This is a genomic window from Thalassobacterium maritimum (genome assembly GCF_031127805.1).
Taxonomy (GTDB): Bacteria; Verrucomicrobiota; Verrucomicrobiia; order Opitutales; family Coraliomargaritaceae; genus Thalassobacterium; species Thalassobacterium maritimum.
The window spans coordinates 57,672-115,342 of sequence record NZ_JARXHW010000001.1; the positions used below are offsets into that span (position 1 = coordinate 57,672).

Annotated in this window: 45 protein-coding genes and 1 tRNA gene (2 of these 46 cut by a window edge); 24 read left to right on the top strand and 22 right to left on the bottom strand. The window is 53.0% G+C overall.

Features of this window, described 5'->3' with window-relative positions:
• The 7 genes from QEH52_RS00245 to QEH52_RS00275 all read right to left on the bottom strand — a co-directional run.
• Positions 1 to 5,869: the 5' portion of a S8 family serine peptidase gene (locus tag QEH52_RS00245; protein WP_308947885.1), read on the bottom strand. It extends 2,168 nt beyond the left edge of the window; only the first 5,869 of its 8,037 coding nucleotides appear in the window; it begins with the start codon at positions 5,867 to 5,869; the stop codon falls past the left edge of the window.
• A gap of 386 nt (positions 5,870 to 6,255) precedes the next feature.
• A complete protein-coding gene (locus QEH52_RS00250; RefSeq protein ID WP_308947886.1) occupies positions 6,256 to 7,713 on the bottom strand; it encodes a phytoene desaturase family protein in 1,458 nt (485 codons plus the stop codon).
• A gap of 331 nt (positions 7,714 to 8,044) precedes the next feature.
• Positions 8,045 to 8,488, bottom strand: a complete 444-nt coding sequence (locus tag QEH52_RS00255; protein ID WP_308947887.1) for a hypothetical protein — start codon at positions 8,486 to 8,488, stop codon at positions 8,045 to 8,047.
• Positions 8,489 to 8,534: 46 nt separating this feature from the next.
• Positions 8,535 to 11,687, bottom strand: coding sequence for an efflux RND transporter permease subunit (locus QEH52_RS00260; RefSeq protein ID WP_308947888.1), 3,153 nt, complete (start codon positions 11,685 to 11,687; stop codon positions 8,535 to 8,537).
• Position 11,688: 1 nt separating this feature from the next.
• Complete coding sequence (locus QEH52_RS00265; RefSeq protein WP_308947889.1) at positions 11,689 to 12,837, bottom strand: efflux RND transporter periplasmic adaptor subunit; 1,149 nt, start codon at positions 12,835 to 12,837, stop codon at positions 11,689 to 11,691.
• 4 nt (positions 12,838 to 12,841) lie between these two features.
• Positions 12,842 to 14,116 (bottom strand): TolC family protein, encoded by a 1,275-nt coding sequence (locus tag QEH52_RS00270; protein WP_308947890.1) that lies wholly within the window; start codon positions 14,114 to 14,116, stop codon positions 12,842 to 12,844.
• A gap of 143 nt (positions 14,117 to 14,259) precedes the next feature.
• The gene (locus QEH52_RS00275; protein ID WP_308947891.1) at positions 14,260 to 14,742 is read right to left on the bottom strand and encodes a hypothetical protein; all 483 of its coding nucleotides are present in this window, start codon (positions 14,740 to 14,742) and stop codon (positions 14,260 to 14,262) included.
• 108 nt (positions 14,743 to 14,850) lie between these two features.
• Here QEH52_RS00275 and QEH52_RS00280 point away from each other — a divergent pair, with 108 nt between their 5' ends.
• Together QEH52_RS00280 and QEH52_RS00285 are read left to right on the top strand one after the other, a co-directional pair.
• Complete coding sequence (locus tag QEH52_RS00280) at positions 14,851 to 15,960, top strand: DEAD/DEAH box helicase (protein ID WP_308947892.1); 1,110 nt, start codon at positions 14,851 to 14,853, stop codon at positions 15,958 to 15,960.
• Between the two features lie 134 nt (positions 15,961 to 16,094).
• Positions 16,095 to 16,925 carry a 5'-nucleotidase, lipoprotein e(P4) family gene (locus tag QEH52_RS00285; protein WP_308947893.1) on the top strand — a complete coding sequence of 277 codons (831 nt, stop codon included), beginning with the start codon at positions 16,095 to 16,097 and terminating at the stop codon, positions 16,923 to 16,925.
• A 77-nt stretch (positions 16,926 to 17,002) separates the two neighbouring features.
• Here the strand turns inward: QEH52_RS00285 and QEH52_RS00290 are convergent, their stop codons facing one another.
• Entirely contained in the window at positions 17,003 to 18,385 is a 1,383-nt protein-coding gene (locus QEH52_RS00290) for a GH1 family beta-glucosidase (RefSeq protein WP_308947894.1), read from the bottom strand.
• 461 nt (positions 18,386 to 18,846) lie between these two features.
• Between QEH52_RS00290 and hsdR the strand changes: the two genes are divergently transcribed.
• The 8 genes from hsdR to QEH52_RS00330 all read left to right on the top strand — a co-directional run bounded on the left by hsdR (position 18,847) and on the right by QEH52_RS00330 (position 27,034).
• Positions 18,847 to 21,153, top strand: coding sequence for an EcoAI/FtnUII family type I restriction enzme subunit R (gene hsdR, locus QEH52_RS00295; RefSeq protein ID WP_308947895.1), 2,307 nt, complete (start codon positions 18,847 to 18,849; stop codon positions 21,151 to 21,153).
• A 30-nt stretch (positions 21,154 to 21,183) separates the two neighbouring features.
• Positions 21,184 to 22,575, top strand: a complete 1,392-nt coding sequence (locus QEH52_RS00300; protein ID WP_308947896.1) for an RNA-binding domain-containing protein — start codon at positions 21,184 to 21,186, stop codon at positions 22,573 to 22,575.
• A gap of 40 nt (positions 22,576 to 22,615) precedes the next feature.
• Positions 22,616 to 24,085: a class I SAM-dependent DNA methyltransferase gene (locus QEH52_RS00305; RefSeq protein WP_308947897.1), complete on the top strand. Its 1,470-nt coding sequence runs from the start codon at positions 22,616 to 22,618 to the stop codon at positions 24,083 to 24,085.
• Positions 24,086 to 24,087: 2 nt separating this feature from the next.
• A complete protein-coding gene (locus tag QEH52_RS00310; RefSeq protein ID WP_308947898.1) occupies positions 24,088 to 25,308 on the top strand; it encodes a restriction endonuclease subunit S in 1,221 nt (406 codons plus the stop codon).
• Between the two features lie 11 nt (positions 25,309 to 25,319).
• Entirely contained in the window at positions 25,320 to 25,505 is a 186-nt protein-coding gene (locus QEH52_RS00315) for a hypothetical protein (protein WP_308947899.1), read from the top strand.
• Between the two features lie 72 nt (positions 25,506 to 25,577).
• A complete protein-coding gene (locus QEH52_RS00320; RefSeq protein ID WP_308947900.1) occupies positions 25,578 to 26,198 on the top strand; it encodes a hypothetical protein in 621 nt (206 codons plus the stop codon).
• 13 nt (positions 26,199 to 26,211) lie between these two features.
• Entirely contained in the window at positions 26,212 to 26,640 is a 429-nt protein-coding gene (locus QEH52_RS00325; RefSeq protein WP_308947901.1) for a hypothetical protein, read from the top strand.
• Between the two features lie 211 nt (positions 26,641 to 26,851).
• Positions 26,852 to 27,034: a hypothetical protein gene (locus QEH52_RS00330; protein WP_308947902.1), complete on the top strand. Its 183-nt coding sequence runs from the start codon at positions 26,852 to 26,854 to the stop codon at positions 27,032 to 27,034.
• A gap of 40 nt (positions 27,035 to 27,074) precedes the next feature.
• Here the strand turns inward: QEH52_RS00330 and QEH52_RS00335 are convergent.
• The 7 genes from QEH52_RS00335 to coaE all read right to left on the bottom strand — a co-directional run bounded on the left by QEH52_RS00335 (position 27,075) and on the right by coaE (position 36,060).
• Positions 27,075 to 27,160 (bottom strand) — tRNA-Leu (locus QEH52_RS00335).
• A 216-nt stretch (positions 27,161 to 27,376) separates the two neighbouring features.
• Positions 27,377 to 28,633, bottom strand: coding sequence for a type II secretion system F family protein (locus QEH52_RS00340; protein ID WP_308947903.1), 1,257 nt, complete (start codon positions 28,631 to 28,633; stop codon positions 27,377 to 27,379).
• A gap of 15 nt (positions 28,634 to 28,648) precedes the next feature.
• Entirely contained in the window at positions 28,649 to 30,337 is a 1,689-nt protein-coding gene (locus QEH52_RS00345) for a GspE/PulE family protein (RefSeq protein ID WP_308947904.1), read from the bottom strand.
• 19 nt (positions 30,338 to 30,356) lie between these two features.
• A complete protein-coding gene (locus QEH52_RS00350; RefSeq protein ID WP_308947905.1) occupies positions 30,357 to 31,436 on the bottom strand; it encodes a type IV pilus twitching motility protein PilT in 1,080 nt (359 codons plus the stop codon).
• A gap of 47 nt (positions 31,437 to 31,483) precedes the next feature.
• The gene (locus QEH52_RS00355) at positions 31,484 to 33,205 is read right to left on the bottom strand and encodes a GspE/PulE family protein (RefSeq protein ID WP_308947906.1); all 1,722 of its coding nucleotides are present in this window, start codon (positions 33,203 to 33,205) and stop codon (positions 31,484 to 31,486) included.
• 63 nt (positions 33,206 to 33,268) lie between these two features.
• A complete protein-coding gene (gene rho, locus QEH52_RS00360; RefSeq protein ID WP_308947907.1) occupies positions 33,269 to 35,371 on the bottom strand; it encodes a transcription termination factor Rho in 2,103 nt (700 codons plus the stop codon).
• 77 nt (positions 35,372 to 35,448) lie between these two features.
• A complete protein-coding gene (gene coaE / locus QEH52_RS00365) occupies positions 35,449 to 36,060 on the bottom strand; it encodes a dephospho-CoA kinase (protein WP_308947908.1) in 612 nt (203 codons plus the stop codon).
• A 91-nt stretch (positions 36,061 to 36,151) separates the two neighbouring features.
• Here coaE and QEH52_RS00370 point away from each other — a divergent pair, with 91 nt between their 5' ends.
• Genes QEH52_RS00370 through ybeY form a run of 4 tightly spaced genes read left to right on the top strand, consistent with a single transcriptional unit; the run spans position 36,152 to position 40,553 of the window.
• The gene (locus tag QEH52_RS00370) at positions 36,152 to 36,691 is read left to right on the top strand and encodes an HIT family protein (RefSeq protein WP_308947909.1); all 540 of its coding nucleotides are present in this window, start codon (positions 36,152 to 36,154) and stop codon (positions 36,689 to 36,691) included.
• Between the two features lie 9 nt (positions 36,692 to 36,700).
• Entirely contained in the window at positions 36,701 to 37,645 is a 945-nt protein-coding gene (locus tag QEH52_RS00375; RefSeq protein WP_308947910.1) for a PhoH family protein, read from the top strand.
• A gap of 30 nt (positions 37,646 to 37,675) precedes the next feature.
• Positions 37,676 to 40,126, top strand: coding sequence for an HD family phosphohydrolase (locus tag QEH52_RS00380; RefSeq protein WP_308947912.1), 2,451 nt, complete (start codon positions 37,676 to 37,678; stop codon positions 40,124 to 40,126).
• A complete protein-coding gene (gene ybeY, locus QEH52_RS00385) occupies positions 40,089 to 40,553 on the top strand; it encodes an rRNA maturation RNase YbeY (protein WP_308947913.1) in 465 nt (154 codons plus the stop codon). The genes QEH52_RS00380 and ybeY overlap by 38 nt, the downstream gene beginning before the upstream one ends.
• A 64-nt stretch (positions 40,554 to 40,617) precedes the next feature.
• Here ybeY and QEH52_RS00390 read toward each other — a convergent pair whose 3' ends face one another.
• Entirely contained in the window at positions 40,618 to 41,568 is a 951-nt protein-coding gene (locus QEH52_RS00390) for a hypothetical protein (RefSeq protein WP_308947914.1), read from the bottom strand.
• Positions 41,569 to 41,711: 143 nt separating this feature from the next.
• Here QEH52_RS00390 and QEH52_RS00395 point away from each other — a divergent pair, with 143 nt between their 5' ends.
• The 7 genes from QEH52_RS00395 (at position 41,712) to QEH52_RS00425 (ending at position 47,320) form a co-directional block, all read left to right on the top strand.
• A complete protein-coding gene (locus tag QEH52_RS00395; protein ID WP_308947915.1) occupies positions 41,712 to 42,305 on the top strand; it encodes a sigma-70 family RNA polymerase sigma factor in 594 nt (197 codons plus the stop codon).
• Positions 42,306 to 42,316: 11 nt separating this feature from the next.
• A complete protein-coding gene (locus QEH52_RS00400; RefSeq protein ID WP_308947916.1) occupies positions 42,317 to 42,631 on the top strand; it encodes a hypothetical protein in 315 nt (104 codons plus the stop codon).
• Positions 42,632 to 42,643: 12 nt separating this feature from the next.
• Positions 42,644 to 43,048, top strand: coding sequence for an RNA-binding S4 domain-containing protein (locus tag QEH52_RS00405; protein WP_308947917.1), 405 nt, complete (start codon positions 42,644 to 42,646; stop codon positions 43,046 to 43,048).
• 107 nt (positions 43,049 to 43,155) lie between these two features.
• The gene (locus QEH52_RS00410; protein ID WP_308947918.1) at positions 43,156 to 43,740 is read left to right on the top strand and encodes a class I SAM-dependent methyltransferase; all 585 of its coding nucleotides are present in this window, start codon (positions 43,156 to 43,158) and stop codon (positions 43,738 to 43,740) included.
• A gap of 171 nt (positions 43,741 to 43,911) precedes the next feature.
• Positions 43,912 to 44,505, top strand: a complete 594-nt coding sequence (gene can, locus QEH52_RS00415) for a carbonate dehydratase (protein WP_308947919.1) — start codon at positions 43,912 to 43,914, stop codon at positions 44,503 to 44,505.
• A gap of 192 nt (positions 44,506 to 44,697) precedes the next feature.
• Positions 44,698 to 46,347, top strand: a complete 1,650-nt coding sequence (locus tag QEH52_RS00420; RefSeq protein ID WP_308947922.1) for a sensor histidine kinase — start codon at positions 44,698 to 44,700, stop codon at positions 46,345 to 46,347.
• A gap of 196 nt (positions 46,348 to 46,543) precedes the next feature.
• Positions 46,544 to 47,320 carry a cyclic nucleotide-binding domain-containing protein gene (locus tag QEH52_RS00425; protein WP_308947923.1) on the top strand — a complete coding sequence of 259 codons (777 nt, stop codon included), beginning with the start codon at positions 46,544 to 46,546 and terminating at the stop codon, positions 47,318 to 47,320.
• Between the two features lie 217 nt (positions 47,321 to 47,537).
• Here the strand turns inward: QEH52_RS00425 and priA are convergent, their stop codons facing one another.
• The 6 genes from priA to QEH52_RS00455 all read right to left on the bottom strand — a co-directional run bounded on the left by priA (position 47,538) and on the right by QEH52_RS00455 (position 55,153).
• Positions 47,538 to 49,802 (bottom strand): replication restart helicase PriA, encoded by a 2,265-nt coding sequence (priA, locus tag QEH52_RS00430; RefSeq protein ID WP_308947924.1) that lies wholly within the window; start codon positions 49,800 to 49,802, stop codon positions 47,538 to 47,540.
• Positions 49,789 to 51,528: an ABC transporter ATP-binding protein gene (locus QEH52_RS00435; RefSeq protein WP_308947925.1), complete on the bottom strand. Its 1,740-nt coding sequence runs from the start codon at positions 51,526 to 51,528 to the stop codon at positions 49,789 to 49,791. Before QEH52_RS00435 ends, priA begins: the two co-directional genes overlap by 14 nt.
• Positions 51,529 to 51,559: 31 nt before the next feature.
• Positions 51,560 to 51,925, bottom strand: a complete 366-nt coding sequence (locus tag QEH52_RS00440) for a TPR end-of-group domain-containing protein (protein WP_308947926.1) — start codon at positions 51,923 to 51,925, stop codon at positions 51,560 to 51,562.
• A gap of 179 nt (positions 51,926 to 52,104) precedes the next feature.
• Positions 52,105 to 52,566 (bottom strand): hypothetical protein, encoded by a 462-nt coding sequence (locus QEH52_RS00445; RefSeq protein WP_308947927.1) that lies wholly within the window; start codon positions 52,564 to 52,566, stop codon positions 52,105 to 52,107.
• A gap of 105 nt (positions 52,567 to 52,671) precedes the next feature.
• Positions 52,672 to 53,676, bottom strand: coding sequence for a transposase (locus QEH52_RS00450; protein ID WP_308947928.1), 1,005 nt, complete (start codon positions 53,674 to 53,676; stop codon positions 52,672 to 52,674).
• Between the two features lie 367 nt (positions 53,677 to 54,043).
• Entirely contained in the window at positions 54,044 to 55,153 is a 1,110-nt protein-coding gene (locus tag QEH52_RS00455) for an AraC family transcriptional regulator (protein WP_308947930.1), read from the bottom strand.
• 146 nt (positions 55,154 to 55,299) lie between these two features.
• Between QEH52_RS00455 and QEH52_RS00460 the strand changes: the two genes are divergently transcribed.
• From QEH52_RS00460 to QEH52_RS00470, 3 genes are all read left to right on the top strand, one after another.
• Positions 55,300 to 56,397, top strand: a complete 1,098-nt coding sequence (locus QEH52_RS00460) for a PfkB family carbohydrate kinase (protein WP_308947931.1) — start codon at positions 55,300 to 55,302, stop codon at positions 56,395 to 56,397.
• Positions 56,398 to 56,523: 126 nt separating this feature from the next.
• Positions 56,524 to 57,147 (top strand): bifunctional 4-hydroxy-2-oxoglutarate aldolase/2-dehydro-3-deoxy-phosphogluconate aldolase, encoded by a 624-nt coding sequence (locus tag QEH52_RS00465; protein ID WP_308947932.1) that lies wholly within the window; start codon positions 56,524 to 56,526, stop codon positions 57,145 to 57,147.
• 73 nt (positions 57,148 to 57,220) lie between these two features.
• On the top strand, positions 57,221 to 57,671 hold the 5' portion of the coding sequence (locus QEH52_RS00470; protein ID WP_308947934.1) for a peptidylprolyl isomerase. It continues 542 nt past the right edge of the window; only the first 451 of its 993 coding nucleotides appear in the window; the start codon lies at positions 57,221 to 57,223; the stop codon falls past the right edge of the window.

Sequence of the window (57,671 nt, forward strand, 5' to 3'; positions counted from 1 at the left end):
CTCCATCAAGTGAGCGATAAACCGCGGAACGTGTGACGCCCACATACTGCCCTGAAAAATACTCAATGCTCTCCGCGAAGGCGTCTCCAGTGCTTGCCTCCCACAAAAGTCCATCTTCGGAGCAGGCCAAAATCTCATCATCATCGAAAAGAAAAAAGCGATTAGCCAAGAATTCAATACGATCCGGAGTCGCTCCAGCCCAAGCCGCAGGGCTCCATGCATTCAAGTCGGACGAGAATTGCACACTTCCGTCTGCCATGATCGCCACAAACCGGTCCAGCCCCCAAGCCGCATCAACGGCACGCCCTAACCCTGTATTCGTAAACTGCACCTCATAATCCGATGTAATTTCAAATGTATATAAAGCGGTATCAATCGAATAGCCGCTATTAATCGCAAGACCACGCCCCGAATCTCCCAACACGATTTTTGAGAGATTGAAAAGCGATTTTGTTGGCGAATTAAACCACTGAAATCCGTCGACGGAGAAAACAATACCATCTCCAAGGCTCGACATCGAATAAGGCGCTGCAAAAATACCATCATTGAACTGAAGCGCCTGAATGATCGTTACATTACTTCCCTCCATTTGAGAGGCAACCCAGTTCTGCCCATCAAGTGAGGTGTAAAATACACCCTCGCTGCTTGATAAAATCTGCAGCTCATTGCCAGCAACCGCGAAGCTAGGTTTTGAATCCAGTTTGGGGAGTTGTAGAGTCTCCCAAGTTTCAAAGTCACTACTTCGTAAGGTTATGCCATCTCGTGTGAAAAGATAAATATCGTCCCCGAACTGCGCGCTTCCAACGGTCTCATAAAGACTATAAGGCGAATACCACGCGGGATTCTGACTTTTATTCACCGATATTTTGATCAATGCACTTGTTCTCAGGCCACTGTCATCGGTAGCAATTGCTCTGAGGTCGCCCAAACCGCTTTCTTTGACGAAGACGTTAAACTCGTGACTTCCTTCAGTAGTGCTACTGTAAACCAGGTCGCCACGCCAATAGCAGTTAATCGAGTTGAAGTGTCCTTCAGGATCGAAGGCTGTGATTTGAACAGGCACATCAGTAAATTCAGATACAGTGCCATAGTCGACGGGAGCGACGATCTCACAAACTGGCGCGCTGGATACCGGCGTTCCTGATTGCATAATCAGCCCGTCGTCACCAACTCCGACAATCGTGTTCAGCCCAAACGCCACATCATTAAACGGAGCATTGAGTGCGCTAGTGCCCCAAGTGATTCCATCTGCGGATAAATATATCTGACTCCCGGATACGATACCAAACTGGCTTCCAATCCTGAAAAGATTCGGGATCGAACTAAGGGTCAAATTTGTGGTATGACTGCTCCAACTGGAGCCACCATCTGCTGAGATATGAAATTTGCGGTAAGCATCATAGACATAGATTTTGCCACCCTCTGCCAAGATACCATTCTGATACCCTTGTCCACCGGGAAGCGCGAGCACTTCCCATAGCTCACCGTCTGTAGTGACCGACACACGGGACCAGCTAGATACAATAATTCGACCGTCCATCGCATACAAACGAGAATTCCCAGAGACAGAAATCTCTTCGTTTTGTGTCCAGTGACTACCATCCGTAGATTCGTAAAGTTTGGCAGAACTGCTACTACCATGATCGTATTGAATCATATAGTAACGCCCATTTCCGAAAACGATATCAACTAACAGACCTTGCTGAGCATTCAGCAGCGGTTCTAAACTCGCGGGGTGAGTGCCCCGATATAGATACTGGTTCCCACTGGAATATGGGTTCGAAGACTTTGCCCAGAATAGGTCGTTCGCATAATGAATATCGCCGACACTATAATCCGCCGAGCTCGGCGTTACAATCTGGCTCCAATCACTCCCGTCGGCGGAATAGTACATTCTGCCTGAATAAGAAGTCTTCCAGAAGGCATAAAATCCGTGGTCGGTCGAAATGACTCGATCCAGATCGTCAGTGATCCGATTAAATTCCTCCAAATTTAAGTTCTCAACAGTAGTCGAACTGGCAAGCAAGCCGCCTTCGCCACCAACAAGGATCCGATCATTATCTGCAATTGCCTGGGTAATATCCTTCGCCGTAGTCGAGCCACGAACGTATTGTAGCCCAGACCAATTCGGTAGGGATGTAGATGTATAATAGCTTCGTCCTTCGAAGCCATAGAATTGACCGTCATGAAACCCCATCACTTCTTTCAAGTCCCCATTTCCCAGAGCATCCCAAGTGATACCGTCTACAGAACGAAAGACCGCCGATGAGAAATTCACATAGAAATACCCCTCAATAAAATGACAATACTCCCAATTATGCGAAGCGCCGTAAGGAACGGTCGCTTCCACCCAGTTGACGCCATCTGAGCTGGAGTAAACTGTCTTAGAATTCGATTTGAATGCAAGAAAACGCCCACCGCCGGCTCGCAGCATACCAATATTCGTCAGCGAAGTCGTCGACCAATCAATGCCATTACTTGAGTGCCAAATACGGCGATCTCCTGTGCGCAAGACAAACAGCCCATTTTCAAATTCAATGCTTTGTGGTGTTTCATTTCCAAAACTGACCAAGTGCTTCGTCCAAACGACGCCATCAGGAGACGTTAAGACCGGCTTTGGATCGAAAAATGAACCTTCCCCGAGTCCAACGGCAACAAACTGACCATTGCCATAAGTAAGGTCAAAAACACGCACATCACCGGGCAACTCGATGGATTGCCAGACACCACCATCAATAGATTTTAAAAGCACCGACTCAGTTCCGGTGGCAACGGCATAGTAGACGCCATCGTGTATCAGCATGCTTCGTATCTCTGCACCCTGTGGCAGCGGGTTTCTCCAGATCCAATCTTCTAAAGGATTCGCAACCACATCCAATGCCATCGGGCGAGAAAGTCGCGTGCCCTCACTATTAGAGACAAGCACTTCATAGATGCCAGCATCGGCACCTTCAACATGATTAAAACTCAGAACCGGAGCATCTTCATCAGGTAGAATGACGCCGTCTTTTTTCCACTGATAAGTTAATGGTGCGCTCCCATAAGCTCGCACGGATAATTCTGCATAAGAGCTACTGGCCAATGCTTTACTAGACGATTGCCAGGCGATTTCAGGCGCGCTCAGAAACTGCATGATCGTGCTCGCGTCACTTTGTACGCTCGTATGCTCATTTCTGATCAAGCAATGGTAGCTACCAAAGTCTTCTTCACGTAAGGAGTAAAACCGCAAGATGCTTTGATTGCCTCCCGCAATCGCATTGCCGTCACGATACCACTGATAAGAGAGGTCCAGTCCACTACTGGCTCCCACAGAAAGAGTGACGACATCACCAACCTTGGCATTTCTCGACTGAGGTTGTGAGTAAATCGAAATATCACTTTTATAAGCACCGTTTAGCTGAAAATCACCTGCAGGAGTTTCTCGGTAAGAATCAACGACAAAGAAATACTCTTGCCCACTTTCAGCCGTGAATTGGAGCGCGCTCGTCAATGAACGACCACCATCATCATCTGAAGCCACCTCACTCAAAACGCCTGCATCCCGCGTATAGACTGCTAGAACAGTATCAAAGCCCGAACCCAGTGTATTTAAATAAAAGACTTCATCCTCAGCAGCAACCCACTGATACCAAACACTCCGAGAAGTCGCCACCCCGGCATGCCGGGGCTCCAGCGGTTCATGAGTCGCCGCAAAATTAAAACCATCCACGGAGAAGTTCGAAGCCTCAATGCGGACCGCTTCATTAATATTATCATTTGCAGCGCGCTGCATGAGAGTTAAATGAAACGTATTCAGCGCTTCACCCGTTGAATCGACTCGAATGCGGTAGGTCGTGCCCGCCTCAGTCTGAAAATAGCCAGACCGGCTGCTCGATTGACTTGACAGAAGTGCTGTCTCGTTGACTTGCGACTCTTTAAAAACCGCCACCCAGCCCTCATTCGAACTCGCTTGAAAGCCTAACTGCATCCAACCATCTTGCTCACTCGTGATAGTGAACCACAAACTGCCCGTTCCATCCATGGGGGCCTGATAGCCAATGAGCGCCTCATCCACCGTTGCACCGACGGTGCTCCCAGTCCACTCAGCATAGGGCCATGACAGTTCAATCGCATCATCATAGGCATCTCCCATGACTGCGCTGCTGCTTAGCTCCAACGCATTATTCAACGACAGTATGCCCGCAAAGCGTACCTTCCCCTGCATCGCGTCGGTATTTTTGACCGACGCATAAAGTCGATTCAAGAGCTCATCGACCCCCTCATCTGGATACTCAGCCTTCAATAATGCCAGTGCTCCACTCACATGTGGTGCAGCCATGGACGTGCCACTCAAATATCGATAAGAACTATCCCCCACCTCGCGCGGGCGTGGAGGCACCCCATCGACATACCTGCCCATAACAAATGATGTCGACCAAATCGATTCACCGGGCGCAGAGAGATCAACAGTACCAGTTCCGAAATTCGAGAACGTGGATAACTCCCCGTCACGTCGGTGAGACGCAACCGATACGATATTATTCAAATCATAGCAGGCAGGGAACTGTGGCTGATAATCATTATTTCCGGAGTTATTTCCCGCCGATGCCACAAAAATGACACCATTCGCGTATGCGTATGCGAGCGCAGTTTGCATCGCCGCGCTCTCACCTCCACCACCAAAGCTGCCGTTTATAATATCCGCTCCCATGTTGACGGCATAATAGACACCGCTAATCGCGCCTGAAGTCGTCCCACGTCCATTCTCGCCCAGAAACTTCAGCGCCATCAACTGCACATCCCATGCAACACCGGTGACTCCAATACTATTATTGCCGACCGCGCCCACCGTGCCTGCGACATGCGTCCCATGCCCATTATCATCATCTGGGCTCTTCGATGGATTTATAAAATTCGCTCCATGAATATCATCAATCCACCCGTTGCCATCGTTATCAATGCCGTCACCAGCGATCTCCGCTGAATTCACCCACATATTAGCCGCGAGGTCCTCATGAAATGTCAAAATACCAGTGTCTAAAATCGCGACAACGACCTCCGCGGCCGAGGTCCGACGCTCCCAAGCCTCTCTCGCATCGATATCGTAGTTGGAATAATGATTAAGGCCCCACAAAGTATCATGCTCATACGCAGGATCATTCGCGGCTAACTGTCCTAATTTCAAATAGTCAGGCTCCACCGATGCAACCACATGTGTCATCGTCGCAATTTCGCGTTGCGCCTCAGTAAGCGCCTCTTCACTCACCAGCGGATCAAAGGCTGCGAGCAAAAAAGGACTCGTAGCGGGAGTGTCCCGAACCTCATACCCCGCAGCAAGAATAGCTTGCCGCAATTGCTCTTTGCTCGTGCCAGCCTCAGGCATCACGATTAAATGGTCCGCGACCATCGAACGAACAGATTGCACTGCATCAGCAGCGTCCTCAACTGGCGCCGGCACCACTTCTTCAGATCGAATTAGTGGATAATGAAAATCGGTTTCGTAGAGGCGAACAAACCTTCGAGGTCCGTGCGCGTCTTTGGGGATCTCCCAAGTCCGCAAAACCTGCGTCGTAGATGAGTCAAGAAAGCCCGGAATTCGACTCACTAGGGCCGAGCCTAGTCGCGCATCGTCATCCTGAACTTCGTCTCGCGATTCTGCTACAATCGTAGAGCCCAGAGTATGATCTAAGCGGGTCGAAGGAAGCGTATTAGTGACTGTGTTGCCAGAAGCACTCTGCAGGCGATCGTCAGCAGAAGCGATCACTTCGCCTTGAGATAAGGTGGAAACTATGGCTTGATGCTTTGTCTCTCCGCCCTGCTGGCTCAGGAACAAGAATAGTAATACAGCGGAGGCACAAATAAATGTATAAAATTTATTAAATTTTCCCATCGGGAAAATGATAATTACCAAAATTCAATCCCTGCAACAGATAAACTTCGAAAAACACAGTTAGCATAACGCTCGATTCAACGAAATAGATTGATTGCAGTATAAGTTCCACACGTTGTGGCGCCTGCACATGTTGCATAAACAATGAAGCAGTCGAATGGTGCCTGCTTTCGAGGGCGTCAAGCGCAAGCCGCCGTCACCACGACTCACACGATTCATACCCGAGAAGCTGAAAGCCCACCGATCCACAGCAGCTCTCATGACGCGGGCGGGCGCCCAAAGGCATAAAAAACAAGTCGCACCCCTACATCAATGATGCCGCCGCACTCAACATAATACGCAGCGCGATCGCTCCGGCACTCGGCGGGCGTCACAAGTAACGCCCCCTACGCCTTCGCCTGCTCGTAGAGCCACTTGTCCATCTTGTTGGCGGTGATGACACCGTAATTCATGGTGCCGAGCCAGCCGGACATGATGATGCCGACGGAGCCGGCGTGGTAGAGGCCTTGGATTTGATCGGAAAGTTCCATCGAGACCTTGAGGCCTTCGAATTTGGTGCCGAAGGAGGTGCCTTGCATGGACTTGGTGTAATAGTTCACCGTGCGTGGGGTGGCGGCTTCGATGTGGTCGATCTTGTCGCGCACGCCGGGGATGAAAGTTTCCAAGCTGCTGACGCACTCTTCACACATGCGGGCCTTTTCGGCTTCGTATTGTTCGTCGGTTAAATCGTTCCACTCGTCCCAGCGGGCGTTTAAGGACGCGACCACGGTGTAGCGTGGCTCCTTGAGGTGTGGGCGGGTTTCCGGATAATAAACGGAAAAGGTGTGGCTGCTAGTGTGGATCGATGTGAGCTCATCGATGGTGTATTCGGGGGCTTTGGAAGTAAAGACGAGGTCGCCAATGTTCGGGATGGTCTCGCCCTTCTTGATGCCCATGTAAACTTGGCAGGAACTGGTGTTGTTACGCACCGCCTTGGCCTCGGCCACAAACTCGGAGCTGAATTTATCTTCGCCCACCAGATACTCGATGGTGTTGCGCACGTTGGCGTTGGAGAGCACGGCCTTGCACTTGACGGTACGGATCGGGAATTCTTCGCTGCCGGAGTTTTGACTGCGCACGCGCACGCCGACGACTTTGCCGTCTTCCACATCCACGCCTTCGACCAGTGCATTCTTGCGCACCTCGCAGCCGTTTTTCTCCAGCTCGGCGACCATCTTTTTGATCAAAGTATCGGTGCCGCCTTGGAAAGTGAACACACCCTTGCTCATGAAATTGGAGAATACGATCCCGTACGTAATGGCAGGGTCGTCGATATGCGAGCCGTTGGCGTAGGAGATAGGCTCCATTAGCAAGCGATGCACATCGCTGCGGCCGGGGAAGAACTCTTCGAACATTTCACCCGTCGTCTGGGTGTTGTCGTCGTAGAAATTCATCTGGCGCAGGTGGGTGTAGAAGGCTTCCACCTTCTCGCGGTCGACTTTGAAGTCGTTGACCAAAATATTGGTAAAGTCTTCGCGATCGAAGGAGGTCCACACATCCATCTGCGGATTAATGAAACGAACATCTTTGAGCTGGTGGATAGAATCGGCGATCTCCTTGGTCCAATATTTGCGACAGCTCTTGACCATGCCATGCGGGAAGCCGTGCAAGGAGATATCGAAGATGTGTCCACCGGGACGCTTAAACCAAGTCGCGAGCCCACCGAACTGGTAGTGGTGTTCGAGCAAGAGGACCTTGTGACCGTTCTTCGCCAAGTAGTTCGCCCCGGTGAGTCCACCCAAGCCGGAGCCGATGACGACGACGTCATATTCTTCTTTAATGCCTTTGAGCCAATCCTTTGCCATAATATTTCAGTTTGTAATCAGAAAATAGAGGTCAGAAGACAGAAGGCTAAATCGACGAACCCGCAAGGTGAAAAATCCGAGGCTGCAGGTATGATAGGGTTGGAGTCCCGCATTTATGCGGTTTATTGCAACGAATGCCGCCTAAAGGCGGGACTGCAACCTGCTCAGATAGCCACCGGTCGGAAACGGAGCCGATACGTCTCGCCTTGGGGCACTTCAATTCCAAGGTGAGCTGCATCGAGCGAAGTAACATGCGCCCGACTATCAACCAGCGGCTATCACGAAGCGGGCGTGCACCCAAGGGCATAAAAAACAAGTCGCCCCCTACGTTTTAATGCCCGCAAATGCAGGCGTATTCCTCTAGCTGGCAGCCGCCGCAGACGTGTTGGTTCAGATAGAACTTCTCACGCACGGTTTTAGCCTCGGGAGATGGCTTGATCGAGAGCACGATCGGCATGCGAGGCTGATCCGCGAGGGGCTCAACGGAACGCAACACGTCGCCGACGCGCTCGAAGCTATATTTCACGGGTGCGGAACGATCCCCGCCGATGAGACTCACCGTTTGTTGCTCGGGCGCAATCGCCTCACCCTCCGCGTTCAGGAAAGTGATTTGCGCGTAGCGCTCGGGGGTGAGAAAGAACTCCGCATGGGGCTCAACTTGCTCGACGACGCGTCCGCCATTGGGACCGGCGGATTCGGCTGCCTGCGCAAGCGATGCGGCGCTAAGCAGGCTGAGGCTGACTAGGAGGGCGGTGATGTATTGTTTGATTTTCATAATATTTGATTGGTTGCTTGGATTGGGTGACAAATACCTCGCGCCACTACTCAGAAGCAGCGGATTCGAGGCGGATGGATTTCTCTGCCGACTGGCGACAGAAAGTGTAGAAAATGGCGGGCGTCACTGCGAGGCCGAGCAGCGTGGAGCTGATCAGGCCCCCGACGATGACAATCGCCACGGGATTGAGAATTTCTTTGCCGGCCTCATCGGCGGCCAGCAGCAGCGGCACCAAGGCGAGTCCGGCGGAGATAGCGGTCATCAGAATCGGCACCAGGCGCTCTTGGGTGCCACGAATCACCATGGCCTTGGAAAAGGCTTCGGCCTCGTGGCGCATCAGATGCAAATAGTGCGAGAGCAACATGATGTTATTGCGCGCAGCGATCCCGGTGACGGCGATGAAACCGACTAAGGTGGCGATGCTGATATTGTTGAGCGTCAGGCTGGTATAGAAGATCCCACCGACCAAAGAGATCGGAATGATGGTGAGCACCACCACGACAAAGCTAAATGTTTTAAAGTAGCTATAGAGTAGGAACACGATCAGCAGCAGGATCAGCGAACACATGATCAGAATGGTGCGACGCGCCTCTTGCTGCGCTTGATACTCGCCCTCGAAGGAGACGGTGTATCCGAGCGGCAACTTCAGCTGTGTCGCCACAGCCTCTTGCAACGCTTCCACCACCTGATTGAGATCGCTCACAGTGGGGTTGATCGAAACCACAAAGCGGCGCAGTGTATTTTCGCGCAAAATGGTATTGGGCCCCTTGGCCTGGCGGATGTCGGCCACCGAACTGAGCGGCACGCGCTGCCCGCTCTGGGTATCGATATAGAGATTCGCCAAGCGCTCGGGCGACTCACGCCACTGTGCCGGCAGTCGCACCACCAGATCGTACACACGCTGGCCTTCGTAGACTTCGCCCACCACTTCGCCGCCCATCAATGCGGCCAGTTGCGTATTTAACTCACCGGGCGTGATGCCGTAGGCGAGTGCCCGGTCGCGGTTCACCTCGATGCGCAGTTGCGGGATCAATGCTTGCTGCTCGGCGCGTGCCTCTTCCAGGCCGGGAATGGCGCGGGCGATCTCGGTGACCTCGTTGCCCAGACGTCGTAACTCGGCGAGGTCAGGCCCGTAGATTTTAACCGCAACCTTGGCCGACACCCCACTCAACATGTGTCCGATGCGATCGGCCAAGGGCGTGCTGAGCGCGCTAAAGGTACCGGGTATGGTGCGCATGACATCGCGGATTTCCGCCAGAACTTCGTCGCGACTGCGGGCACTCTCGTCAGTAAACTCGACGTCAAACTCCACGGTCGACACTGGCACTACGTGGTCGCCCCGCTCGGCACGGCCGACGCGATAGCCCACGGTTTCGACTTCGGGTATTTGCAGCAATAAATTCTGCGCGGTTTCGGAGAGTTCGGTGGTATGCTTCAGCGAGGTGCCGGGCGCGGTGGTGGTGGCAATCAAGGCCGTGGGCTCACGAAAGGCGGGCAAGAAGTTGCCCCCCATACGAATCACCGCACCATAACCGACAAACAAGAGCACCCCTGTCAGCGCCAGCACTAACAAAGGTTGCGAGAGCGAAAGACGCAACCAGGTCGCGCCATAGCAACGTTTCAAGCTGCGCACCACAAACCCATCGCGGTGCACATTGCCCGCTGCGGGGTTGAGCAACAGCGAGCACAGCACCGGAATCACGGTCAACGAGACTAGGAACGAAGCGGCCATGCTGACAATGGTCGCAATCGCGATCGGAGAGAACAAGCGCCCTTCCACCCCACTCAACGCGAGCAGCGGCAAGAAGACTAAGATGATCAACACCGTGGCATATAAAATGGAGGAACGCACCTCGGCGGAGGCCCGCGCGATGACTTCGAGCCGCGACTGCGGCTGCGCCAAGGCGGCGTTTTCCCGCAGGCGCCGATACACATTTTCCACGTCCACGATGGCATCGTCCACCACCATACCGATGGCCACGGCGAGGCCCCCCAGGGTCATCGAGTTCACACTCAAATCAAAGGCGGCAAAGACCAAAATGGTCGCAGCAAGCGATAGCGGGATCGCGGTCAAAGTGATCAGAGTGATCCGTATATTAAACAAAAATATAAATAGGATCAAAGCCACCATGATGGCTCCGTCCAGCAGGGCTTCTTTCAAATTACCGACGGAAAGGTTGATAAAATCGGCTTGGCGATAGAGCGTTACAATTTCAACCCCTGCGGGCAGTGCGGTTTTCAATTCTTCCAGCGCGGACTCGACGTGACCGGTGAGTGCGATGGTATCGAAGCCGGGCGACTTGGTCACACTAAGAATCACGCCCGGGTAACCGGTGACCGACTCGCCGTTGGAGATCGTCTTCGAGCCCATACCGGCATCCCCGCGCATCGGCTGAATATCCCAAGTCAATTCCGCGACGTCACCGAGCCGCACGGGACGGTCGTCCTCGTAGGTCACCACCGTGTTAGCGATGTCCGAGAGTTCGGTCGTCATCGCAAGGTTGCGCACCATGATCTCTTGCGCAGACTCCGTGAGAAAGCCGCCGGTGGTGTTTTTGACCGAGTTGGCCGCCGCCGCATGAATCTGCTCAAAGTTGACATCGTGTGCGCGCATGCGATCCGGATCGGGCTGCACTTGTATTTGCTTTACGCCACCGCCCATCGAGAGCACTTCGGCGATGCCGGAAATGGATTGCAGGCGTCGCCCCACGGTCCAATCCGCCAGCGTGCGCAAGTCACGCGGCGCAATCTCGCCAGTCGGATCGGCGATGCCCACCAGGAGAATGTTGCCCATCAAAGAAGCCACCGGCGTCATGTATGGGTTCACACCTTCAGGGATCGATTCGTCGGCACCGGCCAATCGTTCCTGCACGAATTGACGCGCTTGATAGATGTCGGTGCCCCAATCGAATTCCACAAAGATCAGCGACAGGCCCACATCGTTGACGGAGCGTATGCGCGACACCCCCGTCGCCCCCATCAAGGAATTCTCCAAAGGGATCGAAATCAGCGTCTCCACCTCTTCCGGCGCAAAGCCAGGCGCTTCCGTCAAAATAGTCACAGTAGGCTTGGTCAAATCGGGCAACACCTCCACCGGCAACTCGGTCGCCGTCTTGGTGCCCAAGACCAGCACGATGACCGCGAGCAGGCAGATCAACAAACGCTGCGAGAGCGAAAAACGTATCAGTTGATTCAACATTTTAAGCCGCTCCCTCTGTTTTGCGCTGCAGCAAACGCTGCCACAGAATAATCGATACGAGTGTAATCAGCGCAGCGTAAACCATGAGGAACTTACTGGTCTTGGCCGGCTCGGCATTCGGCACGTCTCCCCGTGCCGCCCGCGCCTCCGCCGCCTTGCGCGCACGGTCGGCATCGGTCATCTCGGAGCCGTCCTCATTGTGCTCATGCCCATGCGCCGCATCCAGTGCTTCCTTCAATGAGATGCCCGCACCGCCGCCGGCAAACATCAGTGAATACGCTCCGCGCGTCACCACTTCGTCGCCGGGAAACAAGCCGGAAGTCACTTCAACATAACGGTCATTACTTTCGCCCAAAATGACAGGTACCCGCACAAAGGCATTGTCCAAATCGAAGTCGGTTACAAACACCACGCGATTCGAAGGATCGCCCTGCACCGCCTCGCGCGGCACAGCGATCACATCCTCACGCTCTTGCAACACCACCGAAAACTCCGCCCGCATACCGGGGCGCAAGCGTCCCTCAGAATTGGGGATTTCAAAGATGCCCTCCACCGTGCCCGACTCACGATCGGCATTCACTCCGAAACGCTTCAAGCGGCCCTCTATCATCATATCGCCCAAGGCAGGCACTCGAATGTGCGCCTTCGAGCCAACCGCGACACCCGCCGCTTCCTGTTCGGGGATGCGCGCCACCGCCCACATCACTGAACGATCGGAGATGTCCATTAACTCCGAATCCGGCTCGACCGGCTGCCCTAGACGTATGTGAGAAGTCACTACTAGCCCGTCTTGCGGCGCCAGCAAATCGATCGCGGGGGGCGGATCCCCTAACTGACGGGTCTCAATACGAGCGACCACCTCACCTTTTTTAACGTAGTCGCCCTCAAAGAAATGAATCGCCTTCACCCGCCCGGCGACCCGCGTGGACAGCACCGCACGATGCGAGGGCAACTCCTCGATCCGCCCGATCGCAAAGACCGTGGTCGAAAAATTTCGATAGTCCGCCTCCTCGGTCAGGATGCGTAAATTCCGCACCCCGCTCTCATCCAGGATCACGGTATTGGCTGCGCGATTGGATGCCTGCAGCAGCGGAAAAAAAGAGATCAGTGCGCCCGCCCAGCAGGCCGCTTTTGTGTAAAATGTATTCATTATATTATAATCCGGCTAGCTCGACATCAGTGGCGGCAGACCAACGAATTTTAGATTTTTTAAGTTCACTCAGCACCTCGATTTGAGTGGATTGAATTTTGAGCTGTTGCTCCTGACTTTGAAACAATTCGGGCAGACTAATCTGACCATTGGTGTAGGCCGTCTGCATGGCCGCGGCATTGCGGTCTAGCACTGCCCGCAATTGCGTTTCATATTTCTCGGCCTGATGATATAGCTCACTGGCGAGCTCAGATTGTAGCTTTGCTTCAATTTGCAACTTCGAAGCGATCGACTGTAGGCGCCACTGCATTTCATTGCGGGCCGCACGACTCGCCGCGATATTGCCCTGATTACGATCATGCAGCGGCAGCGGCACCGAGATCCCCAGTCCAAAAGAACGGCCACGCCCCAGCCCCTCGGGCGCATCCATACTGCGCTCCTCTTTATAAAAGATTTGAACAGCCACATCGGCCCACCGCTCAGCGCGTGCACTGGCGATGCGGCCTTCCGCTAGTTCTAAAAGTAGTTGCCGCAAGCGATAGCTCGGATGTTGTTCCAATCGCGTTTGACTAAACTCTGGAAAACTCGGCGCCTGCGTCGGCATGGCTAGCGGAGTGCTAAGCTCAAACTCGTAGTCCGCCGGCATCCCCATCAACTCATTCAGCGCAGCGCGGTCTACAATCAATTGATGCTCCAAGTGATGCGCCTCTTGCTCGGTCACATACAAGGCCATCTGCAACTGGTCGACTTCCACCGTCGATGCCTCACCGGTCTGCACGCGCGACTCGATAAACTTAAGGAAATTTCGATTCAGCTCAGTCAACTGCGAGCGCAGCGCCCACTCCGCCTGCGTGGTGGCCAGCGTCACCACCGCCAGTCGCACTTGCAACTTAAGCTCACGCATCTGCTCCTCGATCTCGGCGCGCGCGACTTCGATTTCTTTCTGAGCGAGTGCCCGCTCCAGCTTCAGGCGATTTGTAACCGGGAAGCGCTGCGTAAAGGCAAGTCCGAAGTTCTGCTCGCCCTCATCGTTAAAGGCCTGATCGCCCTGATAGCTCAAGCCCAGCTCCGGATTGCTCAGTCGGCCCGCTTGCAATAAGCGCCCCTCTGCCTGTGCCACCACGGCTTGTGCCGCCAGCAACAAGGGCTGGTTTTCCAGCGCCAATTGCACGGCTTGTTCCGAACTCAGCTGAACTTTTGATTGTGCGGACAGCTCTCCTGCCCCGATCAATAACGCAACGCAAAGCAACGCGCGCATAAAATAAAATTTTGAATACATACGATTCCTGATACTGTTGATTAAACAGTGCCGCCAAATTCCGTAGAACTGGGGTCGACACCACAGAGCCACCGCGATGGCCAAAGTGAACACACTTTGGAGTCACATCCAACGGACAGCCGTTAAACGGGTATCAGGAAATCTCAGACGCGCAGAACCGTCGTCTGCAGATAATATTCAGTCAGCCAAGCCGACTCAGGCAGTGACTCAAAGACCCGCGGTCCCGGGCATTGGAACACCAGTGAGCGCGAGGGCTCAGGTGCTCGTAGGCAATCAATGAAAATAGCCAACAAGACCAGCGATTCAGCCGAACTAACATCCGACTTAAACCTCACAACAGGCAGCAGCTCCGCCGGTAATTCGATATCGATACAGCACTCTCCAGTCGCCAGACAAGCATCCGCTTGATTTGGCAGGCAGTGATCCGTCACACAAGAAGAAGCTGCGGCAGCTGCCGCAGCAGCCGCAAGTTCTTCGTTCACCTCTTCCGCGTGCAGTTCTTCCGCATGCAGTTCTTCCGCATGCAGTTCGAGGTCTTGATGAATGCACAGCAGTAAGCCTCCAAACGCCCCAAAGAGAGCGTTCCAAGCGAACAGGCTAATCAGCCCAACTATGCCTAATTTCATTTTCACGACCTAGTTAGTGAGAGCTCAGACAAGTAAAACTGTCAATCTATTTAAGATTTCTTAGTTTATGCGTCGCCTCTGTCAATCGCCTGCGATTGGCTCTTTGGCATGGCCACTTTTCAATCACTGGGACTCTCGCAAGCACTCACCGCCGAACTTGCGCGAATCCAAATCCACACGCCCTCAGACATACAAGCGCAAGCCTGCCCACCGCTCAGCGAGCGGTGTGACGCATGGCTCAGCGCCCCTACCGGGAGTGGTAAAACGCTGGCCTACTTACTGCCCTTGCTGAATCAAATCGAGGTCGACACGACAGACTTGCAGGTAGTGGTCCTAGCCCCCACCCAAGAACTCGCGGTGCAAATCCACGACTGTATTCGACAATTGGACGCGACTGGTAATCTCGCCATTCGTAGCCAGCTCTTAATCGGCAATGCATCTGCGAAACGTCAAAAAGAAAAGCTGAAACAAAAGCCCCACATCGTCGTCGGCTCCTGCGGCCGCATGCTGGAACTCGGCCGCATTGGCAAACTGAAGCTGCACAAATGCCGCGCAGTCTGTATCGACGAGGCCGACAACCTACTGGCCGAAGATCACATCGAAGACTTAGAAGCTTTGCTCAAAATGATGCCCCGCGACCGCCAGCTCGTGTTCGCCTCCGCCACCGAAAAGAGCGACACCTTTCGTATCGCCGAATCGCTAGGCAAAGCGGTGCAATGGATTCGCGGCCAAGCCATCGTCTCGGAAGTCGAAGTGGAGCACTTTTACATCGAGTCCAGCTTTCACCGCAAGACCGACACCTTGGGCAAGCTACTGCGACACTTGCAAGCGGCGCGCGCGCTCATTTTTACTCATCGCAATATCACCGCCGAAGAAATCGGCGAAGGGCTGGAGAAATACGAGCTAGGCCACACGGTGCTGCATGGCGGCATGAGTAAATTCGACCGCCAGATGGCGCTCAAACAATTCCGCAAAGGCACAGCCACAGTATTGATCGCCTCCGATATCGCCGCCCGCGGCTTAGACATCAAGGGTCTCACTCACATCATAAACTTCGACCTCCCCACGCTGTCCGACGACTATATCCACCGCGCAGGGCGCACAGGCCGCATGGGCGCCGCGGGCATGGCGATCTCCATCGTAACCGAAGAAGATGCCAAACTCGTCCAACGCTACGAGCGCGACCTACACATCACCGTGCAAGCGATCGACTTGTAAAGCGATCCCGGGTGCGCATAATTTTATGTGATAAGACGCACCCGATCTTTCATCGCAATTCACCAATTGGCACGAATAGTGATGTTGAGCGAGACTCAGTAATACACCCAGCAAAAGTATTGACCACAATCGTAATGAAGAAAACTCCACACAGCCTTAAACGCCTACTCATCAGCTCTGCCGCAGTCGCCGCCAGCCTACAAATTTTGACTGGCTGCGTGACGCATGCCCCGGAGCGCATCTCCGACCAAAGCACTCAAGCGGTGCTCTGGTTGCAAAACTCAGGCGAGTATCAGGCGCTCTGCTATCAGGCATTCAACGCCGCCAAAGACGCCGTCGACCAAGCAAAGGCTAGCCAAACTAAACCCTGGGCCGTGGTCGTCGACCTGGACGAGACTATGCTCGACAACAGCCCCTATGCCGCGTGGCTCTTACACAATCAAGACAGCTATGCTTCCGCGACTTGGGCCGCATGGTGTGAGGCCGCCGAGGCCCCCGCCATTCCGGGCGCGCTGGAGTTTGCAAAACACGTGATCGCGCAAGGCGGCGCACTTTTCTATGTGTCCAATCGCTCCGATGAGGTCTTCGACGCAACCGTCAAGAACCTGCAAGCGCTCGGCTTCCCCGAGCCCACTGCCAGCCGTGTATTCTTAAAAACGGACACATCCAACAAACAAGCTCGCTTCCAAAAAGTCACCGACGCCGGTTACGAGATCGTCCTAATGATCGGCGACAATCTCAACGACTTCCCCGAAATCGGCACCTGGCACCAAGCCAACGAGCCGCGCAATCAAGCCACCGCGAGCTACCAATCCGCATTCGGACAACGCTTCATCGTATTACCCAACCCCTCCTACGGGGATTGGGAAGCCGGCATGGCTGCGGACTATCACGCACTCAGCGCTAAAGAAAAACTGCAAGTGCGCCGTGAAAGCCTGCAAGCCTGGTCAGGCAGCGCTGAATAAAACGCGGCGTATCGCTACCTAGGAAAGCCTACGGCTCAAGCAAGCAAATCCAGCTTGCTTGCTTGAGCCGGATCGCACTAGCTCTCAGATCCAGCGCAATCACGCTGAATCAATTGCTGATACGCACGATAGGATGCCTTCGGAATGCGCTCCAAGGTATCAAAGTTACAGAAAATCAGCCCAAAGCGCATATCGTAGCCGCGCGTCCATTCAAAGTTGTCCATCAAAGTCCAACAGAAGTAGCCCTGCACATTGACGCCATCTTCGTCGCGTGCTTTTTTCAGTTCCTCGGTGTAACTCTCGATAAATTTCGCACGGAAATGATCCTCAACCGCTGTGCTTGGATCGTTGTCCTCGACGGAGCAGCCGTTCTCCGTGACATAAATAGGCAAACCATTATAACGTTGCTCGATCCAGTTGAGCATTTTGCGTAAGCCCCAAGGCACTACATACCAACCCATACTGGTGGTTGGCCAAGCGGGATCCGCGCTCAAATGCACACATTGATCCGCATCCATGCCTCCATTGCCATTCTCAGCGGCCACGCCATTCTCATCCACATCTGCACGTGACGCATAGTGTGTCGTGTAATGATTCAGCCCCAAGAAGTCTGCCGAGCCCTTGAGAAGTTCACTTTGCTCCGGAGTAAATTTCGGCAAGCGATCCCCCACCCGCTCTCGCATGATGGCAGGGTAATCACCAAAAACGACCGGATCGGTGAACCAACCGTAAAAGAATTCCAGCGCTTCCTGCGCCGCAGCTTGATCTTCGGGTGCATCTGTCAAGGGCTCACGAAAATCACAATTGTTGGCGATACCGATTTGGCCCGCATACCCGCCATCGCGAAATGCCTTAGCAGCCAGACCGTGCGCCAACATTAAATTATGCGCAGCCAAATAGGGCTCCGTCACCGAAGTGCGGCCAGGTGCAAAAACACCGGAACCGTGCCCCAGCACTGCAGTGCACCAGCTCTCATTAAAAGTCATCCATTTCTTCACACGGTCACCAAAAGCATTAAAGCACACCTGCGCATACTCAGCAAAGGCTTCCGCCGTGGAATAACTAAGCCAGCCATCGTTCTCCATCTGTAAGGTCAGCGGCAAATCCCAATGGTAAAGAGTCACAAAGGGAGTGATCCCCTTAGCCAGTAGACCATCGATCAGACGATTGTAAAAATCAATGCCCGCCTGATTCACCTCACCACGCCCCTGTGGCAGGATGCGCGCCCAACTGATCGAGAAGCGGTAGCCACGAACGCCCAGTTGCTCAATTAAATCGATATCTTCCTCGTAGCGATGGTAATGATCGCAGGCCACATCGGCCGTGTCCCCATTCTTGATCTTGCCAGGCGTATGGCTAAACGCATCCCAGACATTCAGACCTTTGCCATCTTCCAACCAAGCACCCTCGACTTGATGTGCCGCAGTCGCGACGCCCCATGTAAATTCTTTTTGACTCATTTATTTTTATGCTGCGAACAACGAACGCCATCCACACATCATACAGGCAAGCATTGTGGAATATACGCTCGGCTCTGGAATAATAGATATTAGAATGCCGCCCCAGTAAGCATAAGCTGTATGATTGGCTGCGTCTAATTCAACATTTAAAGTTAATCGAACTCACCAGTTTCTCCACTCGATCTTGCTAGAGAAGATGGTGCTCTTTGCTGTATGCAGGAAGAAGATGATTCTGATTGATTAAATGATTTAGGATCTATACTTGCCCTCGCTCCTATGCCTAATGCACACAGCTTTCGCCCCTTCTCTCGATTGCGCTTGCTCGTCACTTTCATTTTCCCACCCTTACGGTCTTATGCGTTCAAACGAGATTCCTTGCTCAACTTCGCCGGAACGCCCCCCGAGATCCAACAACAGCTCCAATAAAAACCATCAACTAATCATCTACGGCCCCAACAAACATGCCATCTGAAGCCGATACACGCGCAAACTACATCGATCCGGCACTCAAGGAGGCGCAATGGGATTCACACACAATCACACGTGAATATTACTTCACAGCAGGCCGCAAGTTAGCTGGCGGCGCGCGCGGCAGTCGCTGTTTTGTCGACTATCTCTTACATAAGAACAATCAGCATCTCGCGATTGTTGAGGCGAAGAAGGAATCAGAACACCCCACCAAAGGCCTACAGCAGGCGATTAGTTACGCTCAAAAGCTAAATATCCGCTTCGTCTACTCTTCCAACGGACTGCAAATCTATGAATTGGATCTACTGACGAGCCATGGCGCGTTCGTCGACCGCTACCCCACTCCCGACGAGCTGCTACAACGCTACGAAGGCAAGGCGACCGACATTTCACGTCTGCTGCGCAACACTCCCTTTCAGCTAGAAAGCGGTAAAACTCCGTATTATTACCAAGAACTTGCCGTGCATGCGGCCACCGACGCCATAGGTCAGGGCACCAACAACATCCTGCTCACCCTCGCCACTGGCACGGGTAAGACCTTCATCGCCTTCCAGATCGTCCATAAACTCTTTCAAGCTCGCTGGAACCGCACCGAAGTCGGCACCCGCCGCCCGCGCATTCTATTTCTAGCCGACCGCAACGTATTGGCCGACCAGGCAATCAACACCTTCAATCCCTACGACAGCGATCTGATCAAAATCGACGGTGAGGAAGTCCGCCGTCGCAATGGCAAGGTGCCGACCAATGCACACATCTTCTTCGCGATCTATCAGGCGATTGCCGAGCGTGAGAACATCGACGGCTACTATAAGGCCTATCCACCCGAGTTCTTCGACCTCGTCATCATCGACGAGTGCCACCGCGGCGGAGCGAAGCAAGATGGCTCATGGCGGGCAATCCTCGACCACTTTAGCCCAGCGATACACCTCGGCCTCACCGCCACTCCCAAGCGCACCGACAATGTCGACACCTACGACTACTTCGGCGACCCCGTCTACGAATATTCCCTCAAAGATGGCATCAATGACGGCTACCTCACTCCGTATCAGGTCAAACGCGTGCGGACCAACCTCGATGAACTGGTCCTGACCGACGGTGACCTCATCTTAAAGGGCGAGGCCAAGAAAGACCTCTACGAGTCCAGCGACTACGACAAGACCATCATTGCCAACGAACGCACCGAGCTAGTGGCCAAAGCCATCCTCGACAACATCAACCCGCTCGAAAAGACGATCATCTTCTGTGTGAACCAGAATCACGCCCTCAACATGCGGGACATGATCAATAAGCACAAAACCATCACCGACCCGCTTTACTGTGTCCGCGTGACCAGCGACGAAGGCAAAATCGGCCGCGACTTGCTGGAACGCTTTCAAGACAACGACAAGGACATCCCCACCCTCCTGACCTCTTCACAAATGCTGACCACAGGCGTCGACGCCCGCAACGTGCGTAACATCGTGCTGGATCGCAACATCGGCTCGATGGTCGAGTTCAAGCAAATCGTCGGTCGTGGCACCCGTATCTTCGAAGGCAAAGACCACTTCACCATTATCGACTTCCGCGGGGCATCCAATCTCTTCTACGATCCCGAATGGGATGGCCCGATTGACGAGCCCGAACCTGGCGGTGTCAAAGAACCACCGCCAGGTGGTGGTAAAGGCGGCGGAGGTGACGGCGGTGGCACGCCCCCGGAGCCACCCGAAGAGACACTGACCGTGCAGCTTAGCCCAACGCGCACACTCAAGGTAATCGATGTAGAAATTCGCTATATTGACGAGAATGGCCGCCCCATGTCCGCGCAGCAGTTCCTAGAGCGACTCATGCTCAAACTGCCCGATCTGTTCTCCAGTCTGGACGAACTACGCCAGCGCTGGGCCAACCCCGACGAGCGTGAAGTGCTCCTGCTACAACTCGGCGAAGCGGGCTTCGATAGCACACAACTGAACACCCTGCGCACCATGTTTCATGCGGAAGCCTGCGACATCTTCGACCTGCTCGCCTTCCTCACGCACGAGACGCCGATGCACACCCGCGCCGAACGCGCAGCCAAAACCCGCGAGACCTCCACACTGTTTGAGCGCTACGACCAAGCCGCCGCTCAAGCCTTCCTTGAGTTCATACTCGAAAGATACGAACGCACTGGAACCGTCGAACTCTCGCGCAAGAGCCTCGCCAATCTTGTGCAACTCGCAGGCCAAGGCACCATCACTCAACTGAGCCAATCCTTCGGCGGCAGCGCCAAAGATCTGCTCCAAGCCTTTATCGATCTACAACACGAACTCTATCATTGCGTCTAATTCGAGCGACCGCTCCCATCGACTGAGCACATGCCTGAAAGCCAACATCTAGAATATAAGCGCGAGCTGTCGGACTCCTTAGAAAAAGAAGTCATCGCCTTTTTGAACCATCGCGACGGCGGCCAAATCCATCTCGGCATCGACGATGCCGGGCAAGTGCTCGGCCTATCCGATCCAGATGGTGATCAGCTCAAGATCAAAGACCGCCTCAAGCAAAACATACAACCGTCCTGCCTCGGCCTCTTTGATGTCCTCTTAGAAGAAAGCCCCGCAGGCACATGGATTCGGCTCATCGTCGCCAGCGGTTCCGAAAAACCCTACTATTTACGCAAACAAGGCATGAGCCCCCGCGGCTGTTTCATTCGTATCGGCAGCGCCGCCGAGCCTATGCCCGAGCGAATGATCGAGCAACTCTTTGCCACCCGCACTCGCAACTCAATCGGTCGTATCCGCGCCCCGCGCCAAGACCTCAGCTTTGCCCAACTCAAAATCTACTACGAAGCCGTCGACCGCCCGCTAGGTGCTAAATTCGCCACCAATTTGGAGTTAATCACCGAAGACGGCGACTACAACTACGCCGCCTATCTGCTCGCCGATCACAACAATACCTCGATCAAAGTCGCCCGCTATGCAGGCACTGACCGCGTTGACCTGATCGAAAGCGAAGAGTTCGGCAACTGCTGCTTGGTCAAAGCCACCAAGCAAGTGCTCGACCGTCTCACCGTGGCCAATCGCACACTCACACGGATCACCGCAAAAGAACGGATCGAAACACGCCTCTTCAATCCCGTCGCACTACGCGAAGCCGTCATCAACGCGATCATCCATAACAACTACAGCTACGATGGCGTGCCGAAATTTGAACTCTTCGACGACCGCCTCGAAATCACCTCGACCGGCGGCATCCCGCAAGAACTCACCGAAGAGGAATTCTTCGAAGGCTACTCCATGCCACGCAATAAAGAGCTCATGCGTATTTTCCGCGACCTGGAAATGGTCGAATACCTAGGTTCCGGCATTCCCCGCATCCTACAAGCCTACACCAAACAAGCCTTCCGCTTCACCGAAAACTTCACCCGCATGTGCTTTCCAAGCGCAGAAACCCCGACAGTCGCTACGTCGGGGAAAGCGTCGGGAAATGACTCTACCCCGCAAGCTACCCCCCAAGCTGCCCCCCAAGCTGCCCCCCAAGCTACCCCCCAAGTTCGCAGCTTGCTCACAGTCCTCACGAAGCCGCTCTCGATTTCGGAAATACTCGAATTACTCGGCAAATCCGATCGTAGAAATGTGCGCATCCATTACGTCCAAGCAGCGATCAAGCTGGGCTTGGTTGAACCCACCCTCCCCGACAAACCGAAAAGTCCGCTACAAAAATACCAACTGACTCCCGCCGGCATCGCATTACAGCAGCAACTAAATTAGCGCTCCCCACTTCCCACTTCCCACTTTCCACTTTCCAACCATGTCCTTACAGCAAAAAATCAACCGCATCACCGACATCCTTCGGCGTGACGATGGCATCTCGGGTGCCATGCACTACACCGAGCAGACCTCGTGGATTCTCTTTCTCAAATTTCTCGACGACTACGAAAACGAAAAGGCCAACGAAGCCATCCTCTCCGGCGCGGACTACACGCCGACGCTCGACGACGACCACCGCTGGAGCGTCTGGGCCTGCCCCAAGGATGCCAACGAGCAGATCGACCACCTGCAAGCCAAGTCGGGCGACGACCTGACCGGCTACGTCAACGACGAGCTCTTCCCCTACCTGCGCAAGTTCAATAACAACACGCAGAACACCCGCTCGATGGCTTACAAGATCGGCGCGGCTTTCACTCACCTCGACAACAAGATCGCCTCGGGCCACACCTTGCGCGAAGTGCTCGACATCGTCGACTCGCTCAATTTCCAGTCCGACGCCGAACTCTTCGAACTCTCGCAAGTGTATGAAGGCCTGCTGCAAAACATGGGCGACGCCGGCGGCTACGCGGGCGAGTTCTACACCCCGCGCGCCGTGATTCGTGCCATCGTTGAAGTCATTGATCCCAAAGCGGGACAAACGATCTACGACGCCGCCGCGGGCTCTTGCGGCTTCTTGATCGATGCCTTTGAGCACATCAAAAAGACACGCCAGCAGCTCACCGCCAATCAATGGGACTTCGTGGTGAAAGACAGCTTCTTCGGCTTCGAAAAAACCTCGTTGGCTTACGTGATGGGCATGATGAATATGATCCTGCACGGCATCGAGAGCCCCAATCTCTTTCGCGCCAATACCTTGACGCAAAACATCCGCGACATTCAGGAGCAGGACCGCTACGACGTGATTCTCGCCAACCCGCCCTTCGGCGGCAAAGAGAACCCACAGATTCAGCAGAACTTCCCGATCCAGAGCAACGCCACTGAATTGCTCTTCTTGCAGCATTTCATGAAGACCCTCAAGTCCGGCGGCCAAGCGGCCATCGTCGTGCCCGAGGGCGTGCTCTTTCAGACCAACGCCGCCTTCGCCAGCGTGAAGCAGCAACTACTGGAAGATTTCAACCTGCACACCATCCTCAGCCTGCCCGCTGGCGTCTTTCTGCCTTACTCAGGGGTGAAGACCAACGTCATCATTTTTGAGCGCAAAGGCGGCACCCAAGACGTCTGGTTCTACGAGTGCGAGCCCGCGCAAAAGCTGACCAAAAACAAACCGATCACCGACGCCCACCTGCAAGAGTTCGTCGAACTGTATCAAACCCGCGCCACCACCGACCGCTCCTGGACGGTGCCCGCCGCCGAACTAAAAAAAGACTACGACCTTTCCGCCAAGAATCCCGCCAAACAAGTCGACATCGAGCACCAGACCCCCAGCGCCATTTTAGCCGATATTCAAAAGACCCACGCCGCCACCGCCGACCTCATCGCGGAACTCGAAACCCTCATCACCCCCGCATAAACATGGCACAGGAATTATACGAACTGCCGCAGGGATGGGAGTGGAAAACGCTACAAGAACTAGGAAAGTTCTCAGCAGGTGGAACACCTTCTAAATCAAATCCAGATTTCTGGGGCGGCGATCAGCTGTGGATTACGCCAAAAGATATGAAGAGTGAAAAGCTCCGTGATTCTCAATTGAAAATTACGGATACGGCCATAGACAAATCTTCCGCTAAACTAATCCCAGCAGGATCAATACTGATCGTAGCACGAAGTGGAATTTTAAGGCACACGCTTCCCGTTTGTATTAACGAAATCGAGGCAACGGTGAATCAAGATATCAAGGTATTCATCCCTTCAAAAAAGATAACATCTGCTTTCTGTCAGAAAATGCTAATTGGCCATGAGCCAATGATTTTGAGAGATCTGGTCAAAGGGGGCGTCACAGTTGAGAGCTTAAAATATCAAGAATTTCAAAACCACCCGTTCCCCGTCCCGCCGCTAGCGGAGCAGGAACGGATCGTCGCGAAATTGGATGCGCTGTTCAGCCGCATCGACCAAGCCATCGCCCAACTCCAACACACCCAAGCCCAAACCAAAGCCCTCTTAAATTCTGGAAGCAAGCACAGCTTCGATGAGCTTTCAAAAAGACATGGTAGTTCAAAACTTTCGAGTGTAGTCAAAATTAATAGCGGCATCGCACTACCAAAGATCTTTAAGAATTGGGAAGGGACTGGCGACCTTCCCTTTTACAAGGTCGCTCAAATGAATAACGACACACGAATAATGCGTAATCCAGAGATTACTTTTAGCAGTAATATAGGATTAAAGAATCGAATTAAATTATTCCCAGCAGGCAGTGTATTAATCCCCAAAAGAGGAGGAGCAATTCTCACAAATAAAAAACGATTGCTGCTAGAAGAAGCCTCATATGACAGCAATATTATGGGATTAAAAGCGGACGAAAGTATACTTACAGACGAATATCTTTTTCAGTTCATGTTATCACTTGATCTAAGCGACTTCATCGACACGAGCACTATTCCACAGATAAATAATAAGCATATAGATCGAATGCAAATCCCCGTCCCACCCCTAGCCGAACAAAGCAAGATCGTCGCGCAGCTCGACGCGATTTCGGAGCGCACCCAAGCACTGACCGCCGCCACCAGCGCCCAGCTCGAAAAGCTCGGGGCTCTGAAAGCCTCCCTGCTCGACGCCGCCTTTCGCGGGCAGTTGTGAACCTTTTTTAAATGGATGACTTCAGCGCATGGGAGCTTGCTTCAGCGACATGGTTGCTGGCTTTGATTGGCCTGTGCTTCTACTTCAAAGCTATCCGCGAGGCTGCTCTTGCGGTCATCAAAGTCATATTCAGGGGACGACTGCGACAATGGGCACTGCTCATGGTGGCCTACGTCATACTTGTCTGTTTTGCCTAGAAACAAATCGGCCTGTGGGAACTAAGCGACTTTAAGCTCAGTCTTTTGTGGCTGACCACTGCCGCGCTTTTGATGACTTACAGAACAGCCAACGAACAACCCGATCCGCGTGAATTGATCCGAAGCATTTTTGAACAAGGACTCAGCCTCGCCGTATTATTGGAATTCTTTGTCGGATGGGCGAAGGTGCCCTTCCTGCTGGCATTTGTCCTATTGCCAGTTGCCACCTTTCTGAACTTGATGGCTGAGCCATCCGCCACGGATGAAAAGCAAGCAGCCATCGTTCGCCAGTTCGCAACTAAAGCCCTAACAGTCATAGGGCTCGGCATCGGCCTCTATGCGGTGATTTATACGATCGTCAATTGGAACGAATTCTGGCGGATGGAGACGGCCCGCGAGTTTCTACTCCCCGTCCTGCTCAACCTACTATTTCTACCATTCCTGTGGATACTACTAACGTATATGGCCTACGAGTTAGCACACTTACGGCCACGCTTCATTAAACCAGCTCAGTCGCGCCCAAAGCGCGTCATGGTTCTGCTATTCTGGGAATTTGGTATACGCTACAAAGAAGTTAAACACTGGTCGCTCTACTGCATTAAGAAACCACCGTCCGATAATAAAAGCCTGGTTCAGTCATTCTCATCATCAAGAGATACTAGATACGATCACGATACTAATCCTTCCTATTAGAAAATATACGCGAATGATAGAACATAGGCTGCGTGACGTCCTTTCCTTAGACAAAGTGCAAAAAGGTGCAAGCCTGCCCAAGGAAGAGGCCACACGACTCAAGAAGCTCGGCCTCGTCGAAGGACGCTATCCGCGCATCTTCGTATCCGGAAAAGTCGCTGCGACCACTGGCGGACAAGCCGCCCACATCCTCAAGAAGGGCTTTGATAATGACTATTATCGCGATCTGCTCGAAAAATTAATTCGAGAGCACGGCCCGGTGACACCTCAGACCATCAGTGGCTTATTTATGGATAAGCTACCTGACTCAATGAGTCATGACCAAAAGCGAGACAAGATACGCAACCTGACCTACGACCTATCCCATCGAAGAAAAATCATCGAAAATATCGGTAAACCACGTGGCGCGGGAGCACTCTGGCAACTCAAGCAGCCAAGCTAAGCTAGTATCGCGTAAGCTTATAATTAGCTTGCCAGGCACACTGCAATATATCCGCAAATACCTGACATAAAAGATGATAGATGATAACTAAACTTTTAATCTTTTTAATTCTTTCAAGCTAAACTTAGTTTAGGGCGCTCACGACGAAGCGATAAATGCGGCCCTCCTTCGACGACTCTTTGCCAGTGCTCAAACCGGATCGAATCCCGATTTGAAAGCGGTTTGTCGTGCCATCATCGATGATGAGAAACGTCTGGGGCACTCAAAATTAGTCACCGAACTCGAATCTGCTTACACCAAAATCGAGCCGATGGGCGCGGGCACAGCAGGACGCCCACGGCCGCCGCGCACCAATTCTCTAAGCGCACCACCCAGTTTTATTTACATCCAATAGCAGAGGAGCGATGCGAATAACTGGGGCTAAGGTGTAAAGCTGGTACTCAGGGAGGGATTTGAACCCTCACGCCCTTGCGGGCACCACGACCTGAACGTGGCGTGTCTGCCGTTCCACCACCTGAGCATCTTCGAAGTCTGCGTATTGCATAGATAAAAAGAGCGCTGTCAATGATTTCAGTCTAGGAATTGTGGGCAAGTTTTCTGCTCGTGAATTTATGCACAAAAAAGCCCGCAGGCCTGAATAAACAGGACGCTGCGGGCTGGGAAATTTGACTCGGTGCAATCATGTAATTGCTCGCGAAGCCTTGAGGCCACGGAGGCCTCGCACCGAGGTCGAAAATCAACCAGTCAGTTGCTTGATGATTTCGACGATTGGCAGGAAGAGCGCAATCACGATGAAACCAACGACCACCGCCAAGAAGACGATCATGATGGGCTCGATGATCGAGGTAATACCGGCCACGGCATTGTCGACGTCTTCGTCGTAGTTATCAGCCACGCGATTCAACATCTCTGCAAGCTCACCGGTTTCTTCCCCCACGTCGACCATACTGGTCACCATGTTAGGAAAGACGGGCTCACGTGCCATCGGCGCAGCGAGCGACTCACCATCACGCACGGAGTCGTGCATACGAGTGAGCGCATCTTCGTAGAATTTATTACCGGTAATATCCTTGGTAATCGTGAGGGATTGCAAAATAGGAACACCACTGGAAAGTAGTGTGCCGAAAGTGCGGGTGATACGTGCAATATTCACCTTGCGCACCAAATCCCCCACCTTGGGCGTATTGATCGAGAGCCAATTAAACATTTTGGAGCCCGCAGGTGTCTTCAAGAAGAACTTACAGGCAAAGAAGCCAAACACAACGATACCGAGCGTGAGCAAAATGTTCTCACGCATGAAATTACTCATACCGACCACAAGTTGGGTCGGACCTGGCAATGCCGCGCCTTCGAGCATGTCGTCGAAAATCGCTTGGAACTTGGGCACCACGACGACCATCAGCAAGGCCACAATCGAAACGGCCACACCGACCACAACGATGGGATACACCATTGCGGCTTTGACCTTTTTCTTGGTCTTCAAGGCTTTTTCCATGAAGCCCGCCAGACGTGCCAGCACGACGTCCAGCACACCACCGGCTTCACCGGCGCGCACCATATTCACAAATAGGCGGTCAAAGATCTTGGGATGCTGTGCCAAACCGTCGGAGAAGGAGTTACCTGACTTCACCTGATCGGCAATCTGCTCAAGCACAGCTTGGAAGCGGGCGTTTTTCTCTTGGCGAATCATCACCTCAAGTGCGCGTAAGAGTGGAAGGCCCGCGTCGATCAAGGTGGCTAGCTGGCGAGTAAAAGTAGTGAGATCTTCACTCTTAATGATCTTACCGAAGCCGCCTTTCTTAGCTTTCTTACTGCTTTTGCTTTTGCTGGAGGCTGCCTTGCTGGGGGCGCTACCGCCTGATTCTACGATTTTGGTCGGCATCAGTCCGGAGGCGCTCAACTTGGAGCTCGCCTCGTCCTGACTGCCCGCCTCGACCGTGCCGGTCTTTTGCTTTCCGTTGGCGTCGATCGCCGTATATTTGAATTTTGCCATGGGGAGTTTGGAGGTTTATGTATATTTAAGAACTTCTTCGATCGTAGAATTGCCGTCGAAAATGGCGCGCAAACCGTCGTCGCGCAAGCTTCGCATGCCCTGTTCTAGGGCTTTTTGCTTAATTGTTAGGGTCGGCGCACGATTATTAATGAGTTCGCGGATGCTATCGGATACGACAATCATCTCGAACAGGCCAATACGTCCACGATAACCGGTATTACTGCACTCAGGGCAACCGTCGCCGTAATAGAAATCTTTGTCGGCAATTTCAAGTGGATCGACATCGAGCATCTCGATTAAATCTTGGCCGGGCTCGTAAGCGGTGCGGCAGCTACGGCAGATGCGGCGCACGAGGCGCTGAGCCAAAATTGCTTCGAGCGAGGCGGAAATCAAGAAGGGCTCCAAGCCCATATCAATCAGACGGGTCACGGCGCCGGGCGCATCATTGGTGTGGAGCGTGCTCAACACCACGTGCCCAGTCAGCGAAGCTTGCACCGCAATCTGCGCGGTCTCCAAGTCACGAATCTCACCGACCATGATCTTATCGGGGTCTTGACGCAGGAAGGCGCGCAAGGCACGTGAGAAATCGAGTCCGACTTGGTGGTTCACGGCCACCTGCATGATGCCATCGATCTCATACTCCACTGGATCTTCGGCTGTCAGAATCTTGGTCTCGACATTGTTCACCTCGCGTAGCGCACTATATAGTGTTGTGGTCTTACCGGAACCTGTGGGGCCGGTCACGATGAAGATACCGTTGGGTCGATCGACGAGTTCGCGAATAGTTTGCAAGATATCGTCGGGCAAACTGAGGGATTCGAGGTCAAGGTTGACCACAGACTTATCCAAGACACGTAACACCACCGACTCACCGAACTGGGTCGGCAAGGTGGACACACGCAAGTCAACCGGACGTCCGGCAATCGTCATTTTAATACGACCATCCTGCGGAATCCGAGTTTCCGAAATGTTCATATTAGACAGCACCTTAACACGTGAGGTCACGGGCACCGCCAAATTCCTGGGCGGAGGTGCCATCTCGTAAAGTGCACCGTCAATACGATAGCGAATGCGGAATTGATCCTCAAAGGGCTCGAAGTGAACGTCGGAGGCCTTATCTTTAATCGCCTGCTGTAAAACTAAATTTACAAAACGGATAATGGGCGTTTGATTCGCCATGTCCGTGAGGTCGCCTTCAGACAACTCTTCCTGCACCTCGGAAAAACTATCGCCAAGGTCGCCCAAAATATCATCAATCGAAGAATCCTCCTCTCCATAGGTCGAGACCAGCAAGGCATCGATATGGTCGGGATCACATACAACGATGGTAATGTCCTTATTAAGCGTGAAGGTGAGGTCGTCAATAATCGAAGGATTAAACGGGTCCTTCGCTATGAGTGAGACAGAAATGTCATCTACCTGATAAGGCACGACTGCATACATGCGCGCCACGCTGGCACGCACAGTTGAAGCGACCTCATCTGAAATTTCATTTGGAGGTGTGGGCAAATATTCGTAGCCCAAATAATCAGCGACTGCTGCCAAGATCTGCCCGCGCTCGACTACGCCGGAATCGACCACAGCATCAGCCAACGACTTACCGGTGTGCAGGTGCGACTCGTTTAGTTCCTCAAGCTGCGCAGGGTCGAGCAGGTCGGCTCCCTTGATTATTTCGTAAATTGTATCGTTATGATCTTCAAACATTGGGGATTGGAGAAATGGTTTAAGTTGAAAATGCGCCGCCGTTTTCAATGAGCTTTTCGCGCATCGAGTCCGGGCTTTGAGATTTACCGAGCGCCTCATCGGCGGTAATCAAATTGCGATTGAACAGGCTGAGCAAGTGAGCGTCGAGACTGATCATACCACGACTGGCCCCGGTCTGGATGTCGGAAGCGATGCGGTACGTCTTATTCTCACGAATCAATTGAGCAATCGACGTGGTGGTCACCATGATCTCAAAGGAGGCGATTCGCCCGCCGCCAATTTTCTTACACAACACTTGTGAGATGACAGCGATCACCGAAGAGGCCAACTGCGTGCGCATCTGATCCTTCATATCGGCAGGAAAGGCGTCGACGATGCGATCGACCGTGCGAGCGGCGCCGGTGGTGTGGAGCGTCGCGAACACAAGGTGGCCAGTTTCAGCAGCGCCCACGGCGGCTTCGATTGTTTCAAGATCGCGCATTTCCCCCACCAGTATAACATCGGGGTCCTGACGCAAAGCACCGCGAATCGCGGCCGAAAATGAGGTCACATCGTTGCCGACTTCCCGCTGGGTCACGATGCATTTTTTATGGTCGTGAAAATACTCGATCGGATCCTCAATGGTAATGATGTGGCCGTCATGATTTTCATTAATCCAATTAATCATTGAGGCTAGAGTAGTCGACTTCCCCGAGCCAGTCGGGCCGGTGACTAAGATCAAACCACGAGGACGACTGATCAGCTCCTTAATTTTATCGGGTAGGCCGATATCTGCTAAACTGAAAAGATCATTTGGAATCTGGCGAAGCACCATACCATAGCAGCCCTTGGTTCGCATCACACTGACGCGAAAGCGCGCCTTCTCTTGATACGCGAAACCGAAATCAGCACCGCCAGTAGTCTTGAGCTGCTCTTGATTGGTCACCGAAGTGATGGCTTTCATCAAATCTTCCGCCGCCTGTGCATCGAGCTCAGGCCCCTCAACAGGCACCATGGTTCCGCTGATACGGAGTGTGGGCGGTTGCTTGACCTGAATATGCAAATCTGATGCCCCCTGATCGACCATCAGTTCCAGCAGATCATTCATTTCGTAGGTCATCGTAATTAGCTCCAGTTCAAATTAATTATAACTCAGTCATCCAGCAACTAGATAGAGTCCGAAACAGTCGCGTGCAATACTTCGTGAGGCACTGTCACTCCTGCGAGCACCTTGCGAATGCCGTCTTCACGCATGTTACGCATCCCCATCTCACGCGCTTTATCGCGCAGAGCAACGAGGCTGGCTTCTTCGTAAATCATAGACTGAAGCTCTTCGTTGACTCGAAACATCTCGAAGATGCCGACCCGGCCACGGAAACCAGTGCCGTTACACTTCAAGCAACCTGCTCCCTTCATAAAGGACGCATCAACCGCTTCATCGGAACGGATCCCCAGTGAATTAAGCAACTTCTCATCGTGCTCACAGGCTTCGCGGCAATTAGGGCAATTGCGCCGAACCAGTCGCTGTGCGAGCACAGCACGCACAGCGGCCGCCACCAAGAAAGGCTTGATCCCAATATCGATGAGACGACTGACGGCGCTGGGCGCATCATTGGTGTGCAGGGTGCTGAACACCATGTGCCCAGTGAGCGCGGCGTTGACCGCGATTTCGGCTGTCTCTTTATCACGAATTTCCCCCACCATGATAATGTTGGGAGCTTGACGCAGCATCGAGCGCAAGGCAGCAGAAAAGCTCATACCGACCTCACGACGCACTTGCACCTGATTGACACCCGACATTTCATACTCGACGGGGTCCTCCACAGTAATGATCTTACGGTCAGGGTGGTTGATGTAATTAAGAGCCGAATAGAGCGTAGTCGATTTACCAGAACCCGTAGGCCCAGTCACCAGAAACACGCCGTCGGGCAACGCGATAATCTTTTCGAATGCGGCTTGGTCATCACTAAAGAAGCCGAGCTGAGGCAGTCCCAAGCTGAGGCTTTCCTTATCGAGAATACGCATAACGATACTCTCACCAAATGCGGTGGGCAAAGTCGAAACACGCAAGTCGATCACCTTCGCACCCACCTTAATATTAATACGGCCATCTTGTGGCACACGCTTTTCCGCGATGCTGACATTCGACATCAGCTTAATACGGGAAACAATAGATGGCTGCAAACGCTTTGGGGGATTCTCCACCTCGTGCAGCACGCCATCAATACGATAGCGCACACGAAAGCGTTTCTCCAAAGGCTCCATGTGGATATCAGAAGCACGCCGTTTGAGCGCTTCAGAGATCACCATGTGAACATATTTAATAATGGGCGCTTCTTCCTCGGAGGCATCGTCCTCGCTGGGCAAGTCGATCTGACTCGGCAGCGCATCGGGGTCTTCCATACCAGAAAAGATGTCGTCCACCTTTTCACTGCGCGCACCTTCATAATATTGGTGAATCGCCTTCTCAATATCTGCCAGCGGTGCCACGCGACAAATGACCGAGCGCTTAATGACGTGGCTGATACTGTCCACCGCATCCATATCAAGCGGATCGAAAACCGCTAACTCAACCTCGCTATCATCCACTTCGAGCGGAACCACCTTATAGCGGTTCGCCAATTCAAAAGGCACGACTTCCAGCGCTTCGGACGAAACACGGACATCCGCCAAATCGACGGTCTCCATATTAAACTCTTCAGCCAACACCTCAGCAATCTGCTTTTGTGTAACGGCCTCTTCGGCAACAAGTGCCTCAAGGATGGCCGTGTCTTCGCTACCTTCGTAACCAGCTTGGGTTACCTTAGCACGAGTAGACTCGATCCCGCCATCTTCAAGCAGGCCTTTATCAATTAATAGCTGGAGAACAAATTCGTCGGCGGAAGTCACAGATAGATAAGTGTCGGGGTGGGACTTAAATGGTGAGAATAAAAATTAAATGGTTATGGCAAATCAACGCGCAACACTCATCAAGAACTCCGCATTAGTATTGGTTTTCTTGATGCGCTGTATGAGCATTTCCATCGCATCAGTCGACGGTAGGCCTTTCATTGCTCTGCGCAATGAATAAATTTTAAGCATTTCATCTGGATGATAGAGCAGTTCCTCCTTACGTGTGCCGCTTTTATCCATACTCAGCGCGGGGAAGATGCGCTTATCGGAAAGTCCACGATCGAGGTGTAGCTCCATATTACCGGTGCCCTTAAACTCCTCGAAAATGACTTCGTCCATCTTGCTCCCCGTCTCGACCAGCGCAGTGGCAATAATCGTGAGACTACCGCCGTCCTCGATATTACGCGCTGAACCAAAGAAACGCTTGGGCTTTTGCAAGGCATTGGCCTCGACACCACCGGAAAGAATCTTGCCGCTGCTCGGCATCGTGGTGTTGTAAGCGCGTGCTAAACGGGTAATGGAATCGAGCAAGATAATCACATCTTCGCCAGTCTCGACCATGCGACGCGCCTTTTCAATGACCATTTCGGCCGCGTGCACGTGACTCTCGGCCGCCTCGTCAAAAGTAGAACTGATGACCTCTCCGCTGACTTGGCGGCGAAAATCGGTCACTTCCTCGGGACGCTCATCAATCAAAAGTATGATCAGGTGCGCATCGGGATAGTTTTTCTGAATCGAGTTGGCCATACCCTGCATCAGCACAGTCTTACCCGTGCGAGGCGGCGCCACGATCAAGCCACGCTGGCCAAAACCAACCGGCGTCAAACAATCCACCACTCGCATCGAAAGGTTATCCCACTTCGCCTCAGAATCGGCCTCCATCAAAATACGAGAGGTCGGATAGTAAGGCACGCGCTCGGTAAAGGGGACAATTTCAGTGAGCGTTTCGGGGTCACGTCCCATCACCTCCTGGACACGCACGACAACCGGGCAGGACTCGCCCTCGCGGTGTGGCTGTAACTGCGCTTTAACAATGTGCCCGCGCTGCAAGCCATAATGCTCAATAAAGGCCTGCGGCACATACGCACTCAAAGCTTTGATACGGTAGCTATCACGCTCGTAAACTAACAAACCACCCTCATCGTCTTCAAGTAGTTCCAGAACCCCGGTAGTTAAAATCTCAGCTTTTTTCTCCGCCGCATGAGTCGCCACAGCATTGATCAATTGATCGCGATTCGGCGCATGCGGGAACTTAATGCCGAGTGCGTCCACTTCTTCACGCAACTCTGGCAAAGGCAAATTATACAGGCGCACATAGTCGAGCGGGTCTCCGCCACCGGAGCGAAGCTCTTCTGCCAGCGCGAGAATATCCTCACGTTTAGCCAGCACTTCCCAATCGAGCAGCTCGCCCAATTCGATTGGTGTATCCTCCTCACGACCGCGACGGCCCTTGTTTTTATCCCAGCGGCCCTTCCCGCGCTTATTGCGCTTATTATTATTCTTATTAAACTTATTATTACCCTTAGCGTTGCCCTTATTATTGCGATCATTCGGATGCGACTGGCGCGATTGCGGTCCGGATTGCTGTGGCTTGCCGCCTTCAGAGTGATCTCCACCACGGGAATCAGAGCCATTCGGCTGACGATTTTTAGGTCCACGATTGTCGCGTTTTTCACGCGGGAGCCGCCCTTCGCGTGGCTCACGTTTCTCACGTGGCTCAGTTTTCTTAGTAGGCTCAGCCCCTTGCGGCTCGTCAAACTGGTCGACCTTAATGTCGGAGCTAAAAGTCACTTCGTCATCCACAGGAGCCGACTTCGGTTCAGGAGCAGGTGTAGCTGCTGCTGTGGATTCCACGGGCGCATCTACTGCTGCTTTATCCGCGCTATCCGCGGATGCCTTCGCAGTCTTTTTTACAGTTTTTTTCACGGCAGGCGGCGCGATTTCACCAGGCGTAAACATATCGGCTTGCGCCTCATCTGCCACCTTGCGCGCAGCGCTCTTTTTGGTCGCACGCTTCTTGGCAGCCTTCTTAGCAGCCTTTTTCGTTGCTTTCTTGGCGGCTTTTTTGGCTGCCTTTTTGGTCGCACGCTTACGCGGAGCCGCTTCTGCAGCAGTGGATGTATCCTCGAGAGGGAGGTCGTTATTTACTTCGTCAGAGCTCATGGCTGTATAATCGATAGGACGCTCACGGCGTCGCTTGGTAAGTATTGGGAGGGGAAGAGCGAGTCATAGCAGCCCACTTAAGGGGTGGCGATCTGCTCTATTAATCTCGTGGTTTGTCGTTTCAAAAATTCAAGGCTTCCAGCATTGGAGATAAGATGATCGGCGCGTTCGATTTTTTCTTCGAGCGGCATTTGTCGCTCACGGCGCTGCGCGACCTCCGCTCCCGTATAACCTCTGGCAACCATTCGCTCTTGGACCACATCAGGAGGGCTTGCAACACAGACAGTCAAATCAAAGAGGGTTTCAAGCCTTTTTTCAAATAGCAAAGGAATCTCCACCAACCAAAGAGCGCCAGGTGCCTGCTCAATCGCCGCCTGCCAATGCGCCCGAACCAGCGGATGTAGCAAGTCCTCTAGCCATTTAAGCTCGGACGAATCCTGAAATACGCGCGCAGCCACCGCACGGCGATCGACAGTGCCAGCGTTAAAGACTGCATCCCCCCAGTGTGCACGCAACTGTTCGTGTACTATCGCATCGCTCGCCAATAATTCACGTACCACAGCGTCCGACTCAATGGTACGCCCGCCCGCTTCGCGAAAAAGGCCCATTACGGTCGATTTACCACAACCAATTCCTCCTGTTAGGCCGACTTTCATAAACAAAAGTAGAAGTCCATCCACAGAAAACACGCGAGCCTTAATTTATAGACCTCGAAGTGATCTCAGGGTAGAATTAACCATCGACGCGAGAAATAGAGCCCTTTAATCTGCGCCGAAATTTATGGACAACTCCGCACCTAAGCAGACATCCACTCCGCTCCCTCCTTCGATGGAGCGGCTTCACGCGTATTGGCGCATGCCATATATACTCGCGCCCAAAGATCCGGAAGAAGGCAGCAACCCCTTTACCCGCATCCCTCAGTCGGGCGACGACGCCAAAGAGTACATTCTCCTGCGCGGCGAGCACAACTATATCGTGATGAACCGCTACCCATACAATGCAGGGCACCTGCTAGTATTGCCCTACCGTGAAGTACCACGACTGGAAGAGTTGACAACTGCTGAACGCCACGAACTCATGGACCTGATCGTGGAAGCGCAGAACATACTCACGCGCGCCCTGCGCCCCGATGGCTTTAATACTGGTTTCAACTTCGGCGATGCGGCAGGAGCAGGTATTCCCTGCCACCTGCATTGCCATGTCGTGCCACGCTGGAATGGCGACACCAACTTCATGCCGGTCATCGGCAACACCCGCGTCCTGCCCGATTCAATGGATGCGATGTGGCAGCGCCTACACGCCTGCGTTGAAGCTCAATAACAGAATTCTATGCCGTCCAAGACGATCCACTTCTCCAGCGCCCGTCAGCTCAGCTTACTCTACGCCGACGACGCTCGCCACCTCGAAGAAGCCGAACAAAACCTAGGCGTCAGCCTGGTCAGTCGCGACGACTGGGTCACCGCCGAAGGCAGTGAGGAGGGCATCGCCGCCGTGCAAGCTCTCTTCGAGCTACTCGGAACTGCACGCGACCAAGGCTTGCGCATTCGCAGCTCCGACTTTCTGTACACCCTGCGCTGTGTGGCAGAGGGCAGAGCCGACGATCTACGCGAAATATATCGCAACCCTCTAATTATAAAGCTTAAGCGGCAAAGTATTGTACCTAAAACACTCAATCAAAAGCGCTACCTACAAGCCATCGACGCCCACCCGATCACCTTTGGCATCGGTCCCGCCGGCACGGGCAAGACCTACCTTGCGATGGCGATGGCTCTACGGGAGCTACTAGAAGGCCGCGCCGAACGGATTATATTGACCCGCCCGGCCGTTGAAGCGGGCGAAGCGCTCGGCTTCCTACCTGGCGAACTACAAGAAAAAGTGCTGCCCTACCTCACCCCGCTCTACGATGCGATGAACGATATGATCGGCAAGGAGCAAACCATGCAACTGGTGGAGCGCGGCATCGTCGAGATCGCACCGCTGGCCTACATGCGCGGACGCACGCTGGCCAATGCCTTCGTAGTGCTGGACGAAGCTCAAAACACAACTCATGAGCAGATGATGATGTTTCTCACGCGCTTGGGCGACGGCAGTCGCATGGTCATTACCGGCGACATCACACAAACTGATTTACCACGTAGCAAACAATCTGGTCTCAAAGAAGCTACCCGCATTTTAAAAAACATCGAGGCGATCCGCCTCTTCTATTTTGACGGACAAGACGTCGTGCGCCACCCGTTGGTGCAGGACATCATTAACGCCTACGCGAAGGGATAGACCCTCCCCGCGCCTCACTCTTTACGACTTATGGCCACTTTCTCTAAAAAGAACAATACTCGCAAGTCGCTCGACGGTGCCATGCGCAAAGATGCCGGCCGTGGCAAGGACTCGGCCACCACGCATTTCTTTGAAACCAGCAAAATGATCGAGATCGGCATGTTTGTGCTCTTTTCCGTGCTGGTAATCATCATTTGCTACCTAGGCCAAAAGCCCAAGGGGCCCCGCCTGATCCTGAACCAAGCGGCTCAGTCGCGCATCGTCTCCGAATTTGAATTCGAATATAAAAGCGCTGTGCTGACGGAATCGGCCGCCGCCGCCGAGCGCGCTCAAGTGCCCCCAGTCTTTCAACGCACCTTCGAACCCTACGAAAAATTTAGCCAGTTCATCGCTGACCTCAATTCAGGGATCGCCAAAAACAAGATCGACCACGAATCCAAGGGACAAGAAACCCTGTTGGCGGAACTCTTTAAGACGGCACTCAATCTGATCGAATCCAATGGCCTCACGATAAAGCCCAGTATCATCGTTGAACTGACCACCCAAACCACTCCCAAGGAGCGCTCGATCCTCTTCAACGATGCACTCGCCGTATTAAAATCAATCTATACCGACGGCATTTACTCTGCCAGCCGCACCGATTCAGCCGATCCGCACGTAACTGTCATCCAGCTTGTGGACGAAAATGGCCATTACAATTTGCCCAATGCCCGCTCACTGCCTGACGCGCTGGTTGCGCTACGTGTCCGTATCGATGCTCTCTCGCGCGACGCGTCTACCGGTCGTATACTGTTTGAGATTTTCCGCGCGGGCCTGCGGCCCAACTTACTCTATAGTGCCACCGGCACCAACCGTGCGATTCAACGTGCGATCGAGCAACTAGAGCCTAGCATTGTTAGCTACAAGGAAGGCGACACCTTAATTGAGCCTGGCGCGATCATCACGCCCACAGAGCTCGAACGCATCGCCGCTTATCGAAAAGTGGAACTGGAGCGCAATGGCGACTCTCTTATCTTCAATCCTCTATTCATTGAGCGTCTAATCCTAACGACCATGCTGCTAATCGCGGTCTACATCTACGTTAACCGTGGGCTACGTGAATTACGCAAACGCAACCGCGCCATTGCGATCACTGCAGTCAGCATCTTACTCAATTTACTAATCATCCGTATACTGATGGAGATCGGCGAGAGCGCCTTAATCAACAGTCGCCCCTCACTGAGCATGCTGCCCTACATCGCGCCTTACGCCTTGGCCCCCATCATCGTGGCCGTGCTGGTTGGCGGCGCACCAGCAGTGCTCTGTTCACTGATCATCGCAGTTCTTTATGGCATCATTCAAAACAACTCCGTCGAGTTCATATTGATCGCCTTTCTCTCCGGTGTCGTGGGCGCTTACGCCTCCACTAACATTCGCAAGCGTTCAAAACTGGTACGCTCTGGACTCATGGCTGGATCTACCGCAGCCATCGCGGGCGCAGGCGTGGCCCTGCTCAACGGTTTTTCTTTCAGCTTAGTGGGCCAACAAACACTGGTGGCACTGGTCGTGGGCCTGCTGACTGGTATCCTCGCTGTCGGCCTACTGCCGATCTTTGAGCAGCTCTTTAAAATCACCACCGAAATTACCCTGCTGGAACTGACTGACTTCAACCACCCGCTGCTACGCCGCATGCAGATGGAAGCGCCCGGCACCTATCACCATAGTTTGATGGTAGCCAATCTCTCGGAAAATGCCGCCGCGGCCATCGGAGCCAGCCCGCTACTGTGCCGCGTATGCTGCTTTTTTCACGACATCGGCAAGCTGGTAAAGCCGGAATACTTCACCGAAAATCAACGCGATGGCATCAATCCGCACAACGCCAAGAACCCCTCAATGAGTGCTCTAGTCATTAAGGCACACGTCAAAGAAGGCGTCGAAATGGCACGTAAAAACAAGCTGCCACGCGTGATCATCGACGTCATTCGCCAACACCACGGCACCACCCTGATCCAATATTTCTTCCACCAAGCCAAAGAAAAGGCGAAAGAAACACAAAAGAACACGCAGCCCCCCTTCCCCGAAGGTGGGAAAACCAAGGGCAAGGACTCGTTTAAAGTCGAAGAGAGCACCTACCGCTACGACGGTCCCAAGCCTGCCTTTAAAGAGAGTGCGATCATTTTCTTTGCCGACAGCGTCGAAGCCGCCAGTCGCAGCCTGAAAAAAGTCACCCAGCCCAACGTTGAGGAATTGATCGATCGTATATTTAAAGATAGGATCGAAGACGGCCAGCTCGACAGTTGCCCGCTCACCTTCCACGAGCTCCATCTCATTCGCAAGAGCTTCGTCTACACCGTGCTTAACATGCTACACGCACGCATAGAATATCCCAAAACCGAAGCCGAAAAAGCCAAAGAGCTCGAACTGGAAGCCGCCCACAACAAACAAGAAGAAGAAGCCAAAACCGATGCCAAAGCTCAGTCTGGAAATCAACAACCAATATAGCGCCCTGTGCGCCCCCGAAGCCGCTGCCCGCACACTTTTCGAGACACTACAGGCATCAGCGGCCTTCCCCATCACTGAAGGGGAGCTCTCGATCGCCTTTGTCAGCGATGCTGAAATCGCTCAAGTGCATGCCGATTTTATGGACGATCCCACGCCCACCGATGTCATCACCTTTCCCGCCAACGAGGAAATGGAATCGGCCGGCGAAATCATCGTTTCCGTCGACCACGCCAGCAGCCGTGCGGCCGAGCTAGGCGAACCCTTCAGCCGCGAGCTCAGCCTCTACCTCGTACATGGCTGGCTACACTTAGCCGGCTACGACGACCGTAACGAAGTCGACCGCGCCGCCATGCGCCAAGCCGAGCAAAAAGCCCTAAACATACTCGACGCCGCCGCGAACAAAATCACATTTGAATTAAACAACTAGCACCCAGCAATAATTTTCCCTCGAAAGTAAAATAATCGCCCTCTTTGAAATTCAACGATCAACTTTAGACTAAATGCCGACGGCGTCCTAGCGCAGTTGCAAAGCCGCACAATCCAGCGATTACGGCAAAAACAGAAGGCTCAGGCACAGTGCCTTCTGTAGTGGTAAAACCATCAAAACTTAAGTTGTTCCCGTCAAACAGTAGATTGCGATTCGAATTCGAACCGGGCCTGTTATCAACGACTTGATAATCAAAAAGCACTTCAGCTTGGTCGGTAAATGTAAATGAAATGGCGACATCCGCTTGATATTGCGCAAAGCTGGTTAAGCCTTCTTGCCCCGCTACACCACCACTATCCTGACCCGAAACAGTTAATGCACCTGTGCTGGAGTCTTGTGATAATAAAAGCCGCGAACTAGTGGTCAGTTCGTAGCTGGAGGCAGTATAAACGGTGATCACATCGTAATAAGTGTCATAATACGTGGCTGTCGCCGCTTCCGAATCACTCTTGATTCCACTGGGACTACTGAAACCATCGACATCATAAAAGAATAAATCAAAGGAGAAGCTACTGCCTGGATCAAACAATTCGGTATATCCCGCATCTTGGAACAAGGACAATTTATACGTAGTGGTCGTATTGCCGATTTGATTAATCCTAACATCACCAGCAGCACCGCCACTGCCCCCCGAGCCCTCACTATAACTGTTGATGGCTGAAATTTGAGCATAAATATCGCTCACTCCATTATCTTCATATGATGAAACGACACCGTATGACATCACCCCATCGCTGGTCAGCGTGCTTTGCAGATCTACTGAACCAAAATCAAGATCAATTGCTGCATGCACTGAAACACCAACGCACAATGTGCTAGCTAAACATAAATATTTCATAAAAAATCTAAAACAAATACTAATAACTTGAGGAATAACGTATCTGAGAATTAAGCAGATCTTATGCAAATATAAAATAAACGTTATTTTTATCCGACCATTTTTAAATTTATCCAAATAGTACATCTCCTCGTAAAGGATTTAATACGACTTGCACACCTATGGAGAAAACTTAACTTGTGCATAAGCCTATCACCGACTCTAGTGCTACAATCTATCTATGGTTGACGCCCCTCACCACAACCGCTCATCCTTAAACCGTGCCTGCTCTGGATAATCCAGCCGTCCCCATCACCCCGCCCGAACAGTGGGTCGACGCCTATAGTGACTACTTATACCGCTTCGCTATGTCGCGCTTGCGAAACCCCGAGGCTGCAGCCGACTGTGTGCAAGACACCTTTCTCGCTGGAATCAAGGCACTCGACCGCTTCGATGGCAGCCGCGATATCAAATTTTGGCTACGTGGCATCATGCGCAACAAAATCGTCGATCAAATTCGTAAATCGGTAAAGGAGAATAAAGTCGACATAGAAGCCGAGGACGAAGCCTTGCTCGAAAGTTTTTGGTTTAAATACAGCGGAATCGCCACCACCAACCCCGATCCTTGGCAGTTCAACCCGCGCAAATACTACGACAACAGCGAGTTTTGGGTCGTCTTTGAAAAATGTATCGCCCAAGTCAAAGATCCCGCCCGGCAAGCCTTCGTCCTGCGCGTGCTGGAAGACCAGACAACTGAAGAAGTTTGTAAGGTAATGGATGTGACTCCGAATTACTTATGGGTGCTCCTGCATCGAGCACGCGAGCAACTTAAAGTATTGCTCGAGTCCAACTGGACTGGAAAAGACGCTAAATAATTCTATTTCAAATGTTTACCTGTAAACAAGTATCCAATGCATTGTCCAAAGAGGACTATGAGAAGCTTTCTCCCAGACAGCGCTTCTTTCTGCGCCTACACGTGAAGCTGTGCGTTTTCTGCGGCAAATTTAATCGTCAAGTCATGGAAGCACAGGACATGTGCCGCTGTTATAAGCAGCACGAAGAAAAAGTCGTCGAACAAGGCCCGACGCTCGACCCAGCGAAAAAGGATCAGCTAAAGGCACTACTCGCAGCGCAGTCTCAGCCCGACTGCTGCCATATGTCCGCATCCAACAAAAACTCCGAGAGCCCCTCTCAGTCCTAGCGATACCAGACCGTGCCCAGCTCGCCGACTCCTGATCCCACTTCCCTCCGACTCGACCGCTGGCTTTGGAGCGTACGCGTATATAAAACACGCAGCGACGCCGCCGAAGCCTGCCGCGGCTCCGCAGTACGCCTGAATGGCAATATCGCCAAGCCCTCTTCCAAGGTGCGCGCCGGCGACTGCATCGTGGCGCGCACCAAGGCACTCACACGCACACTCAAGGTCTTAGCAATCAGCGAGAACCGTATGGGCGCGGCCCGTGTGCCCGAGTTTTGCGAAGATCAAACACCCGAGTCGGAACACGAAAAAGCCCGCGAAAAGCGAGCCAATGCGAGAGTCTTTAGCCACAAGGGTAGCGGGCGACCGACTAAAAAAGATCGCCGCGATATAGAAAAACTCATTGGCGGTGGTAGTTAAACCACAATCGTGGCCAGAAGCCACCTCCTAATTCCCAACTCCTAATTCCTACATACAGTATCATCGAAAATCTACTGCAACTCGACTACGAAGCCGAAAGCCCGGAAGTGCCGGAGCCCTTCGCGGCACTCATCCACGATGCCGACCAACGCTGGCACACATTTTGGGCACAAAAACTCAATAAGCGCTACCCGCGCTATGTCGCCAGCGAGCCCGCCCAAGTCTACGCGGCACTCAAATATGTGCGTGATCATGGCATCGCCTTGGGCGACCGTTTCGTCGAATGGGGCAGCGGCTTCGGAGTCGCCACCAGCCTAGCCGCGCAACTGGGCTACGAGGCCACTGGGATCGAGCTGGAGGCCGGACTGGTCGAAATCGCCGAATCTCTCGCAAACGCACACCACACAGGTGCCGAATTCATCCACACCAGTTACATTCCCGAAGGCTATATCAGCTACGAGCACATCGGCGGCACCGATATTGTGCCCGACGACAGTTTTGGGCATCAATCCGGCCCCGCTCGCTATGAGGAGATGGATATCGGGCTCGACGAAGTCGACGTCTTCTTCGTCTACCCCTGGCCGGGTGAACAAGAAATGATGCTCAAACTTTTCGAGTCAGTCGCCAGCGAGGACGCCATCCTGATCGCCTACTACGGTGATCAGGAGATCTGCATATACCGCGCACAATAACGCTTATTTAATAAAGCCAAACAAGCGAATCGCTCAATCGCGCGGCCAAAAAAAGTGCTGTGCAAAATGAGCATACACCTTGCGAAATCGTCTCGAAGACATTTTTTTGGGGCATCCGCATGCGCGGCTGCGCGCGCGGCACTACCTAAAACCGCATCACTGCCAACCACTATGCCAACACTCAGTAAACTCCTCGAAAACAACCGCGAATGGGCACAAAAGACCCTATCTGAAGATCCAGAATTCTTTGACAAGCTCTCCCAGCAACAAAGCCCCGAATACCTCTGGATTGGCTGCTCCGATAGCCGAGTGCCGGCCAATCAGATCACAGGTCTGATGCCAGGTGAGGTATTCGTGCATCGTAACATCGCCAATGTGGTGGTGCACACCGACCTGAACCTACTCTCGGTGCTCCAATATGCAGTGGATGTGCTCAAGGTTCGCCACGTCATCGTCTGTGGCCACTATGGTTGTGGCGGCGTTAAAGCTGCCATGGGGCAGCAGTCACATGGTCTCATCGATAACTGGTTGCGCCACATTCAAGACGTACAAGCCCTCTACACCGAAGAGCTAAAGCCTCTCGAAGGTGAGCAAAAAAGCGATCGTATGTGTGAGCTCAACGTGATCGCGCAAGCAAACAACCTGCGTCGCAGCACCGTACTGCAAGATGCTTGGGCGCGTGGCCAGGAAATCGACATTCACTCTTGGATCTACAGCCTAAAAGATGGCCAAATCCGCACACTACAAGGCGCAATCACGAGCTAGTGATAATTAATTTCCCGTAAATCTACCCCTGCGGCCGGCTACTAACCACTATAAGATCAACTGAAACCAGAGCAAACGACATGCTAAAACTAGACAATACACCCTAGGTGACACATAAGGATCCAACCTATAAAGAGAACAACGACTCACTTTTTTAAACTTGGACCCTTCCAACCATTCAACCTAGGCATTTTGAATTACCAGCACCCAACTAAAGAGACAGAAGCCCTCCGAAAAGACTTGCAGCAATTACAACGTGCCCACAGTGCTTTAAAGGATTCCTTTAATGAAAGTGTGCAACGTTGCGAGCAGCTCGAAGTGGCCTACAACCAAAGCCAGCAGAAGTATCAATTACTGGCGACCAACAGCCTAGAAGTTATCTGGACCTTGGACCTGGAGCACCAGTTCACTTACATCAGCCCATCGATCTATAAATTACGTGGTCTCAGCCCCGAAGAGGCGATGGCCGAAACTCTGGAAGCCACAGTCACTGCAGAGTCCTATCAATTGCTACGCTCTACACTTCTGCAATGCCAGCAAGAGACAGGACCGCTTCGCATAGAAGTAGAGCAGTATCACAAGAATGGCCAATTGATCTGGGTCGAACTGTATCTTAAAACCCTACAAAACAAACGAGGCGAGCTTATCGGATTCGTAGGAAACTCACGCAACATCACTCGGCGCAAACAGTCTCAACAGGCTACCCAGCAACTCGCAGAGCGCTTTGAAAGCTTAGTCGCGAAGGCTCCAATCGGCATCTACGTATTGGGCTTAAATGCGAGCCAGGAAATTGAATTCAAATACGTCAGCGATCGATGGTGCGAAATTCATCAAATCACACGCGAAGAAGTGATGTCCGACATTTCCTGCATTAACAAGCGGATTAATCAGGACGATCAGGAGAGCTTCATCTCAATGAACAAAGAAGCGATTCGCCATAAAAAGCGATTTGTCTGGGAAGGACGCATGCGAAGTGGCGACGAAGAGCGATGGTTTCGTATCGAGTCTGTGCCTATTGCTCTCGAGAACGGCGAATATCAATGGTATGGCGCCGCCAAGGACATCACACCACGCAAACAGTCAGAAAATGCACTGCGCGAAAATGAAGTTCGATTACGCGAACTCAATGCACAGAAGGACAAATTCTTCTCTATTATCGCCCATGACTTGATGGGCCCATTTAATGGCATTTTAGGCTTTAGCGAATTGTTAGTCGCTAAAATCAATGAAAACGACTACGAGGGCATCGATGAATATGCCGCGATGATCGAGCAATCTTCTAAACAATCAGTAGAGCTATTACGAAATCTACTAGAATGGTCACGCGCTCAAACAGGACGCCTTGAGTTTAAACCAGTCCCGCTCGACTTAAACAATTTGATCACCGAAAATACAAGGCTCTTTGATGTCATTGCTGCGCAAAAATCGATCACCATTGTCCAGGATTTACCTGCGCCCCTCCAGGCATTCGCCGACCCGCAAATGATCCGCACTGTGCTGCGAAATTTAGTTTCGAATGCGATCAAATTCAGCCATCCCAGAGGCCAGATAACTGTAAACGCTCATCAAGACGCAGCAGAAATTGTGATTTCTGTACGCGACAATGGAGTTGGTATCTCCAGCAACAGACTGCAAAAACTCTTCCGAATAGACGAAAACGATTCCACTCTAGGCACTAAACAAGAAACAGGCACCGGCCTGGGGCTCATATTGTGCAAAGAGTTTATCGAACAACACCAAGGCCGGATCTGGATCGAAAGCCAAAAAGGTAGCGGCTCCACTTTTTATTTCAGCCTGCCAATAAAGCACCCAGCATCCACTCAGGGCGACTCCACGCGCTAAGCAAACTGACTCTGTCCCGCTTCCACACAGATAGTGCAAAGCTTGATTTTTTAGGAGCATACAAACAAGATGAGCCTCAATACACGCGCTCACAGCGTGCCCCGACCACCAACCCTCATCAATCATGCTCAAAAAATTTGTAGCCTCCGCACTAAAATCAAAGCGTAAAAAAGGGAATGAACAAAAACTGGAAAGCATGTCACTGCGGAAAATCCCCTTTCTTAAAGGTGCCGACGATCAATTAATCTCAGAACTGGCCATCGTAATGGAGCCAGTAAAATTCTCAAAAGGAGAGACTATTTTTCGCCAAGGTGAGCCCGGTGACAGCCTATATCTCATCGTAGAAGGCGCGGTACAAGTCAGCAGCGAAGGCAGAGTGATTGCAGAACTCGGCGTGGGCGGATGCTTCGGCGAAGGGGCCCTACTGGAAGGACAAACACGAACCGCTACCGTCTCGGCCATCGAAGACTTGTCCCTTTTCCAACTCACACGTGAGTCCTATTCAGTTCTAGCAGATAGATTTAAAAGATTACGTTTCCGCCTAAACAATTTGCACAAAGATAGAAAAGCTGAAGAAATCGAAAACTCGATCGGGGGCAAGTTACTACAAAACGCCCCCTTTCTAACTGGCGCGGGCGGTGGTTTAATCAAAGAGTTGGCACGAGTTTTAGAACGCCAACAGTTAAAGCAAGGAGACGTCCTAATCAAAGAGGGAGACGATGGGCGGTATTTCTTTTTAATCGAAGAAGGCCTGCTAGGCATCAGCCAAGGCAAACAACAACTCGCAGAGTTAGGCCCCGGCAGCTGCATCGGTGAAGGCGCCCTCTTTAGCGGAAGAGCCTGCTCCGCGACGGTCACAGCGCTCACGGACGCCTCTTGCTTCACCTTGCGGAAAGAATCCTTCCGCAGAATCATCAGCCGCTATCCCGTATTTGGCAGGCGATTACACGACATACATAGCAAACGCAGCTAGGCTCTGCCTGAACGAAAACGACAGTGCCGGATCGTAAATACATAAAACCCCACCCCTAATTAAAGAGGTGGGGAGTGTGTTTATACCTTACTAGTTACCCCTAACTATATATGAAAAAACGTAATAAATAACTCATTACGCTATACTTCGTCCGCAGGTAACTCACTAAGTTCCGAAAAATCGAACAAAAGTTTTAATTTTATTCGAAAAGGTGAAATTAGCTCAAATTCATCGGATCGACATCGAGCAGGTCGATCACTTCTTTATCCATTTTGAATTCTTGGCGCAGGGCTACGATTTTACCGATGACGCGGCTGGCACTGGGGGCGAAATACCACAGTTGGAAGCGATATTCGTCGCGAATCTTTTCGATGGGGGCTGGCGCGGGGCCGCGGATCTCTAATTCATCTTCCATCTCTTCCTCCAGAACCTTGAGCCACTGCTCGATGTAGAAGTTGACCTTGTCGGGGTTGCGACCACGAAAGAGGTGGCGTATGAGATGTCGGAAAGGGGGATAATTGAACTCGCGGCGTTGCTCGAGCTCTTCGAGTTGAAAGCCGTCGAAGTCGGATTTGCGGGCAAACTGAATGGGCGGTGCATGCGGCGTGCTGGTCTGAATCACCACCTCCCCCGCCCGGTCGCCGCGCCCGGAGCGGCCCGACACTTGCACGATCAGTTGGAAAGTGCGCTCGGCGGCGCGAAAGTCTTCCACGTGCAGCGATTTATCCGCATCGACTAGCCCCACCAGTGTCACATTGGGGAAATCGAGCCCTTTAGCGATCATCTGAGTGCCCACTAGCAGGTCGATCTTGCCGATGCGAAAGTCGTTGAGAATCTTACGGTAGAGATTCTTCTTCGACATCGAGTCGGCATCCATCCGCACGATTTTAGCGCGCGGCAGAATTTTTTGCACGATGTCTTCGATCTTCTGTGTGCCGAGCCCTTTCTTACGGATGTTGATCGACTTGCACTCGGGACACTTGCTTGGGGCTTCGCGCTGTTCGCCGCAGAGGTGACAGCGCAGTTTGCCGTCCGTACGGTGAAAGGTCATAGGAATACTGCAATGCTTACAAGACGCGACATAGCCGCAATCGGGGCAGAGTATGCTGGTAGAAAAGCCGCGCCGATTGAGAAAAAGTATGCTCTGCTCTTTTTTCTCGAAGCGATCGATCAGTTTATCCGCCAAAGTGCGGGATATGGGTGAAGCACCCTTGCCTTGCAGCGCTTCGCGGCGCATGTCGACCAGATGAATCTTAGGCAACTGACGATGATCGACGCGGTTCAAGATGCGGTCGACGGCGTATTTGCCCAGCTCGACATTATAGAGCGATTCAAGCGAGGGGGTCGCCGAGCCGAGCACGCAGACGGACTTGTTGATATGCGCGCGATAGACGGCGACATCGCGCCCATTATAACGCGGCGCCTCCTCCTGTTTGTAGGACGGCTCATGCTCTTCGTCGACAATCATGAGTTTGAGGTTCTGCACTGGGGCAAATACCGCAGAACGTGCGCCGACCACTACGTGCGCTTCGCCGCTGGCGAGGGCTTTCCAAGCATCGTAGCGCTCGCCCTCAGAGAGGTGACTGTGCCAGACCACGGTGTGCACGCCGCGGGCTTCGAGGCGCGCGCGCACACGGCCTACAGTTTGTGGCGCCAGCGCCACCTCCGGCACTAGGAAAATTACGCCGCCACCTGTAGCGACAATTTTCTCGATGGCATTCAGGTAGACTTCGGTCTTGCCCGAGCCAGTCACTCCGTGCAGCAAGCGCACACTAAACTTGTCGGCTGCAATCGCTTCGTGGATCGTTTTCACGGCAGCACCCTGCTCTTCCGTCAAAACGGGCCGCGACTCGGCGACGACGGACTCTTGGTCGCCGAGCTCGTCCTCGTATGCGATGCGCTCTTCTTCAGTGTCGGTCTCGCGCAAGAAGCCCTTGACCACCAAGCCATCACAGGCGGAAGCGCTAATCTTCATGGCCTTTAATATATCCGAGCGTGGTAGTGGTTTTACCTGTTGGCTGATAAATTTGAGAATCGCGGCCTGCTTGGGAGCCCGCTTTTCGAGTGCACTGAGCTCCTCGACTGTAGGTGCTTTGCCCTTGGAAATATAGCGCCGGGTCTTGGGCTTCATTCCTTTGCGAATGGCCGCAGGAATCATAGTTTCCAAGATGGCCTCGGGCGTGGCAGCATAATATTTGAGGGCCCAGCGGAAGAGCTGCATCAGGTCGGGCGTCAGCACAGGATATGGCTGCACGACTTCGAAGAGCATCTTAAGCTTCCCCGGGGGCACGACTTGATCAGTGCCGAAGCGCAGCACGACACCGAGTTCACTGCGCCGCCGCAATGGGATACGCACCAAGGAGCCGAGTTGCAGCGTGGCCTGGCATGTAGGCGGCACGGCGTATGCGAGCGCCTTGTCAAAGCCAGAAAGGGCAATCACTTCGACTATGGTGGTGTCATGCTGCGACTTATTTTTGGGCATCGAGTAAGTCTTTAAAGGCTCCCTCCTGCTCGGCAAGCTCATCCCAACTGCCCTCGCTGATACACTCGCCCTCACGCAGCACAATGATGCGGTCAGCACTGCGGATCGTGCTCAAGCGGTGGGCAATGGTAATGGTGGTGCGCCCCTTCGCAAGATAGTCGATCGCAGCTTGCACGGACTTTTCGCTCTCATAGTCGAGCGCACTGGTAGCCTCGTCGAGAATCAGAATCTTCGGATTGCGCAAGAGTGCCCGGGCGATCGCAATCCGCTGGCGCTGTCCGCCGGAGAGGCTGACACCACGCTCGCCGACTTTGGTTTGAAAGCCATCGGGCAAATCTTCAATAAAATCCAGCGCACTGGCATGTCGTGCAGCCTCACGCACAGCCTCCTCGGTGGCTGAAGGACGACCAAAACGTATATTATCTAAAATCGTGCCGGACAGCAGTAAATTATCCTGCATTACGATGGCACACTCTTGACGAAACTCTCGAATCGCCAAGTCCGACTGCGACACCCCGTCGACTAGAATCTCACCATCAATGGGCGCATAAAAGCCCAACATCAAGCTCACCATGGTGCTCTTGCCCGAGCCACTGGGTCCCACAAAAGCGACGTGTTCCCCTGGTTGAATCGTAGTCGAAAAATTACGAATTGTGCGGTGCTCCTTCTCCTTATCGTAGGCGAAGCTAACATTACGAAACTCAACTTTGCCTTGCATCTGCTCCAGCACACGCGTCCCTTGCCACTGCTCGACATAGGCCGAATCCATCAATTCTTTGATGCTCTTGTAGCTCTCTGCTCCCAACAAATATTGCATACTAAATTGAGTGATCATATTGACCGGCGCCAAACAGACTGGGAGTGCACCTACCAGCGCGACCATCGCACCCAGCGACATTTTCTCTTCGATTACCAGCCCACCGCAAAGCGCGACCGCAAATAGGGACAGGCTGGTAACGACTGTAAATAGAATATAACCGAGCGACTGATTCAGCTGCATCTGAGAAATCCGCTTATCACTATACGCATCGCTCACAGCTCCCATTTGCTTTTTAGCCTCCTGCTCTTGGCCATACCCACGCACCAACTTAATCGCAGAAATAAACTCGTTGGCCTGCCCTGTCATACGCTCACGAGCAACGCGCACCTCATGGTTATTTAACTCGATCTGCTTGAAGAAATAAACCCGCACAAAGGCGAAAATGGGAATACTGATAAGCACAATCAGTAGCAACCAGACATTGATATAAGTCAGGGCCAATATCAGCAAAACCGAACGTAGCAACTCAGGGATAATGCCAGTCACGATCTGAATAACGGTCGCTTCGATATTACTGGTATCGAAGGCATACTTCGAGAGTAAGCGCCCAGTCTGGACGGAGTCCAGAAAACCGAAATGCATAAAGTTAAGTTTATGAAAAATACGCCCGCGCAATTTACGAAAGATCTCTTGCGACTGAGTGGACAGGTTATTTACCGCGATACGCATTGAGACGAAGTGCACAACCAATAAGCCGAGCGACAGTCCCGTATAATACGCGACCGCACCGAGATCACTTTCAGGAATCGCAACATCCACGATGCGTTGCGAAAGAATCGGAAACGGAGTAATCGCAAGCACACTGAGAATGCGCCAGAAGAGGTATGTGCGAAGCGAGCGTTTATGGCTCCAAATGAAGCCACTTAAGGTCTTCTTGTGAAGACCGATCGATTGGTGCGGATGCATAACCCAGACAATCAGATAAGGTCTTAGGCCATTAGCCAATCCCCAAATCACTCAATAAGCGCTGAAAACCTGCATATTCGTGAATCGCATTTAGATCTGGATCATGCTGCATCCAGTTAAAATCTTTGTAGCCCAAAGAGATCGCCGTCCGCAGCACTTCGACCGCCTCTGCGGCACGCCCTTTCAGACTGAGGCTACAAGCCAAATTATAATGCGCAGTGGGATCTTCGGGATCTAGCCGCACCAGCTTGCGATCCATTTTCAAGCCAGAATCAATGCGGCCTGCTTGGGTGTAAATGTGTGCTAATATCGAAGCGACCTGCACATCCTTAGGCATGCGCCGATGTAAGCTTTCGAAAAAGCTCAATTCAAAATCCAGATTGCTGCGAGTGGCCATTTTCCGATTGAAAACGCCTAGCGCGAAGGCGCAAGGACGATTTATATCAGTAGCTCCGCCCGAGATCTTTTCTGAGCAGTCTTGAAACAGTCACGCGGCCAAATATCTAGCAACGAGCGAAGAGAGCGAAGTGTACAGTCTCCCCACTACAACTGTAGAAATGGCCTCCAAGTCAAGGACTAGAAGCCTTTCTTGCGCAAGACGTCTTCAAGCTGTGCTTGGAAGGACTGCACATCTTCGGGGCTAGGACGGTATTCAGGGTCATCGCCAGGAATCAGGCCGAGCTGTCCTGCAGCACTGAGTTGCCAACCAAGGCTGACGCCATCGCTGAACTTCACCGTGCCACTGACCAGCGCGCCCGGGCGCATAATCGCATCCACATCAACAAATACAGAGCCATCGCCGCCCTCATCGACAAGTTCCGCCTCGGCGTTTTCGGTTTCCGCATCGACAGCGTCTTCACCCGCTTCCGGCTCGTCTTCGACCACTGCGATATCCAAGTCGTCGACCAAGAAACGCACATCCATATAAGTCATGGAAATTTCAAATTCTTCGAGCAGCGAACGCTGCACGTCGGCCAGCGAGCGGCCTGCTTGAACCCATTGTGTAACTGAGGCTTTTTGTTCGTCGGTAAGTTGCATAATCGGTCAAGTTGAAGATGCCGTGCCGCTCGTCAACCACGAAGCAGGAAATTGCAGACGAGAAGACAGCATCTGGCCCCTTGCTGCAAAGAACGAGAGAAAGTCCTAACCAAAGACCTGTCGCTTCAATCCATTGATTACAGACAAGTCCCCCCAATCGGCACCTCGTAGTGCATTCACTTTCGGCGGGTGCTTTCGCCCCTTCTCCATTTGCCACGCCCCCACGAAGCCACGAACAAACTCCTTCGAACCAAAAATGGCTCCATCGGTAAAGTAGCGCACACGACAACGCAGAATCGCGTGCTTACTAAGACAGCCATCCTCTTGCTCCAACACCTTCAGAGCTTGCTGACGCGTCATCTCAGGCAAACCAGACTCCGCAGCCCGCTTACCAAAGATCAGCAAGCGATGTGACTTCAAAGCCCCCGAGACCGCAGCCTCACCGCTCTGCCTCTGGCCAAGATAATCCCTCCAAACTCGAACCAATCCCTCTTGCGCTTTCTGATCGCCCGCGACTGCCTCTGCATAGCCACAAAAACGATAATCCTTCGGATCTTCAACGATCCCCGCCCGCACAGAATTCAAATCAATATAGGCCGCCATCGTTTGCAGCGGGTTCCCCTTCCCTTCGACAAGAACCGACTTAAAACGCTCCGCCCATAATGTGCCGTAGCGCTGATGCGAACGATTATACCACACAGAGAAGCGTTGCTTCACCGCCTTCATAAACTCGGAAACATCCCCCATTCGCGCGCGGAGTTTCCGGCGAATGATCTCTGCATCCTCACCGCCCGCCTCAAGAGTTTTAGCCATCTGAACAGCCGACGCTTCCTGATACTTCGTAGGCTTAGGATAAAGTATCTGATAGCGACGCATCAGCTCCCGATCAGAGACCTCCTGCCCATCAAACACACGCACCAGCACATGAAAGTGGTTCGACATAATACAGTAAGTTAAAATCTCGACTCCGGAAAATTCAGCCACTTGCCACAGCATCTTACGCAAAATCTCTTTCTCCCGGTCCTGGAACAAGCGCTCACCATTCACAGTGCGAGTCATACAATGATAAACGGCACGGCTCCCACTCACCTTCGTCCTTCGAGTCCTCATATATAAATGAAAATGCCACAACCACGGCATTCCGTCAACATTATTTAGCCTGTCCCTTTTTTAGATATGTCCCTTTTTAGATATCAACGCCCCCACAAAGCTGCTCAAGTAAACGCATACTTAGCCGAACATCCACATGGGCACACCCACTTTACTCCGCTCTTGGCTCAATCAGGTAGAGCGATCTTCAGAAGATCGCTGAGATATTAATGGGGAATCACTCGTGAATTGTCGTTTAATTGTAGCGAATTGGCGAAGCTATTTCGAGTTGAGGCGCGCTACAACCGACGCTCGAAACCGCTTCGTGGACCTCTCTACACAATCAGCTGTTTTCTTAGACTTCTTCTGAACATGGCTATAATGATTTTCACAGCGCTTGCTGCGTGCGATACTTGGTTGGCGTCATGCCGGTGTCGCGTTTAAAGCTGCGACTGAAATGCGGTGCGTTACAAAAGCCTGTGAGCGCGGCGATGGTTTCGATGGGTTCTTGGGTGGTGCTGAGGAGTTTGCGGGCTTCGGCGATGCGGCTGCGGATTAAGTATTCGCGTATGCTGCTGTGCATTTGCGCGCGAAAGCGCAGCTCCAGGAGGCGACGACTCACCCCGAGGTGTTCGGCGATTTCGAGGGTGCCGATGGAACGGCGCAAATGAGTGGCGATGTAAGCCAGCGCTTGCCTGACCAGCGGGTCGGTGGCGGCCAAGGCATCGGTGCTTTGGCGCACGGTGATGCCTTGCGGGGGGATCAACTTGAGGCGCTCCGCGAGGGGTTCGCCCTTTATGATTTGATCCAACATGGCGGCTCCTTCGTAGCCGATGCGCGCAAGATCGTAGCGCACACTGGAGAGCGTGACCCACTGGCTCTCGCAGATCAGTGCGTTGTCATCGGCCCCCAAGAGTGCGACGTCGTCGGGAATGCGCAGTCCGGCTTCATGGCAGAGGTGCGCCAACCAGGCGGTATCGTAATCGCTTTTAGTGTAGATGGCACAGGGCTTGGGTAAATCCAGCAAGCGCTGTGTGATGTAAACGGGATCCTGCGCCTTGACGGTATCGAGTCGCACACAATCAATACCGGCAGCGGCCAGCGTGTCACGATACGCCTGATAGCGGGTGCGACTGACTGGGTTGATCGCCAGCCCGAACCAGGCGCAGTTCTGGTGCCCGAGTGCTATAAAATGCTCCGCACCGAGGTGCCCCAGCGCGGTATTGTCCGCAGCCACCCGGGGCAGATCAATGTCTTCACGCCAGATCGACAGGTCGACCGTCGGCACATCGGCTTTCAAAACAAATTCTTCCAGCTGACGACTGAAATTCAGCGAGGTAATGATGCCGTCGCCCTTCCAGTGCTCAGGCAGCTGAAAATCCTTGAGAATACTGACATCCAAGTGCCAGCCATGCTGCCCCGCATAACGTGCGATGCCTTCATGCGCGGCTTGATCGTAACTGCCCAAAACCATCAAAATATGCTTCCTGCGTGCCATTTGCGCAAAAGTGCAAATCTTTCTAGCAATATGCAATTTTTATCTTAAAGGCCTGCGGCGTATGTTGATCGTTTTTACACAATCCCGGTCGTCCTTTTTTAAGCAAAGGCGCGGCTGCAATCAATGTCCCCACAACTAGTTCTCTTATGGCTATCGATATCAAATCCCCTGACTCATGTGAATACGGCTGCATCTCGCTCGGCGAGGTGATGCTACGCCTCGACCCCGGCGAAGGCCGCGTCCACACTACGCGCCAATTTACAGCCTGGGAAGGCGGCGGCGAATACAATGTCGCCCGCGGCTTGCGTCGCTGCTTTGGTCTGAAGACCGCGGTGGTCACTGCGTTTGCGGACAATCCTGTCGGTCGCTTGGTAGAAGACTTCATCCTACAAGGCGGCGTCGACACTGACTTCATCAAATGGGTGGAGTACGACGGCATCGGCCGCGAGGTGCGCAACGGCCTGAACTTCACCGAGCGCGGCTTCGGCATCCGTGGTGCTGTCGGCTGTCCCGACCGCGGCAACACCGCCGCCAGCCAGCTCAAGCCCGGCGACATCGACTGGGAAGAGATCTTCGGCAAGCGCGGCGCACAGTGGTTCCACACTGGCGGCATCTACGCAGCGCTCAGCGCCACCACGCCAGACGTCGTCTTGGAAGCAGTCAAGTGTGCGAAGAAGCACGGCACCATCGTCAGTTACGATTTGAATTACCGCCCATCACTCTGGAAGGACTTCGGCGGCCTCGCTAAGTGCCAGGAAGTGAATCGCGAGATTGCGCAATATGTCGACGTGATGATCGGCAACGAAGAAGACTTCACCGCCTGCCTCGGCTTCGAGGTCGAGGGCGTGGATGAGAATATCTCCCACATCCCAGTGGAAGCCTTCAAAAAGATGATCGGCACCGCCATCAAGCAGTTCCCGAATTTCAAGGCCACTGCAACCACCTTGCGCGCAGTGAAGACCGCCACTGTTAACGACTGGGCCGCCATGGTCTGGCACGACGGCGAATTCTACGAATCCATGCAGTTCCCTGAGTTGGAGATCATGGACCGCGTGGGCGGCGGCGACAGTTTCGCCTCGGGCCTGATTTACGGTTTCCTTTCCGAAAATGATCCCCAGGAAGCGGTCGACTACGGCTGTGTGCACGGCGCCCTCGCCATGACCACTCCCGGCGACACCACCATGGCCTCGCTCAAGGAAGTGAAAAAGATCAAAGCCGGCGGCGGCGCTCGCGTGGATCGCTAGAGAACATCGAACGTTGAACTTCCAACGTCGAATGCTGAACCTTGCTTCAGCACTCAAATCTAGTTTCTAAAATCTCTCATTCATTCAAAATTCAAAGTTGGACGTTCAATGTTCGACGTTTCCCCCATGTCTGATCTACACAAATTCCCTGTCATCCCTGTCATCGTGCTCGACGATGCCAACGACGCCGAACCACTCGCCGAAGCGCTGCTGGCCGGTGGCCTCAACATTATCGAAGTCACCTTCCGCACCGCGGCTGCAGCGGAATCCATTGAGCGCATCGCGAAGGCCTTCCCTGAAATGCAGGTCGGCGCCGGCACCGTGGTGACGCCCGAGCAAGCCAAGCGCGCGATCGATGCCGGCAGTAAGTTCGGCCTCGCACCGGGCACCGATCCGGAAACGATCGCTGATTTCAAGCAACAAGGGGTGCCCTTCATACCCGGCATCATGACGCCCAGTGACATCCAAGCCGCCGTCAAAGCAGGCTGCACTTCGCTCAAGTTCTTTCCCGCAGGCGCAGCGGGCGGCCCCAAGCTGCTTAAAGCAATGGCCGCACCCTACGCCAACCTGGGCATTAAATTTTGCCCCACAGGCGGCGTGACGCTCGACAACATGAACGACTACCTCTCGCTACCCGAGGTCTTCGCCATCGGTGGCACATGGCTCGCCACCAAAGCGCAGATCCAAGCGAAAGAATGGGGCACCATTACCCAGCAGGTGAAAGACGCACTGGCCAAGGCTTCGGTGTAATACCGCTTGACCGTCTAGGCGCGGCTTCTATGTTCGCCTGCATTCACTTAATATGTATTGCTTGCGCACATCTATGAAGCATCTTCGCCTCTTCAGCTCTTTATTGCTCACCACCTGCTTGTTTCAGTCCAGTCTGCAGGCCCAACTCGCGCCCGATCCCGAATTGCTTCGACTCGGCAATGGCATTGCAGCCATCGCCGAAGGGCAGATTATCACCGTCGAAGCACTGCGCCGCGAACTAGAGCCCATCATTCCTCGCCTACGCACCGAATCCAAGAGTGCGGAAGAATTTTCCAAGCGCATCGATCAGCTGAGTAAGGAAGTGCTGCAAAACATGATCGACCGCATCATCATCGTGAAGGCGGCCGAGGAGAAGGGGCTGATGATCCCGCCATCTTATATCGAGCAGGAGTATGACGATGTGATCCAGCGCGATTTTGGGGGCGACCGTGGACGCTTTCTCGAGTATCTGCGCGCGCGTGGCGAAACTGCGCGCGACTTCCGCAAAGACATTTACAAGCGTG

What these genes read in the sequence shown, in the direction of transcription:
- QEH52_RS00465 (WP_308947932.1), top strand. Translation starts at nt 56,524, where the DNA reads ATGTCTGATCTACACAAATTCCCTGTCATCCCTGTCATCGTGCTCGAC.
- QEH52_RS00250 (WP_308947886.1), bottom strand. Translation starts at nt 7,713, where the DNA reads ATGGCAAAGGATTGGCTCAAAGGCATTAAAGAAGAATATGACGTCGTC.
- QEH52_RS00315 (WP_308947899.1), top strand. Translation starts at nt 25,320, where the DNA reads ATGGATGACTTCAGCGCATGGGAGCTTGCTTCAGCGACATGGTTGCTG.
- QEH52_RS00370 (WP_308947909.1), top strand. Translation starts at nt 36,152, where the DNA reads ATGGACAACTCCGCACCTAAGCAGACATCCACTCCGCTCCCTCCTTCG.
- QEH52_RS00375 (WP_308947910.1), top strand. Translation starts at nt 36,701, where the DNA reads ATGCCGTCCAAGACGATCCACTTCTCCAGCGCCCGTCAGCTCAGCTTA.
- hsdR (WP_308947895.1), top strand. Translation starts at nt 18,847, where the DNA reads ATGCCATCTGAAGCCGATACACGCGCAAACTACATCGATCCGGCACTC.
- QEH52_RS00320 (WP_308947900.1), top strand. Translation starts at nt 25,578, where the DNA reads ATGACTTACAGAACAGCCAACGAACAACCCGATCCGCGTGAATTGATC.
- rho (WP_308947907.1), bottom strand. Translation starts at nt 35,371, where the DNA reads ATGAGCTCTGACGAAGTAAATAACGACCTCCCTCTCGAGGATACATCC.
- ybeY (WP_308947913.1), top strand. Translation starts at nt 40,089, where the DNA reads ATGCCAAAGCTCAGTCTGGAAATCAACAACCAATATAGCGCCCTGTGC.
- QEH52_RS00435 (WP_308947925.1), bottom strand. Translation starts at nt 51,528, where the DNA reads ATGCATCCGCACCAATCGATCGGTCTTCACAAGAAGACCTTAAGTGGC.
- QEH52_RS00270 (WP_308947890.1), bottom strand. Translation starts at nt 14,116, where the DNA reads ATGTATTCAAAATTTTATTTTATGCGCGCGTTGCTTTGCGTTGCGTTA.
- can (WP_308947919.1), top strand. Translation starts at nt 43,912, where the DNA reads ATGCCAACACTCAGTAAACTCCTCGAAAACAACCGCGAATGGGCACAA.
- QEH52_RS00285 (WP_308947893.1), top strand. Translation starts at nt 16,095, where the DNA reads ATGAAGAAAACTCCACACAGCCTTAAACGCCTACTCATCAGCTCTGCC.
- QEH52_RS00350 (WP_308947905.1), bottom strand. Translation starts at nt 31,436, where the DNA reads ATGACCTACGAAATGAATGATCTGCTGGAACTGATGGTCGATCAGGGG.
- QEH52_RS00305 (WP_308947897.1), top strand. Translation starts at nt 22,616, where the DNA reads ATGTCCTTACAGCAAAAAATCAACCGCATCACCGACATCCTTCGGCGT.
- QEH52_RS00280 (WP_308947892.1), top strand. Translation starts at nt 14,851, where the DNA reads ATGGCCACTTTTCAATCACTGGGACTCTCGCAAGCACTCACCGCCGAA.
- QEH52_RS00445 (WP_308947927.1), bottom strand. Translation starts at nt 52,566, where the DNA reads ATGCAACTTACCGACGAACAAAAAGCCTCAGTTACACAATGGGTTCAA.
- QEH52_RS00455 (WP_308947930.1), bottom strand. Translation starts at nt 55,153, where the DNA reads ATGGCACGCAGGAAGCATATTTTGATGGTTTTGGGCAGTTACGATCAA.
- QEH52_RS00425 (WP_308947923.1), top strand. Translation starts at nt 46,544, where the DNA reads ATGTCACTGCGGAAAATCCCCTTTCTTAAAGGTGCCGACGATCAATTA.
- QEH52_RS00380 (WP_308947912.1), top strand. Translation starts at nt 37,676, where the DNA reads ATGGCCACTTTCTCTAAAAAGAACAATACTCGCAAGTCGCTCGACGGT.
- QEH52_RS00345 (WP_308947904.1), bottom strand. Translation starts at nt 30,337, where the DNA reads ATGTTTGAAGATCATAACGATACAATTTACGAAATAATCAAGGGAGCC.
- QEH52_RS00325 (WP_308947901.1), top strand. Translation starts at nt 26,212, where the DNA reads ATGATAGAACATAGGCTGCGTGACGTCCTTTCCTTAGACAAAGTGCAA.
- QEH52_RS00310 (WP_308947898.1), top strand. Translation starts at nt 24,088, where the DNA reads ATGGCACAGGAATTATACGAACTGCCGCAGGGATGGGAGTGGAAAACG.
- QEH52_RS00340 (WP_308947903.1), bottom strand. Translation starts at nt 28,633, where the DNA reads ATGGCAAAATTCAAATATACGGCGATCGACGCCAACGGAAAGCAAAAG.
- priA (WP_308947924.1), bottom strand. Translation starts at nt 49,802, where the DNA reads ATGCCCAAAAATAAGTCGCAGCATGACACCACCATAGTCGAAGTGATT.
- QEH52_RS00265 (WP_308947889.1), bottom strand. Translation starts at nt 12,837, where the DNA reads ATGAATACATTTTACACAAAAGCGGCCTGCTGGGCGGGCGCACTGATC.
- QEH52_RS00450 (WP_308947928.1), bottom strand. Translation starts at nt 53,676, where the DNA reads ATGAGGACTCGAAGGACGAAGGTGAGTGGGAGCCGTGCCGTTTATCAT.
- QEH52_RS00290 (WP_308947894.1), bottom strand. Translation starts at nt 18,385, where the DNA reads ATGAGTCAAAAAGAATTTACATGGGGCGTCGCGACTGCGGCACATCAA.
- QEH52_RS00440 (WP_308947926.1), bottom strand. Translation starts at nt 51,925, where the DNA reads ATGGCCACTCGCAGCAATCTGGATTTTGAATTGAGCTTTTTCGAAAGC.
- QEH52_RS00255 (WP_308947887.1), bottom strand. Translation starts at nt 8,488, where the DNA reads ATGAAAATCAAACAATACATCACCGCCCTCCTAGTCAGCCTCAGCCTG.
- QEH52_RS00300 (WP_308947896.1), top strand. Translation starts at nt 21,184, where the DNA reads ATGCCTGAAAGCCAACATCTAGAATATAAGCGCGAGCTGTCGGACTCC.
- QEH52_RS00260 (WP_308947888.1), bottom strand. Translation starts at nt 11,687, where the DNA reads ATGTTGAATCAACTGATACGTTTTTCGCTCTCGCAGCGTTTGTTGATC.
- QEH52_RS00460 (WP_308947931.1), top strand. Translation starts at nt 55,300, where the DNA reads ATGGCTATCGATATCAAATCCCCTGACTCATGTGAATACGGCTGCATC.
- QEH52_RS00275 (WP_308947891.1), bottom strand. Translation starts at nt 14,742, where the DNA reads ATGAAATTAGGCATAGTTGGGCTGATTAGCCTGTTCGCTTGGAACGCT.
- QEH52_RS00400 (WP_308947916.1), top strand. Translation starts at nt 42,317, where the DNA reads ATGTTTACCTGTAAACAAGTATCCAATGCATTGTCCAAAGAGGACTAT.